General features: G+C 37.5%; 66 protein-coding genes and 1 tRNA gene (2 of these 67 cut by a window edge). 40 read left to right on the forward strand and 27 right to left on the reverse strand.

From position 1 onward, the window contains the following. The 11 genes from nusA to MS2017_RS11965 all read right to left on the reverse strand — a co-directional run. Window positions 1-825 carry the 5' portion of a transcription termination factor NusA gene (nusA, locus tag MS2017_RS10500; protein ID WP_122952153.1) on the reverse strand. 651 nt of this gene lie to the left of the window's left edge, so 825 of the gene's 1,476 nt are visible here — the first part of the coding sequence; it begins with the start codon at window positions 823-825; its stop codon lies off the left edge, out of view. A 9-nt stretch (window positions 826-834) separates the two neighbouring features. Further along, a complete protein-coding gene (gene rimP, locus MS2017_RS10505) occupies window positions 835-1,296 on the reverse strand; it encodes a ribosome maturation factor RimP (RefSeq protein WP_122952154.1) in 462 nt (153 codons plus the stop codon). Between the two features lie 55 nt (window positions 1,297-1,351). Then, window positions 1,352-1,428 (reverse strand) — tRNA-Met (locus MS2017_RS10510). A gap of 232 nt (window positions 1,429-1,660) precedes the next feature. Continuing rightward, window positions 1,661-2,572, reverse strand: a complete 912-nt coding sequence (locus MS2017_RS10515; protein ID WP_071564118.1) for a DUF5655 domain-containing protein — start codon at window positions 2,570-2,572, stop codon at window positions 1,661-1,663. Window positions 2,573-2,862: 290 nt separating this feature from the next. Next, window positions 2,863-3,399, reverse strand: a complete 537-nt coding sequence (locus tag MS2017_RS10520) for a hypothetical protein (RefSeq protein ID WP_071564116.1) — start codon at window positions 3,397-3,399, stop codon at window positions 2,863-2,865. 96 nt (window positions 3,400-3,495) lie between these two features. Next, on the reverse strand, window positions 3,496-3,894 hold the full coding sequence (locus MS2017_RS10525; RefSeq protein ID WP_071564114.1) for a DUF2703 domain-containing protein: 399 nt from the start codon (window positions 3,892-3,894) through the stop codon (window positions 3,496-3,498). A gap of 160 nt (window positions 3,895-4,054) precedes the next feature. After that, complete coding sequence (locus MS2017_RS10530; RefSeq protein ID WP_122952155.1) at window positions 4,055-4,630, reverse strand: O-methyltransferase; 576 nt, start codon at window positions 4,628-4,630, stop codon at window positions 4,055-4,057. Window positions 4,631-4,745: 115 nt separating this feature from the next. Beyond that, on the reverse strand, window positions 4,746-5,207 hold the full coding sequence (locus tag MS2017_RS10535) for an AraC family transcriptional regulator (RefSeq protein WP_122952156.1): 462 nt from the start codon (window positions 5,205-5,207) through the stop codon (window positions 4,746-4,748). 195 nt (window positions 5,208-5,402) lie between these two features. Beyond that, complete coding sequence (locus tag MS2017_RS10540) at window positions 5,403-6,347, reverse strand: DUF4238 domain-containing protein (protein WP_122952157.1); 945 nt, start codon at window positions 6,345-6,347, stop codon at window positions 5,403-5,405. 66 nt (window positions 6,348-6,413) lie between these two features. Continuing rightward, entirely contained in the window at window positions 6,414-7,220 is an 807-nt protein-coding gene (locus MS2017_RS10545; protein WP_122952158.1) for an abortive infection family protein, read from the reverse strand. A 38-nt stretch (window positions 7,221-7,258) separates the two neighbouring features. Further along, the gene (locus MS2017_RS11965; RefSeq protein WP_164707717.1) at window positions 7,259-7,486 is read right to left on the reverse strand and encodes a hypothetical protein; all 228 of its coding nucleotides are present in this window, start codon (window positions 7,484-7,486) and stop codon (window positions 7,259-7,261) included. A 541-nt stretch (window positions 7,487-8,027) separates the two neighbouring features. On the opposite strand from MS2017_RS11965, the gene MS2017_RS10550 reads away from it, so the two are divergent. The 3 genes from MS2017_RS10550 (at window position 8,028) to gshB (ending at window position 10,800) form a co-directional block, all read left to right on the forward strand. Beyond that, window positions 8,028-9,281, forward strand: a complete 1,254-nt coding sequence (locus MS2017_RS10550) for a hypothetical protein (RefSeq protein WP_122952159.1) — start codon at window positions 8,028-8,030, stop codon at window positions 9,279-9,281. Window position 9,282: 1 nt separating this feature from the next. Beyond that, window positions 9,283-9,612 carry a hypothetical protein gene (locus MS2017_RS10555; protein ID WP_122952160.1) on the forward strand — a complete coding sequence of 110 codons (330 nt, stop codon included), beginning with the start codon at window positions 9,283-9,285 and terminating at the stop codon, window positions 9,610-9,612. Window positions 9,613-9,843: 231 nt separating this feature from the next. Continuing rightward, window positions 9,844-10,800, forward strand: a complete 957-nt coding sequence (gene gshB / locus MS2017_RS10560; RefSeq protein WP_164707718.1) for a glutathione synthase — start codon at window positions 9,844-9,846, stop codon at window positions 10,798-10,800. 12 nt (window positions 10,801-10,812) lie between these two features. Here the strand turns inward: gshB and crcB are convergent, their stop codons facing one another. From crcB to MS2017_RS10575, 3 genes are all read right to left on the reverse strand, one after another. Next, window positions 10,813-11,187 carry a fluoride efflux transporter CrcB gene (gene crcB / locus MS2017_RS10565; protein WP_122952161.1) on the reverse strand — a complete coding sequence of 125 codons (375 nt, stop codon included), beginning with the start codon at window positions 11,185-11,187 and terminating at the stop codon, window positions 10,813-10,815. Continuing rightward, entirely contained in the window at window positions 11,184-12,428 is a 1,245-nt protein-coding gene (locus MS2017_RS10570; RefSeq protein WP_122952162.1) for a replication-associated recombination protein A, read from the reverse strand. Before MS2017_RS10570 ends, crcB begins: the two co-directional genes overlap by 4 nt. A 75-nt stretch (window positions 12,429-12,503) precedes the next feature. Next, entirely contained in the window at window positions 12,504-12,803 is a 300-nt protein-coding gene (locus tag MS2017_RS10575) for a hypothetical protein (protein ID WP_122952163.1), read from the reverse strand. A 20-nt stretch (window positions 12,804-12,823) separates the two neighbouring features. Between MS2017_RS10575 and MS2017_RS10580 the strand changes: the two genes are divergently transcribed. Both MS2017_RS10580 and MS2017_RS10585 read left to right on the forward strand, forming a co-directional pair. Continuing rightward, on the forward strand, window positions 12,824-13,198 hold the full coding sequence (locus MS2017_RS10580; RefSeq protein ID WP_071564101.1) for a VOC family protein: 375 nt from the start codon (window positions 12,824-12,826) through the stop codon (window positions 13,196-13,198). Between the two features lie 495 nt (window positions 13,199-13,693). Continuing rightward, on the forward strand, window positions 13,694-14,200 hold the full coding sequence (locus MS2017_RS10585) for a hypothetical protein (RefSeq protein WP_122952164.1): 507 nt from the start codon (window positions 13,694-13,696) through the stop codon (window positions 14,198-14,200). Window positions 14,201-14,653: 453 nt separating this feature from the next. Here the strand turns inward: MS2017_RS10585 and MS2017_RS10590 are convergent, their stop codons facing one another. Continuing rightward, a complete protein-coding gene (locus tag MS2017_RS10590; RefSeq protein ID WP_122952165.1) occupies window positions 14,654-15,940 on the reverse strand; it encodes an NAD(P)/FAD-dependent oxidoreductase in 1,287 nt (428 codons plus the stop codon). Window positions 15,941-16,430: 490 nt separating this feature from the next. On the opposite strand from MS2017_RS10590, the gene MS2017_RS10595 reads away from it, so the two are divergent. From MS2017_RS10595 to MS2017_RS10640, 10 genes are read left to right on the forward strand one after another with little or no spacing between them, the layout of a single operon-like run. Further along, a complete protein-coding gene (locus tag MS2017_RS10595) occupies window positions 16,431-16,766 on the forward strand; it encodes an ATP synthase subunit I (protein ID WP_084032371.1) in 336 nt (111 codons plus the stop codon). A 7-nt stretch (window positions 16,767-16,773) separates the two neighbouring features. After that, window positions 16,774-17,604, forward strand: a complete 831-nt coding sequence (atpB, locus tag MS2017_RS10600; RefSeq protein ID WP_071564897.1) for a F0F1 ATP synthase subunit A — start codon at window positions 16,774-16,776, stop codon at window positions 17,602-17,604. A gap of 24 nt (window positions 17,605-17,628) precedes the next feature. Next, window positions 17,629-17,856, forward strand: a complete 228-nt coding sequence (atpE, locus tag MS2017_RS10605; RefSeq protein ID WP_071564898.1) for a F0F1 ATP synthase subunit C — start codon at window positions 17,629-17,631, stop codon at window positions 17,854-17,856. A 28-nt stretch (window positions 17,857-17,884) separates the two neighbouring features. Then, window positions 17,885-18,355 (forward strand): F0F1 ATP synthase subunit B, encoded by a 471-nt coding sequence (locus MS2017_RS10610; RefSeq protein ID WP_071564899.1) that lies wholly within the window; start codon window positions 17,885-17,887, stop codon window positions 18,353-18,355. Between the two features lie 9 nt (window positions 18,356-18,364). Next, window positions 18,365-18,916: a F0F1 ATP synthase subunit delta gene (locus MS2017_RS10615; RefSeq protein WP_122952166.1), complete on the forward strand. Its 552-nt coding sequence runs from the start codon at window positions 18,365-18,367 to the stop codon at window positions 18,914-18,916. A 36-nt stretch (window positions 18,917-18,952) separates the two neighbouring features. Further along, entirely contained in the window at window positions 18,953-20,494 is a 1,542-nt protein-coding gene (gene atpA, locus MS2017_RS10620; protein WP_122952167.1) for a F0F1 ATP synthase subunit alpha, read from the forward strand. Between the two features lie 12 nt (window positions 20,495-20,506). After that, window positions 20,507-21,370, forward strand: a complete 864-nt coding sequence (gene atpG, locus MS2017_RS10625; RefSeq protein WP_071564902.1) for a F0F1 ATP synthase subunit gamma — start codon at window positions 20,507-20,509, stop codon at window positions 21,368-21,370. Between the two features lie 41 nt (window positions 21,371-21,411). Next, a complete protein-coding gene (gene atpD, locus MS2017_RS10630) occupies window positions 21,412-22,791 on the forward strand; it encodes a F0F1 ATP synthase subunit beta (protein WP_122952168.1) in 1,380 nt (459 codons plus the stop codon). Further along, window positions 22,792-23,208, forward strand: a complete 417-nt coding sequence (locus MS2017_RS10635) for a F0F1 ATP synthase subunit epsilon (RefSeq protein WP_071564904.1) — start codon at window positions 22,792-22,794, stop codon at window positions 23,206-23,208. 12 nt (window positions 23,209-23,220) lie between these two features. Further along, window positions 23,221-23,829 (forward strand): putative periplasmic lipoprotein, encoded by a 609-nt coding sequence (locus MS2017_RS10640; RefSeq protein WP_122952169.1) that lies wholly within the window; start codon window positions 23,221-23,223, stop codon window positions 23,827-23,829. A gap of 84 nt (window positions 23,830-23,913) precedes the next feature. On the opposite strand, the gene MS2017_RS10645 is transcribed toward MS2017_RS10640, so the two are convergent. Next, window positions 23,914-24,150, reverse strand: a complete 237-nt coding sequence (locus MS2017_RS10645; RefSeq protein WP_122952170.1) for an MGMT family protein — start codon at window positions 24,148-24,150, stop codon at window positions 23,914-23,916. Between the two features lie 124 nt (window positions 24,151-24,274). Here MS2017_RS10645 and MS2017_RS10650 point away from each other — a divergent pair, with 124 nt between their 5' ends. Then, entirely contained in the window at window positions 24,275-25,606 is a 1,332-nt protein-coding gene (locus tag MS2017_RS10650; protein WP_122951063.1) for an IS5 family transposase, read from the forward strand. 116 nt (window positions 25,607-25,722) lie between these two features. Here MS2017_RS10650 and kdsC read toward each other — a convergent pair whose 3' ends face one another. Genes kdsC through rpmH form a run of 8 tightly spaced genes read right to left on the reverse strand, consistent with a single transcriptional unit; the run spans window position 25,723 to window position 31,407 of the window. Further along, entirely contained in the window at window positions 25,723-26,244 is a 522-nt protein-coding gene (gene kdsC, locus MS2017_RS10655; protein ID WP_122952171.1) for a 3-deoxy-manno-octulosonate-8-phosphatase KdsC, read from the reverse strand. After that, window positions 26,213-26,731, reverse strand: coding sequence for a 1,6-anhydro-N-acetylmuramyl-L-alanine amidase AmpD (gene ampD / locus MS2017_RS10660; RefSeq protein ID WP_122952172.1), 519 nt, complete (start codon window positions 26,729-26,731; stop codon window positions 26,213-26,215). Before ampD ends, kdsC begins: the two co-directional genes overlap by 32 nt. Next, window positions 26,728-28,179 carry a pentapeptide repeat-containing protein gene (locus MS2017_RS10665; RefSeq protein ID WP_241156938.1) on the reverse strand — a complete coding sequence of 484 codons (1,452 nt, stop codon included), beginning with the start codon at window positions 28,177-28,179 and terminating at the stop codon, window positions 26,728-26,730. The genes ampD and MS2017_RS10665 overlap by 4 nt, the downstream gene beginning before the upstream one ends. A gap of 34 nt (window positions 28,180-28,213) precedes the next feature. Next, a complete protein-coding gene (locus MS2017_RS10670) occupies window positions 28,214-29,056 on the reverse strand; it encodes a TauD/TfdA family dioxygenase (RefSeq protein WP_241156939.1) in 843 nt (280 codons plus the stop codon). Window positions 29,057-29,070: 14 nt separating this feature from the next. Further along, on the reverse strand, window positions 29,071-30,684 hold the full coding sequence (gene yidC / locus MS2017_RS10675) for a membrane protein insertase YidC (RefSeq protein WP_122952174.1): 1,614 nt from the start codon (window positions 30,682-30,684) through the stop codon (window positions 29,071-29,073). 17 nt (window positions 30,685-30,701) lie between these two features. Continuing rightward, window positions 30,702-30,926: a membrane protein insertion efficiency factor YidD gene (gene yidD, locus MS2017_RS10680; protein WP_071563405.1), complete on the reverse strand. Its 225-nt coding sequence runs from the start codon at window positions 30,924-30,926 to the stop codon at window positions 30,702-30,704. Next, on the reverse strand, window positions 30,926-31,267 hold the full coding sequence (gene rnpA, locus MS2017_RS10685) for a ribonuclease P protein component (protein WP_122952175.1): 342 nt from the start codon (window positions 31,265-31,267) through the stop codon (window positions 30,926-30,928). The genes yidD and rnpA overlap by 1 nt, the downstream gene beginning before the upstream one ends. Next, a complete protein-coding gene (rpmH, locus tag MS2017_RS10690) occupies window positions 31,267-31,407 on the reverse strand; it encodes a 50S ribosomal protein L34 (protein ID WP_071563407.1) in 141 nt (46 codons plus the stop codon). Before rpmH ends, rnpA begins: the two co-directional genes overlap by 1 nt. A gap of 112 nt (window positions 31,408-31,519) precedes the next feature. Here rpmH and dprA point away from each other — a divergent pair, with 112 nt between their 5' ends. The 16 genes from dprA to trpB all read left to right on the forward strand — a co-directional run bounded on the left by dprA (window position 31,520) and on the right by trpB (window position 44,592). Then, on the forward strand, window positions 31,520-32,602 hold the full coding sequence (gene dprA / locus MS2017_RS10695; RefSeq protein WP_122952176.1) for a DNA-processing protein DprA: 1,083 nt from the start codon (window positions 31,520-31,522) through the stop codon (window positions 32,600-32,602). 8 nt (window positions 32,603-32,610) lie between these two features. Next, complete coding sequence (locus MS2017_RS10700; RefSeq protein WP_071563410.1) at window positions 32,611-33,102, forward strand: Smg family protein; 492 nt, start codon at window positions 32,611-32,613, stop codon at window positions 33,100-33,102. Beyond that, window positions 33,102-35,441 carry a type I DNA topoisomerase gene (topA, locus tag MS2017_RS10705; RefSeq protein WP_122952177.1) on the forward strand — a complete coding sequence of 780 codons (2,340 nt, stop codon included), beginning with the start codon at window positions 33,102-33,104 and terminating at the stop codon, window positions 35,439-35,441. Before MS2017_RS10700 ends, topA begins: the two co-directional genes overlap by 1 nt. A 36-nt stretch (window positions 35,442-35,477) precedes the next feature. Beyond that, entirely contained in the window at window positions 35,478-36,356 is an 879-nt protein-coding gene (locus MS2017_RS10710; RefSeq protein WP_071563615.1) for a DNA adenine methylase, read from the forward strand. Next, entirely contained in the window at window positions 36,353-36,880 is a 528-nt protein-coding gene (locus MS2017_RS10715) for a hypothetical protein (protein WP_122952178.1), read from the forward strand. Before MS2017_RS10710 ends, MS2017_RS10715 begins: the two co-directional genes overlap by 4 nt. After that, the gene (locus MS2017_RS10720) at window positions 36,873-37,754 is read left to right on the forward strand and encodes a type II restriction endonuclease (protein ID WP_122952179.1); all 882 of its coding nucleotides are present in this window, start codon (window positions 36,873-36,875) and stop codon (window positions 37,752-37,754) included. The genes MS2017_RS10715 and MS2017_RS10720 overlap by 8 nt, the downstream gene beginning before the upstream one ends. A gap of 55 nt (window positions 37,755-37,809) precedes the next feature. Next, the gene (locus MS2017_RS10725; RefSeq protein WP_071563612.1) at window positions 37,810-38,028 is read left to right on the forward strand and encodes a helix-turn-helix domain-containing protein; all 219 of its coding nucleotides are present in this window, start codon (window positions 37,810-37,812) and stop codon (window positions 38,026-38,028) included. A 264-nt stretch (window positions 38,029-38,292) separates the two neighbouring features. Further along, window positions 38,293-39,042: a TRM11 family SAM-dependent methyltransferase gene (locus MS2017_RS10735; RefSeq protein ID WP_071563610.1), complete on the forward strand. Its 750-nt coding sequence runs from the start codon at window positions 38,293-38,295 to the stop codon at window positions 39,040-39,042. Window positions 39,043-39,072: 30 nt separating this feature from the next. Then, complete coding sequence (locus MS2017_RS10740; RefSeq protein ID WP_071563609.1) at window positions 39,073-39,336, forward strand: hypothetical protein; 264 nt, start codon at window positions 39,073-39,075, stop codon at window positions 39,334-39,336. 92 nt (window positions 39,337-39,428) lie between these two features. Further along, entirely contained in the window at window positions 39,429-40,115 is a 687-nt protein-coding gene (locus MS2017_RS10745; protein ID WP_122952180.1) for a metallophosphoesterase, read from the forward strand. A gap of 29 nt (window positions 40,116-40,144) precedes the next feature. After that, window positions 40,145-40,327 carry a sulfur relay protein DsrC gene (locus MS2017_RS10750; protein ID WP_071563455.1) on the forward strand — a complete coding sequence of 61 codons (183 nt, stop codon included), beginning with the start codon at window positions 40,145-40,147 and terminating at the stop codon, window positions 40,325-40,327. A gap of 10 nt (window positions 40,328-40,337) precedes the next feature. Continuing rightward, entirely contained in the window at window positions 40,338-41,054 is a 717-nt protein-coding gene (locus MS2017_RS10755) for a hypothetical protein (protein WP_122952181.1), read from the forward strand. Then, window positions 41,038-41,658: a phosphoribosylanthranilate isomerase gene (locus MS2017_RS10760; RefSeq protein ID WP_122952182.1), complete on the forward strand. Its 621-nt coding sequence runs from the start codon at window positions 41,038-41,040 to the stop codon at window positions 41,656-41,658. The genes MS2017_RS10755 and MS2017_RS10760 overlap by 17 nt, the downstream gene beginning before the upstream one ends. Before the next feature lie 419 nt (window positions 41,659-42,077). Continuing rightward, complete coding sequence (locus tag MS2017_RS10765; RefSeq protein WP_122952183.1) at window positions 42,078-42,977, forward strand: SPFH domain-containing protein; 900 nt, start codon at window positions 42,078-42,080, stop codon at window positions 42,975-42,977. Between the two features lie 3 nt (window positions 42,978-42,980). Then, window positions 42,981-43,394, forward strand: a complete 414-nt coding sequence (locus MS2017_RS10770; protein ID WP_122952184.1) for an NfeD family protein — start codon at window positions 42,981-42,983, stop codon at window positions 43,392-43,394. Next, complete coding sequence (trpB, locus tag MS2017_RS10775) at window positions 43,387-44,592, forward strand: tryptophan synthase subunit beta (RefSeq protein ID WP_071563459.1); 1,206 nt, start codon at window positions 43,387-43,389, stop codon at window positions 44,590-44,592. The genes MS2017_RS10770 and trpB overlap by 8 nt, the downstream gene beginning before the upstream one ends. Before the next feature lie 291 nt (window positions 44,593-44,883). On the opposite strand, the gene MS2017_RS10780 is transcribed toward trpB, so the two are convergent. Genes MS2017_RS10780 through glmU form a run of 3 tightly spaced genes read right to left on the reverse strand, consistent with a single transcriptional unit; the run spans window position 44,884 to window position 48,003 of the window. Next, window positions 44,884-46,050, reverse strand: a complete 1,167-nt coding sequence (locus MS2017_RS10780) for an MFS transporter (protein WP_237731893.1) — start codon at window positions 46,048-46,050, stop codon at window positions 44,884-44,886. After that, complete coding sequence (locus MS2017_RS10785; RefSeq protein WP_241156940.1) at window positions 46,044-46,655, reverse strand: pyridoxamine 5'-phosphate oxidase family protein; 612 nt, start codon at window positions 46,653-46,655, stop codon at window positions 46,044-46,046. Before MS2017_RS10785 ends, MS2017_RS10780 begins: the two co-directional genes overlap by 7 nt. Further along, window positions 46,648-48,003 carry a bifunctional UDP-N-acetylglucosamine diphosphorylase/glucosamine-1-phosphate N-acetyltransferase GlmU gene (glmU, locus tag MS2017_RS10790; protein WP_206423658.1) on the reverse strand — a complete coding sequence of 452 codons (1,356 nt, stop codon included), beginning with the start codon at window positions 48,001-48,003 and terminating at the stop codon, window positions 46,648-46,650. Before glmU ends, MS2017_RS10785 begins: the two co-directional genes overlap by 8 nt. A 428-nt stretch (window positions 48,004-48,431) precedes the next feature. Here glmU and MS2017_RS10795 point away from each other — a divergent pair, with 428 nt between their 5' ends. From MS2017_RS10795 to accD, 8 genes are all read left to right on the forward strand, one after another. After that, window positions 48,432-49,133 carry a hypothetical protein gene (locus MS2017_RS10795; RefSeq protein WP_071563365.1) on the forward strand — a complete coding sequence of 234 codons (702 nt, stop codon included), beginning with the start codon at window positions 48,432-48,434 and terminating at the stop codon, window positions 49,131-49,133. Between the two features lie 9 nt (window positions 49,134-49,142). After that, window positions 49,143-50,714: a flavin-containing monooxygenase gene (locus tag MS2017_RS10800; RefSeq protein WP_071563366.1), complete on the forward strand. Its 1,572-nt coding sequence runs from the start codon at window positions 49,143-49,145 to the stop codon at window positions 50,712-50,714. Between the two features lie 1,593 nt (window positions 50,715-52,307). Beyond that, window positions 52,308-52,520 (forward strand): 50S ribosomal protein L31, encoded by a 213-nt coding sequence (gene rpmE, locus MS2017_RS10810; RefSeq protein WP_071563929.1) that lies wholly within the window; start codon window positions 52,308-52,310, stop codon window positions 52,518-52,520. 276 nt (window positions 52,521-52,796) lie between these two features. After that, window positions 52,797-53,831 (forward strand): uroporphyrinogen decarboxylase, encoded by a 1,035-nt coding sequence (gene hemE, locus MS2017_RS10815; RefSeq protein ID WP_122952185.1) that lies wholly within the window; start codon window positions 52,797-52,799, stop codon window positions 53,829-53,831. A gap of 2 nt (window positions 53,832-53,833) precedes the next feature. Next, entirely contained in the window at window positions 53,834-55,198 is a 1,365-nt protein-coding gene (locus MS2017_RS10820; RefSeq protein ID WP_164707710.1) for an AAA family ATPase, read from the forward strand. Further along, a complete protein-coding gene (locus MS2017_RS10825; protein ID WP_122952187.1) occupies window positions 55,191-55,679 on the forward strand; it encodes a hypothetical protein in 489 nt (162 codons plus the stop codon). The genes MS2017_RS10820 and MS2017_RS10825 overlap by 8 nt, the downstream gene beginning before the upstream one ends. Continuing rightward, window positions 55,670-56,470: a tryptophan synthase subunit alpha gene (trpA, locus tag MS2017_RS10830; RefSeq protein ID WP_122952188.1), complete on the forward strand. Its 801-nt coding sequence runs from the start codon at window positions 55,670-55,672 to the stop codon at window positions 56,468-56,470. Before MS2017_RS10825 ends, trpA begins: the two co-directional genes overlap by 10 nt. A 12-nt stretch (window positions 56,471-56,482) precedes the next feature. Next, a protein-coding gene (accD, locus tag MS2017_RS10835; RefSeq protein ID WP_071563478.1) for an acetyl-CoA carboxylase, carboxyltransferase subunit beta crosses the window boundary here: on the forward strand, window positions 56,483-57,148 show its 5' portion. The gene runs 174 nt beyond the window's last position; 666 of the gene's 840 nt are visible here — the first part of the coding sequence; the start codon lies at window positions 56,483-56,485; the stop codon falls past the right edge of the window.

A 57,148-nucleotide genomic window follows, 5' to 3' on the forward strand; every position in this document is an offset into this window, starting at 1 on the left:
TACACGCTCGCCATTCAATTCATTTGATACCGCTTGCACGCGTGCACCACGCATACCAATACATGAGCCGATTGGATCTAGGCGCTTGTCTTTGGTTTTTACTGACAACTTTGAGCGTAAACCAGGGTCACGGCTAGCGCCCATAATTTCAATAACGCCCTCAGAAATCTCTGGCACTTCCATCTCAAACAATTCAATCATCATTTCAGGTACAGTGCGACTTAGGAAAATCTGTGCGCCTCGTGGACTTGATTTCACTTCTTTAATATAAGCTTTTAAACGGTCATTCTTACGAATAGATTCGTTTGGAATTAAATCAAATTTAGAAATCATTCCATCAGCACCACCCATATCAACATAAGCATTACCACGATCAACACGCTTCACAGTTACCATAATAACTTCGCCTACACGCTTAGTGTAATCTGCAACAATTACTTCTCTTTCTGCTTCGCGCATCTTTTGAATAATAACTTGCTTAACAATTTGTGCGGCAATGCGGCCAAACTCTTCGGTTTTCATTGGTTCGCGTACAAAATCATCCACATCTACGCCATTTGCATCCTTGGCATGAATGTGTAATGCTGCATCAAACTCAGTGCCGTCATCATCCACAAAATTATCGCCATCTACAATAACCATCCACTGTCTAAAGGTGGAAAAATCACCCGTTTTTCTGTCGATTTTAACATGAGCATCAATATCATGGCGTTTTTTAGTTGCAACCGCCATTGCTTCTTCTAACGCTTCAAAAACATCCTCTTTAGAGATGTTCTTTTCGTTAGAAATTGCCTCAACCATTAAAAATAATTCTTTACTTTCCACTTTATTCTCCTAAAAATGCGCTATTAAATTCGCTTTCTCAATTAAATCAATATCCAATTTATGACTACCTATATTCGTCATTAACTCTATGCTGTTGTCCTTTTCACTCACACTACCGATAACACCCTTAAATTTCCTTTGACCGTTGATCGGCCTTAATAACCTCAAAGCAATATCGCTGCCTAAAAATCTCTGGTAATGTCTAATATGAAACAACGGTCGTTCAATACCGGGTGAAGATACTTCTAGATTATACGGCATTGTAATCGGATCTTCCACATCAAAAACACTACTTAACTGACGCGACACCGTTTCACAATCACTCAACCCGATACCTTGTTCTGAATCAATATAAACCCTCAAGATGCTGTGCTTACCACTGGCAACATACTCAATGCCCACCAATTCATAACCCATATCTTCAATTACTGGCTGAATTAGTACTTCGATCTTATCCGTAATTTTTGCCATATTTTAAAACAAACCTTCAATAAAAACCCCCCTAAAAAGGGGGGTCGTGATTATTTGGTAGCGGGGACAGGATTTGAACCTATGACCTTCGGGTTATGAGCCCGACGAGCTACCGAACTGCTCCACCCCGCACTAAAGAGAACGGATTATACACTAATATAATACTATGTCCACCCTAATCCAAATATAGAAATTAAAAATGCAGAAAACCTAGTTGGCATAATAGTTTCAAGCAAAAAATCACTTTGCCCAATAGGAACGGGGCAATTTAATGTCTTGATAGTTTGTTCCTTTAAGTGTATAAATGTGATATTAAAAGCGTGAACTATCGCCGTGGTAGACTTGTTTTTCCTTTGATTTGTTATCATTTAAATATATATGATTGTTTAATTAAACTTAATATATATTCAAAATCATTATCGTTTGTAATTTTTATTTGATAATCTCCATTACCCATTTTTCCAATATTTGACACATCTCTAGTTATTTCTTTTGGATCATTCAAAATGCCTTGTCCTAAATTTATTGTTATCTTTATAGATTTTGAAAGTATTTCAAAATCTGTTACATTTGCAGAGTTTTTAATAAATGAAATATAAAATTTATTTGGTTTAATTTCAATATTATCAAAATTTAAAATTGACACTTTAAATTTTTCATATAATTCTTTAATTTCATCATTTGCTTTTGATAGCGTATCATCTTCTGTATATACTTTTATTTCTTTGCTTACAGTATTTATAGTATCATTTTCTTTTGAAATTGTTTTTATACTTTCTTCTGCACCATCTGTTTGTATCTGTCCGTATGATGCCGTTTGATTTGTATATTTTTTAATTTCCCATAATTCAATTGGTAAATCTTTAAAATTTATAGCTTCTCTTTGGTAAGTTGTAAATGATGGAGATATAAACATAACTCTTGATTGTGACCAATCAACATCATTTCGTTTTAATGTGTGTTTTGTATTTTCATTATATTCTAAAATAAAATCTGCTTTATTATTTAACATTAATGCTAAATAAGCATATCCTTGGTCTATTACGCTAAAATTTTTATCTCGTTTGTATTCTATAATTACAAATGAATTTAATTTTTTATCAAATGCTAATGAATCAATTCTAAATTTATTTAGTGAAAATTCAGATTTTATAAAATCTAGTCCAAATACCATTGATAAATTATCTTCAGTTAATTTCTGAATATCTTTTTCAAGTTTAAATTTTTCTTCTTTTATATAGTTTAATTTATCTTTGTTTATTTCAAATAATGCCATTTTACTTCCTATTTCTTATGATAATGTCAGTAATAACTGGAATTTTGGAGTGGCGTTTGAACTGTGCTAGGGCTTTTTAGCACAACTCAAACACCGCGGAAAAATGTCCGTGTTGATTGCTTTTGTTATGTGTTTTTTCTTATTATATCTTTAATAGCTTAGGTGGCTTTATGAGTCATTGTCACCTGCTGGCATTCATTTTTTTCAATTAACCCAGTTTGCAACTTTAAAGGGTGGCATTCCCTTTAACTTTGACTCCTTATTTTGGAATAATTTGTTAGAATATTTTTTCACTTTATTTTCACAAACCTAACATGTTGAACAGTATATATGGCAAATGGAATAATAAGAATAGCGATGCCTATGGCGGCGCCACTATTAACATATTTGCCATTTCCTAATGTATCTATTCCTACAGTAATATCGTGATATTCTATCCCAATCGCAATATCATTTATTATTGAAAATCCACTTCTTAAATTAATCTTTCCAGAGTCAATATTAAAATCTTTGCCTTTTATGAAAATTTGCTTCTTTACTATGGATTGACCTTGCATAGCCTCTACTTGCAATTCATTTGAGTTTAAAGCCTTAATAACAATTTCGCTAATCAATTTATGGTTAAGTAGCCTATCATTAGCCCAAACAACTCTAGACAAATGCACACCTATTTCGTCCCCAGTATCACCTTTGTTAAGATAAGTACCGTTTAAATCTTCAATTTTTCTTATTTTCTGAAAATCTTTATTGTTTATCGGTGCAGTAAAACATCCGGCAATACTTACAATAAATATTATGGCTATAAATTTAATAAACTTATTTTTCATTTTGTGTTCTAATGCTTAAAGGTAGTAACAGTTTAAAGGGATGCGTTTTTGCGCAAGCAAAAAGGGGTGCTTTGAACTGTCCACTAGATTTTTTTGTTAGGCAACTTTTCCACAGCATTGAGTAATTACACATGCTGTTTGGCGTATAAGGGACGAAGGAATTTCTTCATATATATTTCCATCAAACTCAACAGTGCGACAAGATGTTGATGAATCACCTGTAAACTCACAACATGATTGACAATGACTTTCTGATGCTTTTGCTTCTGGCAAAATATCCTCAATTGCCTTGCCATTAAATAGGATTATGTTTGATTCTGGTATTTCATGCTCAGATAATTTTGTTTCTTTAAATTTTACTTCCCATCCACATGGTTCGCATTCCACAGCAAGTTTTTCGATGACCTCTTGAAGTGCCTCTCCAGTATCTGAGCAACGGATACAAGTATTACCAGATTTTTCTAGGTGCTTCCATTCAATTTCAAGTCTATTCATTTTTTCCCCCAATGATTACTTATGATTGCCCAACAACGGTCTTGAGAGGCGGGACGATTTAACAACTTGATAGTTTGGTTCTTTAGTTTTCTTTATGCGACACTTAAAAGCCAAAAAAATCCACAGTGTAACCGTGCTCCTCTCCTGATAATTATTATCTTTACTTTTTAGTGCAAATTATAATACCTGTTGACCAATTTAATTTTACACAATTAAAATCTTCTCTATTTTCTAAATATTGAATTAAATTATCAGCCTTAATATTATGACCTTCAGGCCAATTTTCTTGTGGCAGCATATCATCAATTAAATATATTCCCCCGCCTTTTAATAAATTTAATAGCTCTTCAAGATAATTATATTTTCCTGGCCAAGTATCTGCAAATATAAAATCTATTGAATTTGGCTCTGTTCTTAAAATCAAATCTTCACCATTTTCAATAAAAAACTCTACTCTTTTATCATCTTGCAAATATTGCTTTGCAATATTGACTAAGTTTTCATCATTATCTACAGTTTGTAATGTTGAATTATTATCCATACCAGCTAATAACCATACAGTGGATAGCCCACTCCCTGTTCCCAGTTCTAATATTTTACTATTTGGTTTTGATGCAACCAAAGTGGTTAATAACGAACCTAATTTATCATCTGATAATTGATCAAATCCTGCTTGTTTTGTTTGTTGCATTATTTCATAAAAATATTTTGGATATTTTGTCACCTTGTCTTGCATGTTTATTTTTCCCTTTTAAGATAACGCTTTGCACAATCTGACAGTTTTACAAATCGTAACATAGTGAAGTAGCGTATAAAGCCAGTCAGAGTTTATGCGCTTATTAGTCCGTCGGCTACAATAATGGTAGATAAACATCTGTAATCATGTCTTGTTCTTGAATGTCTTTGCCTACATTTACATAGTGAAAAAACACAGGGTAATCGCGTAGTTTCTCACCACTTTGAGGTAGCCATTGCTCATATAGATAAGCCACTGCTGTAACATTATTTCTTGAACCTATGTGGCGTATCACAGCGCAACGACCTGCAGGGATTACTTTATTTATAACTCCTTGAGAATTTGGTGGAACATCTCGATTTGTAGAAATGCAAAGATCTACCCGATATTCATCAGGAGGCGTAGTTTCAGGGTTATTGTAATGAACACCATAACTTTTATGCTTTTCAGGTGGCAATTTATTTTCAATACGCCATGCAATTAACTTTTTAATTGATTCATGCTTAAGCACAGGTGAGCCATGATGTTCTAAAACAGCTACTTTTGTTGCTGGAAAATTAACGATTTTTACCTCCATTTATTTAAACCTCCTGATGATTTATTGTATTGGTCTAACACTTGAATTCAGCCGACGCATTGGCGGTCGGCTGGAATGATTTGTTAGGTGCTTTTACAACCATAAGTTATTGTTTTTAAATATAATTTACTAAATAAAAGGGTGGCGCCCCCTTGTTTCTTATTACCCCCCCTTATTCACTAGTGCATGCGATTATTAGGGTTTCATACATTGGAAAAATTCATTTCCGCTTCGTATTTCACCATTTTCCCATCTGAATTTAAATTTTGTTTTTGGTGCATATATTTGCTTACAACTAAACGTTAAAAGTTTTGAATTAAGTGCGGCGATAAGCTCTACATTTCCTTTCAACACCCTCTCTTTAATATCAAACTCACCTATAAGGCCTAAGTTTTTTGAAACTGGAAAATACACTTGTGTTTCATTCATTCCGTAGCCTGGACTATTTCTACAGAATAGCGGAATTTTATCTGGTTCTTTCCATACAAGATTTACAGGATTATTTGTTGTTATAAACGGCCCAGTTTCATCGGTGCTTTTGACTAACAACCAATTTCTTGCGTGCAATAAAGGCAAGATTGCCTCCACACCAACAAATTCCATTCTGATATGATGCTCTCTAGACACCGTTATTGCGTATTTTTTACTTTCATGGAATTTCCTTACTTCCTCATAAGATACATTTTCATTTATATCTTCTCCACTTTCTTTAACTTGTTTAATTTGCGATTCCCAACACTCTTTTGTGGCTAATGAAAGACCCATGATTTGATCGACAATTTTTGCCAGAGAGACTCCCCAATGTTCACGCATTTCTGGTGAACGAACAGCCAACAAAGCTATTAAATTAAGGATTAAATCTTTTGTATCACCTTCAAATTCATGTGTTTCTTCTAACTTACGAAGTGCGGACGCTGCTTTACCTTCAAATGTAGCAAGAGATTTTTCAATCTCATTCTGATCTCTTCCTTTGATATCAATACGATTAAAATCTCGTATACCTCCAACATTTCTCGGTATTGTTTCAAATATTTTTTTACCTCTTAAATCAAATACCTGGAGTTTAGATTTTTTAGAGCCACCTTTCGTAAAGCCCTTCAAGTAGCATTGTGAGAGATAATGATGATGTCTTGCTGTCATTTAATTCCCTAACGCTCACCAAACCGAAAAGTTTCGTGACTTTTTGGGTCTGCGTGCAACTTTTTGTTAGGCATTTGTATGCCACCGCTCTAGTATAAATACTACAAGAGTATGGGAAGCATTTACTGCTAGTCTTGCTTCTGATACTTTTATTGTTGGTGGTGATTTGCCTCGACCATGTGCAGAGCCAATATGTGTTCTAAATGCACCTATTCCATCTACTACTGATGATAAGCCTCTAACAATACCGTTTTGGTCATCAGCTAAGAGACCATTAGAGTTAAGTTTTAAATGTTGTTTTACAGCCTTCCAAAGGGGAACAACAGTTTGTGTATTTGGCATTGTTAGCTCAAATGACTCAATATATATTTTGCAAAGTGCCTCTATAATTGAACAAGCAGCAGTAATTGATGCGTGTGGATCTCTGTCGATGTTCTTTAAGGCTCTTTCAAATTCTTTGTCTATTGATACAAGATCGCCAGACTTCAGAAAATCTATAAGTGTTTTAGTTGTAGGGTTTGCACCAGCCAATACAACTTGACCATTTATTTGGTAACTAAGTTGATTTTTAACTAAGGCTTTTATTATGCGGTCTTGACCTTTTTTTACATCTTTTTGGACGCCAAAAGAGCTTGGTTCCATTTCCATGTAGTCTTGGATGACTTCACCAAGAATTAATAACCCGTCAACTGAGGCATCGTTGTTACATCGCTTTAACCAGTCGCTACATTTTTTTTCACAGTTTCCAGCAGGCGCATCACCAGGTGCACCTGACTCCATGAACAAAGTATCAAGTTCGGAATGTTTGTAGTAATGAGCAGCTATTACCGATGAAACCGCTCCAATTACTGAGTTTGGAACATCTCTATTCATTTTATTTTTTATTGCCTAACTATTTATTAACATCGCTATTATACACACATAATAATACTCTCGTTCCCACGCTGTGCGTGGGAACGAGGGCAAACATTTAATGTTGCTTCATTCTGAGAAGCAATTCCAGATAAAACATTTAGCACATTTCCTGAATAGTCCTCATCTTCCCAAAACAAACTTCTTAACAGTTGCTCATGGCCTTTTATTAAACCAGAAAACCCTGTGAGTAAGTCTATTTCTTCCCAATCTTCGTGAGTAAAAATTTGAAATTATCCTCTCTCGTATTTTAGGTATTCTTTTCCCTGAATCTGAATTCATATATTGTCCTAGTATATTGTGTGTTCATAACGCTTAAATTCAACCGATGCGTTAGCGGTTGGCTGGAATGATTTGTTAGGTACTTTTATAATCACAAGTTATTGTTTTTAAATATAATTTACTAAATAAAAGGGTAGCGTCCCCCTATCATACTTATCATAGAATTGTTAAAGTCATTCTTAGTGGTGTAAATAAGGATATTCTTACCACCGATTTAGATTTATACACTAAACTATATGCCACTAATGAGGATATTGCTAATAACGATATTACAACCAGTAGCTTTGATTGTCGCTCTTACTTAAGTGCTTCTGCGACAGGAGCCTGCAAAACTCAATACAATAAAGACAGTGCTCGAAATATTAATGAAAAAGTTCGTATTCGAGTGCGCGGCTATTATGCTAGCGATACTGAAGATAAAACTGTGGAATTTAAAATTATTACCAGAACATCTAGGCATATTGCTTATTAAAAAGGAGAAAATATATGAAAACAACTGTTCAATTGATAATAACAATTGCCACAATCAGCTTTCTTAGCGCCTGTGGCTCATCTAATGACGACGATGTCAAAACAGGGGTATTCAAAGACTCAGCCGTTAAGGGGTTGAGTTATAAAACCGCTACCCAAAGTGGCATAACCGATGAAAAAGGTACTTTTAAATACAAAGCAGGTGAAACTGTAACTTTTCAAATTGGGGAAATGAAAATTGGTAGTGCCAAAGGCAGGGGTATTCTTTTTCCAACGCATATTACTAATAACAAGGTAGAAGCTATAAAAGTTGCCCAAGTATTACAAACTTTGGATAAAGATGGCAATCCAGATGAAGGCATTGATATTGCAGGGCAGTTTGATGTTAAATCCACCGAACACCATAATATACAAGATATAAACTTACAAACATTAATAGACGATATTAAAACCGCTAACTCACTAACATTGGTTGAGGCTGACAAAGCTGAAAAACATATGGATTCCATTATATCTTCCGAAAGACATATAATTTCCCTTATATCTCCCGAATATTATAATAATACTTTTGAGTCTTTATCTGATCAGAATGATATTGGCAATCAGATTAGTATTGAAGATAATCGCTTAAAACTTAGCCTACAAGACTCAGATAATATTTGGTTATTAGTAAAGAATGCAACGGAAGTTACCTCATTATCGGCAGATGTTGAGTTTGTTCCTAAAGCTAAAATACTACATTTAGGGTTGCTCATGGAATTAATTATTGATAAACACATTAGACGCTTTCACATTGTTATTGAACGCGGTGTTGCTCAATGCTTTTTGGATGTAACACCGTGTCCGAACACCGTTCATGATTATATAATGATTACTCACGGGGGATCGCCTTATGTAGCAGAGACATTAGACGAAAGTATTCTTTTGTATCGAAGTGAAGATCGCCCCGAATCTGAATTGGAAAAGCATATGTTGCCATCGGATTCTTTTAAAGCTAACTTTACTATTGCATTTGATAAAGTAGCTAAAAAAGTTATTATCAAATACGGTGATAAGCAAGGTTATTTTGACATGGGTGATTACTTTAGCAGCTTTACTCAGCAGATACAAGCTAAGTTCTTTATCAAAGCTCAAAGTATTAATGATAGCGAAGAATCAGTCTTTGTGGACAATGTTAAAGTCAACGGACAAGACTTTGATGATTTTTCTGCCCCAACGCTAGATAACACTAAATGGAAAACAGGTAAGTTTTTTTATAGAGGATATTAAAATGACAACAAGAACTTTATTATTGGCCTTTGTATTAACAATTAGCAACTACAGCATTGCAAATATAATCAAAGACCAGATAGCAGTTAAATTTTCACCCACCAAGCTCTCCATGTCAGATCGATTAGATCTCATAAAAGAAAGTTTAGTGGTGCTCAACTTTGATTTACCTGAACCACTTAAATTGGATTATGTTAATTATCATAATCCACAATATGATATTATTATTACCATGAATCAACCTTTAAACGCTCAAGAAGCTGCCGCTGAATTAACTAATGAGCCTTATATTGATTATGCAAAAGCAGTTGGCCCGATTATGGTTTATTAAGATAAAGTGAGAGATAAGAAATAGAGATAGTCTTGATTTCACACCATAAGCACAACACTCGTTAGTCGGCTAAAAGAGCATATTGGTAACTTTTTTTAAACCTTGTCCTGAACAATAGAGAAGGAGCGGTTACAAACCGCTCTCCACAGTTGGATTTAAAAAATTTCCAAGTGAGTGTTGATGATTATTCATATTTATGCAAAGGTCTTAATAAAAAGCTCTTGTATAATCATTGCCATGAAAATTGCCATACTCATGGATGATATTGCCAATATTAATCCAAAAAAAGATTCTTCACTAGCAATGATGTTGGAGGCTGTGCGTCGTGGTTGGGAAGTTTGGACATTTGACACCACGGATTTATTTGCAGACAAAAGTGGGGTTTATGCGAACACTTCACAAACTACTGTCATTGATAATCTTGAACATTGGTTTGAAAAACAGCCTAGTCAAACGAGGTTACTCGGTGATTTTGATGTGATTTTGATGCGTAAAGACCCGCCATTTGATATGAATTACATTTATGCCACCTACTTTTTAGAGCAGGCAGAAAAACAAGGGGTGTTGGTTGTTAATAAGCCGCAATCTTTACGCGATGCCAACGAAAAATTATTTGCCCTTAATTTCCCACACTGTATGCCAAAAACACTGGTTAGTAGCAATAAAACGCAAATTAACGCTTTTATTAATGAACAAAAAACAGCGGTGGTTAAGCCATTAGATGGCATGGGTGGACACGATATTTTTAAATTTAAAGCAGGTGATGACAAAATAAATACAACCTTAAAGCGTCTAACAGATAACGGCAAACAGCCTATTATGGTACAAGAATTTTTATCTGATATTGTCAAAGGTGACAAACGCATTTTACTCATTAATGGCAAACCGATTGATTATTGCCTAGCCCGCATTCCTGCTAAAGGCAATTTCAAAGGCAACCTTGCCGCAGGTGCCACAGGCATCGGTCAACCACTCAACAAACGCGACTATTATTTATGCACGCAAATCGCACCCACGCTGAAAGCCAAAGGGCTGATGTTTGTTGGATTGGATGTCATTGGCGACTATATTACTGAAATCAATGTGACTAGCCCGACTTGCATTCGTGAGCTTGACACGCAATTTAATCTGAATATCGCTGGCGTGTTGTTTGATGCAATTGAACAAAAACTCAAACTTCAAAAATAACCGCTTAATTGCCTATCGAGTCAACACAATGCCAAAACTTGCCGCTGATAATGACAAAAACACATTCAGCAAAAGATTAAGTCCAGCTTGCCCATAATGCCCATGACTCATCATCTCAACTGACTCCAAAGACAAGGTTGACATTGTGGTCAAAGAGCCCGTCATGCCCACTATTAATAACACACGATACACCTCATTCAACTCAGCTTTTAAGATAACTCCCACCAGCACACCCGCCAAAAATGAGCCAACAACATTTGCACTCAATGTGCCATAAGGAAAAGCCGAGCCAAAAATACCGTTCATTAATAGCGTTAAATAATAACGCACACTTGCGCCAATCGTTGCACCAATGCCAATTGCCAATACAGTTGGAAAAAAAGTCACTCTACACCTCTAAGTTGTTGCAATTTTCCTCTAATTTTAATCTCCAACCCTCTATCAACAGGCTGATAATAAACTTGCTCACCCAAATCCTCAGGAAAATAAGTTTGCCCCTTAGCAATTCCGCCCACCTCATCGTGGGCATAACGATAATTCTCCCCATAACCCAGTGCATTCATCAAATCCGTTGGTGCATTGCACAAATGCTTAGGCACTGACAAATCTCCGGTCTCTTTTGCCTCACTCATTGCCTGATTAAACGCCTTGTAAACCGCATTAGATTTAGGCGCAACAGCGCAATACACCGCTGCCTGAGCAATTGCTCTATTACCTTCTTTGGCGCCTACTCGTTCATACACATTCCACGCATTTAAAGTGATTTCCAACGCCCTAGGATCCGCATTACCAATGTCTTCTGAGGCAATAGCCAGCAATCGTCTAGCAATGGTTTTCGCATCACAACCTGCCACCAACATCCTTGCCATCCAATACAAAGCCCCATCAGGAGACGAGCCACGCACCGACTTATGAAAAGCTGATAATTGCTGATAAAAAACATCTCCACCTTTGTCAAAAACGCTGATTTTTTCTTGCAACAACTGCCCCACCGACGCCACATCCAACTTGTCCAACTTAGCCAGCGCAATTTGCTCAACAACATTGATCAGCCGCCGTGCATCTCCACCGCTTGCATTCACAATACAGTGCTGCGCATCTTCATCCATCAAAGTCAAATTTTCATGCGCCAAAGCCCGTTGTAATATCTGCATCAACTCAGTCACATTCAACGGCTCAAGCACATGTACACTCAACCGTGAAAGCAACGCACGATTCAACTCAAACGATGGATTCTCAGTTGTCGCCCCAATCAGCGTAATCAGTCCAGATTCAATATGTGGCAAAAATCCATCCTGCTGCGCCTTATTAAACCGATGAATCTCATCCACAAACAACACCGTTTGCTGCCCAATATTTTGAAATTTCTTAGCATTTTCCACCACCACCCTAAGCTCTTTCACTCCATCCAATACTGCACTCATTTGCGCAAAATGCCCCTCAACCTGCCGACATATAATCCTTGCCAAAGTCGTTTTCCCCGTACCAGACGGCCCCCACAAAATCATCGAATGCAAGCGCTTATTATCAATTGCCTGCCTCAACGGATGCGCACCACTCAACAAATGTGACTGCCCAAAGAACGCCTCTAAAGTTTGTGGTCTTAAATTTTCAGCTAAAGGTTGCATAATTTATCCATTGAATTAACCCTGTATTTATTAAATGCAGGTTTGTTTTCTGTTATTATAATCGCCAAGTTGAAATTATGTAAATTGATGTTTATTTGCTTGCACAATATTCAATATTTTAGATTGATAAAATGGTGCAAATGTAACGCTCTTGCATGGTTTTATTTCAACAGGAGCAATAAGTTCGTTGTCCGTATACAAAAAAATTAATTTAAGGAAAAAATAAATAATGAGGCCTTTGCATAAATATGAATGATTAGCAAAATTCAATTTTTGCCCACTTGGTGATTTTCTTAAACCTTGTCCTAGCAGGGCTAAGGCTGGGTTTAAAAAATTACCAAGTGGGTGAAAAGTGGATTCTTGATGATTATTCATATTTATACAAAGGTCTCATAATGATAAAAATTTCAATAAGCATTGATGTTTCAAACTTAAAAGAAGCAGAAAAGTTTTATGTAGAAGCACTCGGCTGTAAAAAAGTTCGCAACCAAGGTTCTGACATGGTAGTTCTTTCTGTAGAAAATTCTGATATATATCTACAAGAAAAAGAGCCCGGATCAAGCCCCCTAAAATCAAGTGATGTTGTCCGTGATTACGGGCGTCATTGGACACCCATTCATTTAGATTTTCTCTGTGAGAATGTCGATGAACTGGTATCGAAAATAGTAACATTAGGAGGGGTGCACGAAGGAGGAGATAGCGGCGACTGGGGCTCTATTGCTTATTGTTCAGACCCCTTTGGCAATGGTTTTTGTGTAATTAACGAATAATGTAATCTTGAAAAAACTCTTAAAATTTCTTGTTGTAAGCCCTAACAAGTATTTGAGCTGTTCTTTTATCAACATTCCTACTAGATACCGCTTTCACCCATCAGCCACAAAACGATTTGTATTTTAAATATCTTTTAGAGGTCTTTGCATAAATATGGGTGATTAGCAAAATTCAATTTTTGTCCAATTGGTAATTTTCTTAAATCTTGTCCTAGCAGGGCTAAGGCTAAGTTTAAAAAATTACCAAGTGGGTGAAAAGTGGATTGTTGATGATTATTTATATTTATGCAAAGGTCTCAATTTAAGTAAAAAAAATATTTTTCCCTATGGTTACCAGTTTTTCATTAAAGTAAATTCCATGCCTTGCCCTTGCTCATAATTTGTTAATTTTTAATGCGCCCTTGGTTACTTCAATGTGTAAAGCAATATAGCGTGAAAAATCCAAAAAAATAAGTTATAATTTAACTTTCAATTACAACAAAGGCCTCAAGGAAAATGAAAAAGATAGGAAAAATAAATGCTTTAATATTAACTGGAATGTTATCAATGCCAATATACGCTGAGGAAATAATAGCTGAAGCTGGAAAAATAACAATTGAAGCTGGCATAGGTGTTAATTACGGTGGCTTAATTGGTGTAACCGCCAGTAAGCCAATAAATGCAAAAATAGAATTGTTTGCTGGACTGGGCATCTCAGGTAATAAAACTGGATACACTGTCGGTGGTAGATATTATATTGATGATTCTATTCGTCTCATTGCAAATTATGGCACTAACGCCCTCATTGAAACTGAAAAATTCTATCGGGAGACTGATTATGAAATTTTTGAAGGATTAAATTTTGGCGTGGGCTATCTTGTCAACAATAGATGGTCAATTGATTTAATGTATATTGATGCATCAAAAGCAGACGATAGAATAGAGGAGTTAAAAAGAGAAGGCTATGTTCTCTCTGGACAATCTTCTGGAAAAGTCAAGCTGTCTTTGGGGTATCGCTGGTAACAACTTCCCTCTAATTTAAATATAAGTTGTAAACATAACAACGATTCTGTCGCTCCGAATGCAATTGGAGCGACATTTTTTTAAATTATTGTCAGTAAATTTTACTATTAATCTAGTCCTTTAAAAAGCACTTGTTCAAATGAAATTTTAGCCAATGGTGGATTAGAGCGTAGAACAAAGTTTTTTATTGAAAACTTAAAGGTACAGCATCTAAATTGCTAGGCTGGCAATATGCTTTTAATAGCGAACTGTGTTAAATAGTAGTCTACACGAGGTTTTATAAGCATACCAAACAAAGGGGTTTGTATAAATGTTAGGCTATAAAGTTGAATAAATTTATTTCTTGCTTTTATGCATTTCAATGGCGACAACTAACCTGAGATTCCGCTAGATACACTTTTTTTTTATACCAAGATAATTAGATATGTCATAAAGATAAAACCAAACAAAAAACTATTTTTTCTTCAAGCGCTCAATGCCCAATATTTTAAAAATGTATTTTTGATACGCAGGCTCTGGGTTGCCTGTTTTCATATTGCGGATGAAAAATTTCTCAAAGGCAATTTTTGCCAAATGCATCATTTTGCCTTTCTTTGCCCAAGTTACATTTCTTGGTGGAATTTGTGGCATGGCGATAAATGCCGCACCTGTATCACCCATATCGGCAATACAAACTGCATTCCAAGTTGGAATATTTGATGGGGCTTTGCCGTTGATCATGTCTTCAATATTATGCACAACTGCGGTTACCATAGATTCAATCATATAACCTGTTTTAGGTGTGCCACACATGACAGGTGTTACTTCAACAGGGGGAATAGCGATATTCACGCCGACTGAGAAAATATTGTCTTTAACGGGGGATTGTTGATAGTCGTTTACCATGACAAAGCCACGAGGATTAACGAAACCAGCGTCGACATTCGCCAAATTTGCAACTGTGTCAACTCCCTTAAAGGCTGGTAATAACATAGTGTGCTTACTGGCGATTTCAATCGTTTTCAGTGCCTCGCCATTCTCATCACATTCACTAACAATCACCTTGTCTGCTTCAACTTTGTCAACTTTAGAATTGGTATGCCATTTAATGTGACGATGTCTAAATTCAGATTCTAACAACCCTCTGGAATCACCAACACCACCCAGACCTAAATGTCCGATATAAGGCTCAGGGGTAACAAAAGTTATGGGACATTTGTCACGAATACCGCGTTTTTTCAAATCAGTATCCATAATTGTGGCAAATTCATAAGCGGGACCAAAGCAAGAGGCGCCTTGTGCAGCACCTACAACGATTGGGCCACCGCCATTGGCACAGAAATCTTCCCATTCTTGACGGGCAATTTCGGCGTGTGCCGTGGTGCAGATAGAAACGCTATGTTCCTCTGGCCCTAAACCTTCAATTTCGTCAAATGCTAATTTGGGGCCAGTGGCCAAAACTAAATAATCATAGTCAACCACTTTGTCGCCGACCATAACTTGGTTTTCGTTTGGCTTAATTTCAGTTGCTTCACCAATAATTAAGTTGATTTCTTTGCGTTTTAATCTAGGTTCAAGCTCAATACTAATATCATCCTCAGAGCGCCAGCCAACTGCTAACCATGGATTTGAGGGGATAAAATTAAAATTTGGGTTATTCGAAATAACCGTTATTTTATGATTCTTGCCCAATGTTTTCTTTATATCGTAAGCAAACGGCAGTCCACCTGTACTTGCACCAATTACAACAACATGTGCCATATTTCCCTCAACTATTTTATAAAAGTTTTGGTATTATTGAGTGTGTTGCCTTTGTTGTCAAGTTTATAAGAATATCATTATATTTTAATAAAGGCTCTTACATAAATATATGAATGATTAAAAAAATTCAATTTTTTACCAGATTGATGATTTTATTAAAACTCACCCCAAGACCCCACATTAAACATGAATATCAAATGAAGGGCAAGTTTTATTTAGTTGTAATTTTTTATAAAGCCTATATCTAGCAGAACTAAGATTAGGATGTTCGTTAATATTTATATCTAATGCAGAGGCTTTTCTGGCGGGATTAAGACTGGGTTTAAAAAATTGCCAAGTAGATGGAAAGTGGATTTTTGATGATTATTCATATTTTATACAAAGACCTTTAATTAAATAAAAAACTCAATAAAATTGCCTTCAATCTTTATTATTTAGGCTGTATAATGCACATTTTTTAATAGGTTTGTAATATTTTGAGGTTTTGGCGATGAATAACAATGTGCCAAAAATTCAATTAACCATTATATTGGCATCTGTTGTTTATTTTTCTACAATAGATGCGGGCATTTCTGCGTTTTATGGCGGTATTATCAGTTTGATTAACACTGCACTGATTAACAGGCATATGCAGAAATGTTCAAATAGCATGACAATGGATGCACAAACAAGCGTGGCGATGATGGCAGTTAGCGTCATAACACGAATGATGATGGCTGCTGGTTTAACTCTAATCGGTTTTTTTCTGTTAGAATTAAATTCAGAGGCTTTAATTTTTGGATTGGTTTTCGGATTAATTGGTTTCTTAATAGATAAGGTTAAATAAAAAAATAATGTCGGCAACAACTGGTGTAATGACTTCTAGTGAGTATATTAAACATCACTTACAAAATTTAACATACGGTCAATTCCCTGATGGTCACTGGGGCATTGCACATAGTGCGGAACAAGCGAAAGAAATGGGGTTCTGGGCACTTCACCTTGACACACTGGGCTTTTCATTTATATTGGGCTCATTGTTTTTAATTGTATTTTATCGTGCTGGCAGAAATATGACGGTTAGCACGCCTAGTGGATTCCAAAATTTCATTGAAAGCATTATTGACTTTGTTAATGAAAATATTCGTGGCTCTTTCAACGGAAACAATCCACTGGTTGCGCCACTTGCGCTGACTTGTTTCATCTGGATTATCCTTATGAATACAATGGATTTATTGCCCATAGATTTATTGCCAAAAATTGCATCATGGATGGGAGTTGACTATCTCAAAGTAGTGCCAACCGCAGATCCGAACGCCACTTTTGGCATGTCCTTGGGTATATTTATTTTAATGATTTACTACTCTATTAAGGAAAAAGGCGCTGGTGGCTTTGCCTCCGAACTGGCTTTTCATCCATTCGGCAAAGCCATGTTGCCAGTGAATTTATTATTAGAGGGTGTTGGACTTTTGGCCAAGCCAGTTTCTTTGGCTTTACGATTATTTGGCAATATGTACGCAGGGGAATTAATTTTTATTCTAATCGCACTGTTTCCATATTGGATACAGTGGTCGTTATCACTGCCATGGGCAATTTTTCACATTTTAATTGTATTGTTACAAGGGTTTATTTTTATGACGCTGGTAATTGTGTACATGGATATGGCTCACCAAAAAGAGCACTAATTTTTTAACAAAAGGAGTAAGGAAATGGAACAAAGTATAATATTTTTAGCAGGTGCAGTAGCAATGGGTTTAGGTGCATTAGGTGCAGCAATTGGCATTGGCACTTTGGGGTCAAAATTTTTAGAAAGTGTGGCTCGTCAACCTGAATTATTACCTATGCTAAGAACGCAAATGTTCATCGTCATGGGTCTGGTTGACGCATTGCCGATTATTGCGCTTGCAATTGGCCTGTACTTAGTTTTTGCGGTATAAGTTATTATTATTTTAAAGGCATAAGACTATGAACATTAATGCAACTTTGTTTGGGCAAATGATCATGTTCGCCATGTTTACATGGTTTTGCATGAAGTTTGTGTGGCCGCCAATTGTAGCGGCTATGGAAGAGCGTAAAAAGCGCATCGAAAGCGGTTTAATTGCGGCAGAACGAGGATTATCGGAGCACAAAGAAGCGCAACAAAAAGCGCAAGAAATGCTCAACCAATCCAAAGATCAGGCCTCTGAAATTATTGCCAATGCCACTAAACAAGCGTCCAATATAGTTGAAGACGCTAAAGGTACTGCCTCTCAAGAAGCGCAGCGTATTAAAACGCAAGCGCAAACAGAAATTGAGCAAGAGTCTCAGCGAGTGCGTAATGAGTTAAAAGACCAAGTGTCTGGCTTAGTTATGCAGGGTGTGCGTTCCGTTCTAGGAAAAGAAGTAGACGCCAAAGCACACCAAGGCATGCTAGAAAAGTTATCACAAACTTTATAGGACTGAGCAGTGGAACTAACGACAATCGCCAAACCTTATGCCAACGCAATTTTTGAGATTGCACAGCAAAATAAGTCTTATGCTGACTGGAAAGAAGTTTTAACAGTGGGTGCATTGGTTGCTGACGATACAACAATGCGTGCATTTGTTGCTTCGCCTAGTTCAAGCAAATCTGACAAAGTTGAAACCATGGTAGCGGTATTTAAGTCGGCTTTAAATAGAGTGTTGAGCAAGCAAGAATCATCATTTGTTAATTTGTTATTAGAAAATGGCCGTATGGAAATTTTGCCAGCTATTTTAGAATTGTTCGAAACAATGAGCAATTTGAATGGTGACACCAAAACATTTCATATTGTTAGTGCTTACCAATTAAGCGAAAAAGAAAAAGCGCAAATCGTTAGCGATTTGTCAAATAAATACAGCACAACGGTCAATATCGATGTTACAGTAGATGAGAATCTAGTTGGTGGCGTGGTGATTAAAGAAGGTGATAAAGTGATTGATTTGTCAATCCAAGCTCGAATAGGTGAGTTGGGTTCACATCTGTCGGTTACTTATTAATTTAAAAATTTATAATATTATTAAAGAGGAAGAGTTATGCAATTAAACGCCAGCGAAATTAGTGATTTAATTAAAAAACAAATAGAAGGTTTTGATTTTGCAGCCGAGGCACGCACAGAAGGAACCGTTATTAGTGTTAGTGATGGCATTGTTCGTATTCATGGCTTGGCTGATGTTCAATTTGGTGAAATGCTTGAGTTCCCTGGCAAAACATTTGGCATGGCACTTAACTTGGAACAAGATTCGGTTGGCGCAGTAGTGCTGGGCGATTATCTGCATATCTCTGAAGGCAATACGGTCAAATGTACCAACCGCCTAATGGAAGTACCCGTCGGTGAGGCCATGCTAGGTCGTGTTGTTAACCCGCTAGGCAAGCCAATTGACGGCAAAGGCGATATTGACACACAACATTCTCACCCACTAGAAATTGTTGCACCAGGCGTTATTGACCGTCAATCTGTTGACCAGCCAATTCAAACTGGGGTTAAGGCGATTGATGCAATGGTACCAGTAGGTCGTGGACAACGAGAGTTGATTATTGGTGACAGGCAAACAGGTAAAACAGCAGTAGCAGTTGATGCTATTATCAATCAAAAAGACACCGGTGTTAAATGCGTGTATGTTGCGATTGGTCAAAAAGACTCTTCTGTGGCAGCCGTTGTGCGCAAATTGGAAGAGCATGGCGCATTAGAAAATACAATTATTGTTTCAGCAGGTGCTTCTGACTCAGCGGCACTGCAATATATTGCCCCTTATGCCGGTTGTGCAATGGGCGAATACTTCCGTGACCGTGGCGAAGATGCGTTAATCGTTTATGACGACTTAACCAAGCAAGCATGGGCCTATCGTGAAGTGTCTTTATTATTGAAGCGTCCACCGGGTCGTGAAGCCTATCCAGGTGATGTATTCTACTTACACTCTCGCTTACTTGAGCGGGCATCGCGTGTGAATGCAGACTATGTTGAAGCATTCACAAACGGTGAAGTCAAGGGCAAAACAGGCTCATTGACTGCCTTGCCAATTATTGAAACCCAAGGGGGCGATGTATCTGCATTCGTGCCAACCAATGTAATTTCTATTACCGATGGCCAGATTTTCTTGGAAACTGACTTGTTTAACGCAGGTATTCGTCCAGCGATTAATGCAGGTTTGTCCGTTTCTCGAGTCGGTGGTGCAGCACAAACCAACATTATTAAAAAGTTGGGTGGCGGTATTCGTCTTGACCTTGCTCAATATCGTGAATTGGCAGCATTTGCACAATTTGCATCAGACCTCGATGCAGAAACAAAAGCACAAATTGATCGTGGCCAGCGAGTAACAGAATTAATGAAGCAAAACCAATATTCACCCCTATCAGTGGCTGAATTGGCAACTTCATTGTTTGCGGCTAACTCAGGTTCATTAGATGATATTGATGTTAATAAAATAGTTGATTTTGAAGCGGCATTGCTTGCTTATATGGGTGCAAACCAAACCGTGTTAATGGACAAGATTAACGAAACAGGCGATTACAACGATGATATTGCTGGCGAATTACAAGCAGCAATTGACGATTTTAAAACAAACCACACTTGGTAAGCAGAGTAGATAATGGCAGGCGGAAAAGAAATTAGAACGCAAATTGCGAGTATTAAAAATACTCAGAAGATTACTTCGGCAATGGAAATGGTGGCGGCCTCTAAAATGAAAAAAGCGCAAGGCAGAATGACAGCCTCACGCCCTTATTCTGAGAAGATTGTTAAAGTCATTGGACACTTGGCTTATGCACATTCAGAATTTGAGCACCCGTATATGAAAAAAGCAGATAATATCAAGCGTGTTGGTATTATTATTATTTCTAGCGACCGAGGCTTGTGTGGCGGTTTAAACACAAACTTATTTAGAAGCCTGTTAAAAACAATAGTTGATTATCAAGCACAAGGTATTGAAATTGATATTTGCACGATTGGTAAAAAAGCCACTTCGTTTTTCAAAAACACAGGGCTAACCATAAAATCGGTATTAACAGATTTAGGCGATGCCCCACATTTTGACGATTTATTGGGCACAGTGAAAGTTATGTTAGACGCTTATGATGCAGACGAAATTCAGCAATTATCAGTCGCGTACAACAGATTTGAAAACACCATGACGCAAGTGCCAACAGTAACACAGTTGGTGCCAATGGTTGCAGGCGAAGTAACAGGTATGAATCACCACTGGGACTATCTGTATGAGCCAGATGCACAAGAAGCATTGGGTGCATTGTTGGTGCGTTATATTGAAGCTTTGGTTTATCAAGGCTTGGTTGAAAATATTGCTTGCGAGCAGTCATCTCGTATGATTGCAATGAACAGTGCAACTGACAATGCAGGCGACATGGTGAAAGATTTAGAATTGGTTTACAACAAAGCAAGGCAAGCGGCAATTACTCAGGAAATTTCTGAGATTGTTAGTGGCGCTGCGGCGGTGTAAGTTTAACAGCAATTAAGAGTTTAAAAAAGAGGAAGAACAAAATGAGCAACGGAAAAATTACACAAATTATCGGCGCAGTTATCGATGTTGAGTTTTCAGAAAACAATATTCCAAGTATTTATGACGCCTTAACGGTTACCGCAACAGGGTTAACACTAGAAGTGCAACAGCAATTAGGCGACAATGTGGTGCGTACCATTGCAATGGGCAGTTCAGAAGGTTTAAAAAGAGGACTGGAAGTTGCCAACACAGGTGCCGCCATTAAAGTCCCAGTAGGCACAAAGACGCTAGGTCGCATCATGAATGTTCTAGGCGAGCCAATTGACAATGCAGGCGCTATTAATCCAGAGGCTGAATGGGAAATCCATCGCCCCGCTCCTGCTTACGACGAATTGGCTCCCGCAGCAGAATTATTAGAAACAGGCATCAAGGTAATTGACCTAGTTTGCCCATTTGCCAAAGGTGGTAAAGTTGGTTTATTCGGCGGTGCAGGCGTTGGCAAGACCGTTAATATGATGGAACTCATTCGTAACATTGCAATTGAGCATTCAGGTTACTCTGTATTTGCAGGCGTTGGCGAACGAACTCGTGAAGGCAACGACTTCTACCACGAAATGAAAGAATCCAATGTTCTAGACAAAGTATCTCTTGTTTACGGTCAAATGAATGAGCCACCGGGAAACCGTTTGCGTGTTGCACTAACAGGCTTAACAATGGCTGAATATTTCCGTGACGAAGGTCGTGATGTATTGTTATTTATTGATAATATTTATCGCTATACCCTTGCTGGCACAGAAGTATCAGCACTCTTAGGTCGTATGCCTTCAGCAGTAGGCTACCAACCCACGCTAGCAAGTGAAATGGGCGCATTACAGGAACGCATTACTTCAACCAAGAAGGGTTCAATTACCTCAATTCAAGCAGTGTATGTACCAGCAGACGATTTAACAGACCCATCACCCGCCACAACCTTTGCGCACTTAGATGCGACCGTTGTTTTGTCTCGTCAAGTTGCAGAATTGGGCATTTACCCTGCGGTAGATCCTTTGGATTCCACCTCTCGTCAATTAGACCCGTTAATCGTTGGTGAAGAGCATTACAATGTGGCTCGTGGCGTACAAGGCGTACTACAACGATACAAAGAACTAAAAGACATTATTGCGATTTTAGGTATGGATGAATTATCAGAAGAAGACAAGCAATCCGTTTCTCGTGCTCGCAAAATTCAGCGCTTCTTGTCTCAACCATTCTTTGTCGCAGAAGTGTTCACTGGCGCACCAGGCAAATATGTCTCTCTAAAAGACACCATTTCTGGCTTTAAAGCAATTCTTGATGGTGAAATGGACGATTTACCCGAACAAGCATTTTATATGATGGGCTCCATTGACGAAGTTCGCAAAAAAGCAACGGAGAATGCATAAATGTCAAGCATGTATGTCGATGTCGTCAGTGCCACTGAATCGCTTTATTCAGGTGAAGCAAAGTGCGTGTTTGCACCTGCATCAACGGGTGAATTAGGCATTTATCCAAAGCACATGGCGCTTCTATCCGTTTTAAAACCCGGTGAAGTTCGCATTGAAACCGAAAGCGGCATTCATTCTATTTATGTGTCTGGTGGCGTTGTTGAAGTGCAACCCGATGCAGTAACCATTTTTTCTGACACTGCAATCAGAGCCAATGATTTAGACGAATCCAAAGCCCTAGAAGCCAAACAACGCGCAGAAGAAGCCATGGCAAACGCCGAAGGTGAAAAAGATATTTCAGCAACACAAGCAGCCCTTGCCGAGTCAATGGCGCAGTTGCAAATGATTTCTAAAATGCGTGGTAAGAAAATTTAAAGTTGACCAATTATGAAAAAACATTTTATTTCAATATTTGTACTTATCCTTTTATTGACAGGTTGCAGCACAACTCCCTTGACCAAGCAACAATTAAGCAAAGTCCAAACTGTTGCTATTGTCAATAGTTTCCCTAAACACCCTAGTTATTCACTCATTGGAACAACAGTTTTTCAAAATGAGATCAGTTATATAGGGGGCGAAGATTATCGAGCAGAATTGTCCAATATGTTTGTTAAATACTTTACTCAAAAAGGCTATAAAAATATTGCTGTTTATAATAATAAAAAAGAAGCCAAAGGTGATTTAATTATAATGCTTGAACCTGCAGAACTAAATGTCCCTGGTGTTTACGGCAATGTAGGTTATGGAATTTATCAAAAATCATTTTTTGGGATTTCTGGCGATCCACTCACTTATATAGAAATGAATGCTTCTGCAGAATTAAGATCTGGTGAGGAATTTAATACGCATTTTCATAACTCAATACCTACTTCATTTAAGAAATTAACCAAGAAATGGAACGACCTATCTGATTCTAAAAAAGATGCCATTAGGGGCAAAATCAAGAAAAGCATGAAAAAATCTGTAAAATCAGCCATGCATGATCTCGGGTTATAGCCGTAGAAAAATCTAACTTCACGAAATATCTTAATCCGGCATTTAACTACCAGGTTAGAGCGTTTTTTCAAAAATAAAATGGCATTATAGGCAGATATTTTGAAAATTCACGATCTTACCATTTTCTACTGAAACGCCTTCTGCTTGAAGGCGTTTTATTTTGAGAGAAATATCATAGGCAAAACCGCCTAAGTCGCCATTTGATTTCACCACACGATGGCAAGGTATTGCGGGGGCAAAGGGGTTTTTATTCATGGCACTGCCAACGGCACGAAATGCTTTGGGATTGCCGATTAGTTTGGCAAGTCCGCCGTAGGTAATTAGTCAACCCTTAAAAACCACACAACAATTTGATTTATAACAATAAAAAATCAAATACCCATAGACAAATCAACCAACTTTTGGTATAACAATACTCTTTTACTGGTCGTTTTACCTAAAAAATATGCTAACCGAATCCTTACCAATATCCACCCAAAACAATTTATTCCATTCAGAGCTTTTTAATCAATTAGACATCAAAGACCCACTCATTACACTATCTCACGCCATAGACTGGCAAGTTTTCAATGATGCCTTCACCAAGCACTATTGCCTTAACAATGGCAGACCCTCAAAACCCATTCGCCTAATGGTAGGCTTGCTTATCCTCAAACAGTTAGAGAATCTATCAGATGAAGCCGTTGTTATGCAGTTTAAAAGAAACCCGTATTACCAATACTTTTGTGGTCACAGTGCTTATATTGCTAATGTACCTTGTAACGCCACTGAGTTAGTGCATTTCAGAAAACGCATTGGCGTTAAAGGTTTTAATCTTATCTTTAAAATGAGCGTTGAGTTACACGGTAAAAAAGCACAAGAGTCAACTGTGTTAATTGACACCACCGTTCAAGAGAAAAACATCACTTATCCTACTGACGCCAAACTGGCAATTAAGATAATTAATCGCTTAAACAAACTGGCAAAACAACACAGCATCAAACAGCGAAGAACTTATGTCAAAGAAGTTAAAAACTGTCGTCTTAGCATTCGCCACTTTCGCCATGTCAAAAAGCGTGCCAAAGCCAAAAAAGCCCTTAAAAGACTCAGAACCATTGCCAACAAGCTTATCCGTGAACTGCAACGCAAACTTCCAGCCTATTCTTTGTTTGAAATCTATCAAAAAGACTTCTTGTTCTACCAAAAAGTGCTCGCTCAACAACCTGGAGACAAAAACAAAATTTACGCCCTACATGAGCCTGATGTTTATGTTATTGCCAAAGGCAAAGACCATAAGAAATATGAATATGGCAACAAAGTTTCAATCGTCTCTACCAAAGACAGCAACATTATCGTTGGCGTGGCAAGCCATAAAACAAACATTCATGATTCAAAAACACTAGATACAGCCATTGTTCACGCTAACGCTAATCGTATCAAGCCCATTCAGAAGGCAGTATGTGATAGAGGGTATGTGGGTGCAAAAGAAGTATTAGGTGCTGAAATCATCTTACCTAAAAAGCCCCTGAAACGAGACAGCCGTTACCAACGAGATAAAAAGCGTAAGTTGTGTAAAAGACGAGCAGCAATAGAACCTATCATTGGACATCTTAAAGCAGATTTTAGATTGTCTAGGAATTTACTCAAAGGGCAAGTTGGTGATGAGATTAATGTTTTAATGGCTGCTATAGCGTGGAATTTGAAAAAGTGGCTGATTGCCACTGTTATTTTTTTGTCTTTGCAAAAAATTGGTTTGTTTTTTGTGAAAAGGGCGAGGATTTTGTGTGTTATTGTTTGAAAACTGGTTTGGTTGATTAGGGGTGGTGGGGTTTGGGGTTTTTAAGGGTTGACTAATTACTGTGCCAGCAGGGACTTTATCTTTAAGGGTTTGGTAGCACAGTTGTTGAAATTGGGTCATTGTAAATAAGGCGCCATGGCTTTATCAAACTTGCCTTGTGCTTTGAGGATAAAATCACAGACTTCACGCACTGCACCTTGTCCACCATTTTTTTGGGTAATAAGGTTGGCGTTTTGTTTGACCAAGTCGTGTGCATTGGCAACTGCAATGGCAAAGCCCACTTTGGTCATCACTGACAAATCAATGACATCGTCGCCCATATAAGCCACCTCATCGGCGCTGATGTGCAGTTTTTCCAACAATTCGTTGAAAGCAACCACCTTGTTGCTTTGTCCTTGATAAAAGTGTTTAACGCCTAAATTTTTCATGCGATGGTTGACGCTTTTAGAGTTTCTAGCGCTAATTACTGCGGGCTCAATGCCGTTTTCTTTTAGCAGTTTAATGCCGTGTCCATCTAGTGAATTAAAGCGCTTAAATTCGGTGCCTTCATCGGTGAAATACAAACCACCATCGGTCAAAACGCCGTCCACATCGAAGATAATCAATTTAATCTTTTTTGCTAATTTGTCTATGCTCATTTATTTTGCTCCAATCAAATGCACGCCCTGGGTCGGTTTTTCTATCTGGGGCAATGTCGTTGTGTCCTACAATGTATTTTATGGGATATTGTTTGCACAAATCCGCTAAAATTTTGTTCAATTGTTGGTATTGCATAGTAGTATAGGCAATATCATCCGCACCTTCCAATTCAATGCCAATGGAAAAATCATTACAATTGTCTCGCCCACGATAATGCGATACCCCAGCATGCCAAGCCTTGTCAGCAAATTGAACAAATTGAACAACCGCTCCATTGCGTTTGATTAACAAGTGGCTAGATACTTTAAGATGTTCGATAGTGGCAAAATACGGATGAGCGGTGGGGTCAAGTTGGTTTTGGAAAAAGTCTTCAATATAACTACCTCCAAACTTGTTGGGTGGCAAAGATATGTTGTGAATCACCACCATATCAATCTTGGCGGTGCGTTTGCTGAAATTGAGTGAGGGGATTTGTTTAAAAGTCATTGCTTTTTAACCTTCTTATAGTCATTTAACCATTTTCCTGCCTCTTTTTGGCTGTATTTTCCAGTGATGGCTTCTGATAAATCTAGTGTTCCTGAGGCATTCTCAATACGCGAAATTGCATTGGTATGCCAATCCTCACTGACTGCTTTTAATACAACAATAAAATTTGACTTTTGTTCATTGCTAAGTGCTCTGTATTGCTTTTTTAGATTTTGGCTGTCAGTTTCTTTATCAATTTGCTGTTTTATTCTTTGTTCAAAACTGTATTGATCACATGTTTTCCTTAAATAAACCCCTTGCAGTTGCGCATTTAACAGATTCACCCCTTGTAGTTGCGCACCCTGTAAATCCGCTCCTTGTAATTGTGCATTTGACAAATCCGCTCCTACTAATTGAGCACTTTGCAAACCCGCCCCTTGTAATTGCGCATTCAACAAATATGCTCCTTGTAATTGTGCATGTGACAAATCCACCCCTTGTAATTGTGCATGTGACAAATTTGCTCCTTGTAGTTGTACACCTAGTAAATTCGCTCCTTGTAATTGCGCATTCAACAAATATGCACCTTGTAATTGTGCCTTCAACAAATATGCCCCTTGTAATTGTGCCTTCGACAAACTCGCTTTTTGTAACTGAGCCCCATATAAATCTAGTGTTTTGCCATAAGTACGATGACGCAGATAGGTGAAACTTAAATCTACTCCCATTAAACTGATATCCCTAGTGGAAAAATTGTGATCAATAAGCAAATTAAACCACTCTTCACTGGCAATAATATTTAGTTGTTTGGTTAGTTGACAACTATCTATTGCCTCCATTATGCTCTTAGGCTTTTTTGATTGTTGTAAAATTTTAGGCACATTGCCCCCTAACTGTTGTAAAGCTTTTTGATGTTGGGTTGCTAAAATAGCACGAAAAATCTCGTATGCACCCCGTCTAAAACTCTCACCATATTCGCCTTTTAAATAGGCACGCAAAGAATGTAGAGCTGAGATTTGCAGAGCAACTCTATTGTCCTCATTATCACCATCAATATTGCCAGTTGCCCAGCGTTGTAGTTGTTGAAATTCTTTGAGATTGGTGTCTTTTCTGGCGTTGGCAAGTTCCATTAGGCGGTTTTTATCACGAAAAAACCAAATAACAAAGATAATAGGGGCAGACATAACAACACCTGACACGCCTACTGAAGTTATTTTTATAAAAATACTATCGCTATTTGCAACAAATAGAGGCACATAGAGGCTATTAAAAAACGCAACAAAAATTGTTGTTACGACAACAACGAACGCTCTTATTTTTGTATTTTCAGATCTTTTATGGTTGTTGTTTTTACGCCTAAGTGCAGCAATTGTGTTTTGATGAAGCCAATAGGATTCTTTACCAAAGTTTGTGCGAAAATTTTTAAAATACCCTTCATCAAAAGAGTATTTCCAGTTAACATTTTCCAAAAAAGATCTAATCTTTTGCCTTGTTTTATTTTTTTTAAACCTTAACAAAATACCGCCCCCTTAAAAGTAACCGTGGATTACTCTTGTCATCAACAAAACCACTACGCTTGTGAATAACATTATTACATATAATGCCTTGATTTTTTGCCATTAAATGCTGGAAATGATAGGCGCTGCCTTTGGCTAAAATATCATCTAATAAAGCGACTGCTGCGACCACTTCATCGGTAAATTGCACATATTTTTTGCGTTGTGTGTAGCGTAAATAGAGTTGGTTGTGGTCTGGCATAAAAATTGCGCCGACTGATTTTGGGCGTAGGATTTTGCCGTTTTCACTGTGTGCGGGGATGGTCATTGCATCGGTTCGGGTGAGTAGGTCGGCGGCTTCTGGGTTTTGTTGGCGTAAGAGGATGTAGAGTATGTCGTTGTCTAGCCAGCTGTTTTCTCCGCCGCTACTGGCGGGGTTGACGCAGAATAAACTAAAACTGCGAATGCGTTGCTCAAGGGGGTTGTAATAGCCGTCGGTGTGCCAGCCGATGGATTTGGTGGTGTAGGGGATAAATTCGCCTTGTTGTTTGTCGCTGGTGGGGGTGATGTGTGCCAGTGTGTCGTTGCTGACAAACAGGTGGTTATCGGGTGCAATTAACCCCAGTTGTTGGTTTAATTGTACGATTGAATGACTGTAATCTGCTTGGGGTTGGGTTTGAATGAGGGCAAAATTGTTGTGCTGGCAAAGGCGTTGAATTTGGTCTTTTTCTGCTGTTGTGAGGGCGAGCGGATTTCGTATTTCGACAACACAATTATCAAGCTTGGTCAGTGCATTGGCAAGTTTTTCGTCTCGCCAATAGTTGTAGTCATCTGGGTTATTTAGTAACACAAGACTAGGACAAATTAGCCGTTGATGCGCTTGTTAATTGTATATTGTTGTGTAATAGATAAAACATTGTTAAACACCCAATACAGCACCAATCCAGAAGGGAACCATAAGAACATCACGGTAAATACAAGTGGCAACGCCATCATAATTTTGGCTTGCATGGGGTCAGGTGGCGGTGGATTGAGTTTTTGTTGCACAAACATAGAGATGCCCATAATGATTGGCAAAATGTAATAAGGATCCATGGCGGATAAATCAGACAGCCACCAGAAGGCGGTTTGGCGTAATTCAACTGTGTCTAACAACATCCAGTAAAAGGCGATGAATACGGGGATTTGCACCATAATAGGCAGACAACCAGAGGCAGGGTTGATTTTTTCCTTTCTATATAATTCCATGGTTTTTTGACCCATTTTTTGCTTGTCGTCGCCATAAGTTTCTTTGAGTTTTGCCAATCTTGGAGCCAGTTTTCTCATGCCTGCCATGGAGCGGTATGATTTTTCACTCAGTGGATAAAAAACCAACTTAATCAATAGTGTAATGATAATAATTGACCAACCCCAACTGCCAACGAAATCGTTAATTTTATGGATGCCCCAAGACAAAGGGTCAGCCAAAATATCTAACCAGCCGTAATCCAGTGTGTAGTTTAGTCCTTTTGCCACACTTTCAATTTTGTCATGCTCTTTAGGTCCGACATATAGCCGATTAAGTTCAAGTGTTGCACTACTTTTGGCGGCGACACTGGTTTGCTGGTTGGCGTTGGTTAATTTATAAATCTCATTGCTACTGCTGGCAGAAAAATTTTGCGCTTGACTTTGATTTGGAATCCATGCCGCCATAAAATACTGTTGTACCATTGCCATCCAGCCGCCTTGTTCTTGCTGTTTGCCAAACTCATCCCAATCTTCAAAATCATTCTTTTTCACACTGTGCGTTGCTTTGTCGTACACAATGCCACCTGTGAAAGTCGGCATCATTAGATTTGACTGGTCAATGGCATGGCGACTCAAGCGCACATAAGGCTTAACGGGAATGGCTTGATTGGAATTATTGGTGATTTGATAATCCACCCCAACCACATAACTGCCTCGTTTAAAATGGAAATTTTTAGTTACTTGTATGTTGTCTTTGCCCTGCCAAGTCAAGGGCACAACCAATTCATCTGCGGATAATTGATAATTTGTATTCACTGAATTGAAATCAGACAGATGTGTTGGCAACAAATTGTCACGCGAGGCTAAACCACTTTGTGCTTGAAATAATGCACTTGGATTGTCGCTTAATAACTGAAATTTGTCATCGCTGCCTATTTCTACAGGAAATGCATTTAAAAGGGCGCTCTGAATAGTGCCACCTTTGTGGCTGATTTCAACGGTGAGTAAATCGGTTGTTACTGTGGTAAAACCATATTTTTGGGTAATACTTGGTGTGGGCAAATCAATTTCTGGGCTTTGTGTGTTAAGCGCTGGCACATCAACATTTTGTGCTGATGTGTCCAAAGTAATTTCAGATTTGTGTACGACATTACCATCAGCATCTACTTTTTTCGTAATTTGCCATTTGTCCCAAAGCAAGAAAATTGTTAGAAAAATAGCAATACTTAAAAATAATTTTTGATTATTCATGATTATAAAATACCTAGTTAATGTGTATGTTTTTTGGGTACTGGGTCAAAACCGCCCTCGTGCCAAGGGTGGCATTTGCCAATGCGTTTAACGCTCAAAATCAAGCCTTTAAAAAAGCCGTGTTCTAGCACGGCATCATAGGAATACTGAGAGCAGGTTGGATTAAAGCGACAATTAGCCCCAAGCAACGGGCTGATAAACAACTGATAAAATTTAATCGGAATCAACAATAAATAGCGCATTATTTTTTAACCACTTTCTTGAACAGGTCTAGTAACTCTGCTGATAAAACAGGGTTTTTTACAGATTTTGATTTTCTTACCATTACCACAAACCCCCAATTGTCTAACTGTTGTTGCTCTAGTCTAAAGGTCTCTCTGGCAATGCGTTTAAATCGATTTCTATCCACCGCCAAACGATGTACTTTTTTCGAAATGGCTAACCCTAATTTTGGCCTTGACACTGCCAATGGTTTTGCAATGACTTGCCAATACTTGCCTCTTGCCATTTTTCCACCTTTAAAAATGGTGCTGTATTCATTGGGCTTGAGGAGTTTAGCATCATGCGTTAACCTAAAAGACATTAGGCAGCCAAGCGCTTGCGTCCTTTTCTTCTACGGGCATTAATGACTGCACGACCTGATTTGGTGCTCATTCTTGATCTGAAACCGTGGGTACGCTTGCGCTTAATAACGCTGGGTTGAAAGGTTCTTTTTTGGTGCATAATTTTAACTCACAAATTAAATAAAGGGGCTATTTTACCATAAATCCACCCAAACACCATATTGTTGTTATACAATAGAAAAAGCAACTCTTGAAGGAAAGCAAAACACAGAATGGATTTAGTTTATTGGTTAATGTTACTGAAGGCACCCCGCATCGGTACACGAACTTTTTATAAAATACTTAAAGTTTTTGAAACACCTGAGGCGGTATTTTTGGCATCCGAATCTGAGCGTAAAAAAAGTGGCTTGTTCCGCCAGGAAACGCTAAAGTTTTTGACGCAAAACGACACCTCACTGGTGCAAGCTGACCTTGATTGGGCGCAAGCTGATGGCTGCCATATCCTCACTTTGATTGACAAAGATTATCCCGAACAACTCAAAACCATCATGGATCCACCACCAATCTTGTATGTCAGGGGCGATGTTGCCTGCTTATCAAAACCACAACTGGCGATTGTTGGCAGTCGCAATCCAAGCGTTGGCGGCAAACAACATGCCTATGATTTTGCCCAATTATTGGCGCACTTAGATATTGTTGTTATCTCTGGCATGGCAAGTGGCATTGATGCCAGCGCACATATTGGCGCTTTGGAGGCAAATGCACAAACCATCGCCGTTTGTGGTACTGGATTAGACCGAATTTACCCAGCAAAACACAAAGCTTTGGCGCATCAAATCTCAACCAAAGGTGCGCTTATTTCTGAATTTTGTATTGGCACTTCGCCACTGGCAAATAATTTTCCAAGGCGTAATCGCATTATTAGCGGTTTAAGTTTGGGCACTTTGGTGGTTGAAGCCAGCATTAAAAGTGGCACAATGATTACCGCAAAACTCGCAGCCGAACAAGGGAAAGAGGTATTTGCCATTCCAAGCTCAATCCACAATCCCTTGTCACAAGGATGCCATCAACTCATTAAACAAGGGGCAAAATTAGTGGAAAATATCGACGATATCCTTGACGAATTACAACTTAATTTACCCATCCAAAAAAATAACTCAGTTATTTCTACAAAAGAGTCTAACGACCACCCCTCTGTGCTATTAAAATACCTAAGTTATAATGCTATTAATATTGATGAAATAGTTGAAAGAAGTAACTTGAGTCCACAAGTCGTTACACAAGAGTTGCTTTTATTGGAACTTGAACACAGAGTGGTAAGGATTAATGGCTCTAGCTATGTGCTAACTAAATGAGGTTTTTTATGACAAATAACAATAATATTCTTGATGTACTAACATATATGTTCGACTATCTGTTCGAAGTAGCGGAAGAGGAGGTCAACGAAATTGACGATATCACCCTTAAAGCGCGCCTTTCAGATGCTGGATTTGAAGTTACACGCATTGATAAGGCGCTCAGTTGGCTAGAGAATATTGCCACTTTGCAAGATGGCAATATTCAGTTGTCTGGTCATTCTAACGGCGGTATGCGCATTTATAGTGATGATGAAAAATCAAAACTCAATGCAAAATCTCGTGGTTTCTTATTGTTTATGGAAAACATAGGGCAAGTAGATGCCAATCAGCGTGAAATGATTATTGACCAAGTTATGTCCCTCAACGATGCCACCCTGTCCTTGGACGACCTAAAATGGGTGGTCATGATGGTACTTGGCAACAGCAACGATCAAGAAATCTCACCCCAATGGTTAGAATCAATTATGTCTCCTGATGACAACTACACGGTTCAGTGATGGCAAAAAATCTTGTTATTGTTGAGTCCCCTGCCAAAGCCAAAACCATTGAGAAGTTTTTAGGAAAAGATTTTAGTGTTAAATCCAGTATCGGTCATATTCGTGATATGCCTAAGAAAAATATGGGCATTGATATTGAAAATAATTTCGAACCGACCTATGAAGTTACCGCAGATAAAAAGAAAGTCGTTACAGAATTGCGCAAAGCCGCAAAAGCCGCCGATAAAATTTACCTCGCAACGGACGAAGACCGCGAAGGAGAAGCCATTGCCTGGCATTTATTAAAAGCATTAGATTTGCCCAGAGACACACCAAGGATTGTCTTTCACGAAATTACCAAAGGCGCCATTACCAATGCCATTGTCAAACCTAGAACGGTTGATTATCAATTGGTAGATGCCCAGCAAGCACGCCGTATTATCGATAGATTGGTGGGTTTTGAAATTTCGCCCGTTTTATGGCGCAAAATTTCAGGTGCGCGTTCAGCAGGGCGTGTGCAATCTCCAGTAATGCGCTTAGTCGTTGAAAGAGAGCGGGAAATCAGCGACCATACCGCCGAAAGCACTTATAAAATTAAAGCAGAATTGTCCAACAATGCAGGCAAACTCGTTGAAGTAAAACTCAGCCAAGACTTTGCCAGCAAAGACGAAGCACTGGCATTCTCCACCGCTCTTCTAAGCGCCACATTAAGCGTCTCTTCCATTGAAGAAAAACCATCAAAACGCTCACCCAAGCCCCCTTTTATCACCTCCACACTACAACAAGAAGCCTCACAAAAACTAGGCTTTTCGGTAAAACAAACCATGACACTGGCGCAAAATCTATACCGTGAAGGCGCCATTACTTACATGAGAACAGACTCATTTACCTTATCAGAAACAGCCATCGAAGCCGCCGGCAAAGTTATTGAACAAAAATTTGGCAGCGAATATCACACCGTAAGACGATTTAAAACCAAAGATGCCGGCGCACAAGAAGCACACGAAGCCATTCGCCCAACCGACCTAAGCAAACCAGAAATTCTTGGCTTAGAAGCCCAAGCCGCCAAACTTTACGCCCTCATTTACAAACGCACCCTCGCCTCACAAATGAGCGACGCCAGACTGCAAAAAACACAAATTAAAATCAGCATTTCCAGCCGCCCTGAAAGCTTTATCGCCAACGGCGAAGTATTGATATTCCCCGGCTTCTTAAGCGTTTACGACTATCTTTCTGCAGAAGACAAATTATTACCAAACCTAAGCCAAGGCGACATTTTAAACTTATTTAGTTTTGCCGCCAAACAAAGTTTTTCAAGAGCCAAACCGCGCTACACCGAAGCCTCCTTGGTAAAAAAAATCGAAGAAATGGGCATCGGTAGACCCTCAACATTCGCCACCATGGTATCCACCGTACAAGACAGAAATTATGTAACCAAGGAAACCAGAGAAGGCATTCAACGCGAATACCAGTTGATTGAAATCAAAGACCAACAAATCATCCAATCACAGCCCAGCGAAACCACAGGCGCTGAAAAAAACAAACTGTTCCCAACCAATGTCGCCTACCTGCTTACCGATTTTCTAGTCAAATATTTTGATGATATTATTGATTATAAATTCACCGCCAAACTCGAAAGCGATTTTGACACCATTGCCACCCAAAATGTCCCATGGCAAGGCGTCGTTAAAAACTTCTACGAACCCTTCCACCAAAAAATTGAAGCCGCCGCCGACATCTCCAGAGAAGAAACCCACGGCATGCGCGAACTCGGCACCGACCCCAAAAGCGGCAAACCCGTCAGCGTACGCTTTGGCAGATACGGCGCTTTCGCCCAAATCGGCCACAAAGACGACGAAGAAAAACCAGTCTTCGCCTCACTCCGAGGCTCACTAGACATCGAAAGCATCGTCCTTGACGAAGCCCTAGAATTATTCAATATGCCCCGCACAGTCGGCGAAACCGACACCCTCGGCACCATCAAAGCCAACTACGGCCGCTTCGGCCCCTACCTCCAATACGGCAAAAAATATGTCTCCCTCAAAGAAGACACCCCCGAAGAAGTTACCCTAGAAAAAGCCCTAGAACTCATTCAAGCCAAAGAAAAATTCGACGCCGAACGCATCATAAAAACCTTCGACGACAGCGAAATCCAAGTCCTCAACGGCCGCTTCGGCCCCTACATCTGGAACGGCAAAAAGAAAGGCAAAGGCCAAAAAAACATCACCATCAAAAAAGTCTTCGGCGACAAAGCCCCCGCAGACTTAACCCTTGAAGAATGTAAAAAAGCTGTTGCTGGTAAGCTTAAGCCTAAAGCAAAAGCCAAGCCAAAAAAGAAGAAGAAAGTTGTTAAGAAATAGATTAAAATTTAGAACAATTGCTTCAAAGGTGAATCTATGTCAAAGTCTAAAAATAATCCACCCCAAGTCGCCAAGCCATTTTTAAAGTGGGCAGGCGGAAAGCGTGGCTTGATAGAGCAATTATTTTCTAAATTCCCCACAGAATTTAATAATTATCACGAACCTTTTTTAGGTGGCGGTGCAGTATTTTTTGAACTTTATTCGAGAGGAATGCTAAAAGGCAAGAAGGCATACCTTTCTGATATAAATTCAGAACTTATTAACACTTACAATGTCGTTAAAAATAATCCCAGCAAACTAATTACCAATCTACAAACTTACAAAGAAAATCATAATAAAGAATTTTATTACCAAACCAGAGAATTAGACAGATCAGATAATTTCAAAACATTGTCAGAATTAGAACGAGCAACACGATTTATTTACCTTAATAAAACATGTTTTAACGGACTCTATAGGGTCAATTCAAAAGGCTATTTCAATACGCCAATCGGCAGTTATAAAAACCCAAATATTGCCGACAAAGAGGCAATTTTAAATGCCAGTAAGGCGTTGCAAAATACCATTATTGCCAATCAATCGTTTGATAGAACAATAGATAACACAAGTCCAAATGATTTTGTTTACCTTGATCCGCCTTACTACCCTCTTACCGAAACCGCCAGTTTCACGGCTTACGATAAAAATGCTTTTTTAGACGAAAAACAAAAACAGTTATTTGATGTATTTAAAGAACTGCATCAAAAGAAATGTACAGTTATGAAAAGCAATTCTGATACAAATTTTATTAAAGATTTATATCAAGAATATATTATTGATTTTGTGCAAGCCAATCGATTTATAAATAGCAAAGGTGGTGGTCGTAGCAAAATTAATGAGGTTTTAATAAATAATATTTTGGACATGAAGGCGTGATACGAGCAGACGATTCAGTTGAAATCAATTTATACCGCATAGAAGAACACTCCTCGCCTGACGCAATAAGAAAGCTCTTACTGGATACTTGGATTAAGGAGCCAAAATATATAAAGTACAGATATTTTGTAGATGTTTTAGAAAATAGCAATAGAGTTTATTTAGAACGCCCAGGTAGGCTGAACAAGGGATGTGATTTTGTAATTTTTATTGAGGACGATAATTTATTTAAAAATGGCAACGACAAGCCGCCGTCACATAAATATGTAACTGAAGATTTAAAATTAAAAAAACAAAGTTTAACAGCAGATGAATGGCATGACTTTTTTAAAGCGATTGATATAATCTTTCAATGCAGTTCATACGATGACACATTGCAATACACTCAAAACTTACCAATTTTTGGAAGAAGTTATGAATTAATCCTTAAATTAATTAGGTGGTTTTTTATAGAACAAGATATAACTTATTGGTCTGGGCGAGGTAGAAAAATGTTTTACGAGGATGTTTTAAAAGATGTGTAAATTTGACAACCTAAAAACCACATTCCAAGACTCAATATTTACATGGGGCTACTTTACAGACTTTGACAAAGTCAAATTAAATGTTGCAAAAGTCAATGTAGAGCTTAATATTTTAAATAGTTTGATTGGAAAAGATGACATAGAAAATCAATTTATATTATTGATAGAGCAATATCCAAATATCAGAATGGCTCTGCCACTTTTAATTGCTACTAGAAAAATTAAACTCCAAAATACGCCGATTATTTTAGATGTAGACAAATTGATTGCTGAGAATAAATCATATATTTTTTATGATGCGATTAATGAAGATATAAAGAAAGACTTGTTAATATTTTTTAAAGAAAGTGGATTAAAAGATATTTTTCAAAATAGCTATATCAAAAATCTAGTTGATTATTGTTTTGGTGTTGAGGTTGGGCTTGACTCTAATGGCAGAAAGAATAGAACGGGCATATTAATGGAAAATATTGTTTCTGATTATTTGGGTAAATTTTGCAAAACACACCAAAATTTTAGTTTTATCGAGCAAGCAACACAAAGAAGCATTAAAGATAATTTTGATTGCAATATCAAAATTGATAAAAGCGGAAGAAGGTTTGATTTTGCGCTACACAATAGTGATAACAATAAATTACACCTAATTGAAGTTAATTATTATGGCAGTGGCGGATCTAAGTTAAAGGCAACTGCTGGAGAATATCAAGCGCTTAACGATTTTATTAAGTCACAAGGTTTGGATTTTATTTGGATTACTGATGGCAAAGGGTGGTTAACAGCGTTGAACCCCTTAGAAGAAACTTTTAATCATAACGATCATGTCATTAATTTAAATATGTTAAAAAACAATGCTTTGAAAAATATTTGTATTTAAATTTATATCTTTTGTATATTATTATATTTACAATTATAAAAATTAGGTTATAATTATGTTTGAGAAAGATATTAAGATTGAACTAATAAAAAGAGATGTAAAGCCCAGTGAGGTTTATAAGGCGCTAGGACTTGAAAGGGCGCATTTTTATCAAGCAATCAAAAGCTACAACCTAAACAACAAAACTTTGAAAAAAATTTTGGATTATTTGGGGCTTGAAATATCTTTTGTTTTAAAGCAAAAGGATGACTCAAATGAGAATCAAAAAATATAAAAAATTGCATTCTACCTTGGAGGATGGGTTTGATTTATTAGATAACAACATGAGGGATTGCCTTACCCCTCTAAACGGCAAAAACTGGAAATTTCATGTTAACAAAAAATTGAGGTTAAAAAATTATTCCCACTTTCATAATGTAGATTTTTTGAACTTTAATAGTAAAAAAGCACCCAGAGATTGCTTATCCAGTAATAGAATTCTTGAATGCGCTTTTAAGCATATTTATCAATTACCCATATTTCGCATTAGTAAAAAACCATGCCTAAGATAACAAAACTTAATCCTGAAAACTTCGAACAAGAATGCGCAACAGTGTGGAGCTTTCCTCGGCGTGGCAACTGGGCAACCCATAAAAGCACATACAGGGGGAATTGGGCGCCAGAAGTTGTAAGAAATTTAATTTTAAGATACTCAGAGCAAGGCGACTATTTGCTTGACCCCATGATTGGTGGCGGCACAACTGCCATAGAATGTAAACTATTAAATAGAAACTTATTGGCACTGGATATAAACCCAAATGCAATCAAAATTACAGAAACTGCACTTGATTTTGAAAGTGAATTTAATCCAATTATAAAAACAAAAATTAACGACAGCAGAAAACTGCCAATGTTGAAAGACGATAGCATTGATTTTGTCCTTAACCATCCGCCTTATGTAGATATTATCAAATATTCTGATAAGACAATAGAACAAGATTTGTCTAATATTCATGATTTAGATGCATTTTGCGATGAGATAGAAAAGGTTGCAAAAGAGTTTTATCGAGTGCTGAAGCGTGGCAAATATTGCGCTATTTTAATTGGTGACACTAGGCGCAATAAGATGTATCAGCCTTTAGCGTTCAAGGTAATGCAAAGATTTTTTAATGCTGGATTTGAATTAAAAGAAGATATTATCAAGCAACAGCACAACTGTAAGGCAACTGGCTTTTGGGTTAACAAAAGTAAAGATTATAATTTTTTGCTAATTAAACATGAACATTTATTTGTGTTCAAAAAAGTATGATGATTTTTAAAATGATGAAAGGAGTGTGTTATGTATGATTACCAAATTGTTTGTTTAAATGGTGCTAATAGAACGAAAGACGAAGAAACCACAGATGCAACAGCAATTCACCCAATAAGTAAAGCGTGTGAAATTTTTGTTGAGAAATTTTGCCAAGAAAATAATATAGTGTGCTTAGGTGGCGTTGCCTTTGGCGAAGGATTATTGAGAAGTTTGACCTATGCATTAGAAGAGAATAACTTTAAAGAAAATTGGACATGCTTTAGCGACACATACACTGAACAACTCTGTTAAATATTTTTTGACTTAGGTTAAATGTGAAAAAAACATTAATGCCAATGCAAGATAAAATTCCAACTTTTTATATAATTACAAAATAAATTACAATGAGCAGACTGATAACTTACGGCGATATTCACGGCTGTTGCAGTGAATTAGCGCAATTACGGCAGAAGATAAAACCAGCGAAAAACGACATAGAGGTTTGTGTTGGCGATGTGATTACTCGGGGGAAAGACTCGATTAAAACACTTAGATATTTGCAAAGCCATAATATTAAATCTGTTTTGGGTAACCATGAGGATAAGATTGTTCGTTACTTACAACATCAAGAGAGTATCAAGGAAAATCCGATAGTGTTGGATGAGGATGAGCAGGATATTGTTGTAAATTTAAATGCTGAAGATATAAGTTATTTGAAAAATATGCCTTTGTTTATGCGGTTTGAAAAAATTACTATTTTGCATGGTGGTTTGCAAAATCGCCAAAATTTGAATAAAATTTCCAAAAAATCAAGGGCTCAAATTCTGAGATTACGCTTCTTAGATCAAGACCATAATTTTGTAACCTTTGGCAAAGAGGATGAAAAATCGATTTTTTGGGCGGATATATATAATGGTGGCCAAGGTTTTGTGGTGTATGGGCATCAAAATTTTAATGAGGTAAAAATCAATCAACATGCGCTTGGCATTGATACGGGCTGTGTGTATGGCGGAAAATTAAGTGCGGCAATTTTTCAAGAGATAAAGGATGAAAAATTTTCTATTGAAAGTGTGAACGCTGATGTGCGGTAAAATATCAATTTTTATCAAGATAAAAAATTATGTTATTATTAAGTGAAGTGATGATTGCCCATACCAATTTAGAATCATTTGAAGATTTGGTGCCAATTGTTAAGAATATTGCCAAGTCGGGTGATGAACGATTTTTTCAGATGGATGTGAAGCCTGATTATGGCGATACACCTGAGAATTGGGAAGATCGTTTGGAAGCGGCTTTTTATTAGGGAGTAACAAATGGGTTTTAAATATTTAAATAAAGAACAAGATATTTTTGATGGCGATGATGGCGAAGATGTGTATGCGAATGAGGAGCAACTTCAGGCTCGTTTGGCGTATTTTGAGGCACAATTGGCGGGTTTGAGCGAGAATGCGCCGACTGAAGATCGCATCAAAAATTTATTAGAAATTGGTCGTATTCAAGTTGAGCGCTATAAGGGTGCTGATGCTTGGGAAAAGGCCTTTACTGCTTTTACATTGGCGCAAGATGATGAATTGTGGGAATTGGCGGTTGAGGCTTGTGATGTGATGTTTTTGTCAGAAGGTCCAGATGCGTTGGTGGCGTTGGGGCATGCTCTGTGGCTGGGGATAACTTTCCCGATTGACCCTGAAATTACGGTGGCAATGTTACAACATTTGGTAGAAGAGTCTCCTGAAGAGGCGGACACACGAGCGGTAGCGGCAACGGTGGCGCATTATATTACTTCAATGCGATGTGGCGAGGAAGATGATTTGACTTTTTTCACTTCACAAATGCTGGCAAGTGTTGCTGACAAACATTCTCATGTAACAGATCAATCAACTTTTGATTTGTGGCGTAGAACCTTAGAATTGGACAAGCCTGATGTGTTTTTAAAGAAATTATCAGGTGCAATTGACCAGTTAGTAGAGGGAAAATGGTGGATTGACAAAGATAAAATTAGAACCAAATTGGACAATGAAAACCAAAATTAAAGTTTGTGGATTTACCACTGCTGACAATGCACGAGCGGCGGCATTTCTTGGCATAGATGCTATTGGCTTAGTATTTTACGACAAGTCGCCACGCCATGTTGAGGTAGAAACTGCTTTGGAAATTGTCAATGCATTGCCACCGTTTGTTAACCGCGTGGGCTTATTTGTGAATGCAGATTCTGGTTTTATTGATGAAGTATTGTGCGAAGTGCCGTTGGACACTCTACAATTTCATGGTGACGAATCTCCTATAGAATGTAATCAATATGCCATGCCTTTTATCAAGGCTTTGCGAGTGCATGCCGATACCAATATTGTTAAAATGGCAGAAGACTATCATCAGGCCAGCGGTTTGTTATTAGATGCCTTTAACCAAGAGGCTTATGGTGGCACAGGTGAGCATTTTGATTGGTCTTTGGCCAAAGTTGATATTGATTTACCAATTATTCTTGCAGGTGGACTTACACCTGATATGGTATCTACTGCCGTTAAACAGGTTAATCCCTATGCAGTTGATGTGTCTAGTGGCGTGGAAAGTATAAAAGGTATAAAAGATATTGAGAAAATAAAACATTTTATTGCCAATACTCCAATCCAAGGATAAAAATTGCAAACATAACGACGCTGTCTTGACATTAACCCCTTTCGTGTTTGACTGCTCTATCCGTACAGAAATAGCAATGGGTTTTTGGTTGGGGCAATATTCACTTAGTCGTTAAAACAGAATAATTTCCTTATTTTACTTTATGGCGAAAAAGTAAAATATGGATTTCCTTATTTCACTTTATGGCAATAAAGTAAAATAAGGATTTCCTAATTCCACTCTTGGATTTTACGGTATTTTCAAAAATACAGTACCTATAGAGATGTTTACATAAATATTTAAAACAAGAGTAGGCGTTAGGTCTACATTTTCTATCTTTGGGTTAAAGCCAAAGATATTAGCAAGATTGGTCAGTTTCTGTTAAACTTTTAAACTCTTATCTTCTGTCAAAATATTAAGAAAAATTAAAGGGGTAAAAAATGACTGATTTTCAAATATTCTCTATAGTGCTAGCAGTGCTAGCGGTGGCTTTTGTCCTAAAATCCATAAAAATTGTTTCGCAAAGTGATATTTATATTATTGAAAGACTGGGTAAATTTAATCGTGAACTTAGTGCTGGCTTCCACATCATCATCCCATTTTTAGATGTGGTGCGTCAAAGTATTACTATTCGTGAGCAAATTATCGACATACCCAGCCAATCGGTTATCACCAAAGATAATGTTAATATTACTGTTGATGGTTTGGTTTTTTGTAAAATACAAAGCGCTAAAGAGGCTATTTACAATGTTGTGAGCTTTCACAAAGCAATTTCATCTTTAGCCATGACAACCATTAGAAGTGAGATTGGCTCCATGCAACTTGATGAAACTTTAAGCAACAGAGAGAGCCTTAATGCTAAATTACAACTAGAACTCTCTGATGCCGCCAATAATTGGGGCTTGCTGGTAACTAGGGTTGAAATTAGTGATATATCAGTACCTAGTGACATTGAAGAAGCGATGAATATGCAAATGAAAGCTGAGCGAGAAAAGCGTAGTATCGAGTTAAATGCTCAAGCAGAAAAAGAAGCGGTTATTAGGCAAGCTGAAGCAGTTAAACAAAGTGAATTTTTAAAAGCAGAGGCGATTGAAAGAATGGCGGATGCCAAAAAATATGAGCAAGAAAAAATAGCTGAAGGTCAACAGAAAGCTATTACCATTATTAATGAAGCCATTGCAAAAAATCAAAATTCAGCAGAATTTTTATTAGCAAAAGACAGAATTAAAGCGTTTAGCGCCTTGGCAAGCAGCGATTCAAAGGATAAAATTGTTGTGCCCTATGAAGCGACAGAGCTGATTGGCAGCTTGAGTATTCTTAAAGACATACTGCAAAAATAACTTATGGAAAGTTTATCTAGTGTACTGCTGCTCACTATTGGGATTTGTTTAATCTTTTTAGAAATTATATTATATTCATTCTTTATTATTTGGCTTGGCATGGCCTTAGTAATGGTTGCCATTATTGAGTACTTTATGCCGTTATCATCAATTTGGATTCAGTTTACACTGGCAAGTGTCATCTCCATTATTTTATTTGCATTATTTTATAAGCCACTTAAAAGTTTTGTCAACAAAAGCCCAGGACTTGACAATGATTTTATTAAACAGCATGGCAAAGGCATGATCAAAAACCAAATGTTGAGCTATCAAGGAAGTTATTTTAAAGTGGTTAATTGCGATGTGTCCTCTTTAGATGGTGCAGAGGTAGTTGTGATTAAAATAGAGAAAAACAACGCTTGGATAAAATATGAATAATTACAACTTACCCGACGATAAAGGGCATTTCGAGCAATATGGTGGTATTTTCATCGCCGAAACTTTAATGACAGCCGTAACCGAATTAAAAGAGGCTTACGAAAAATACAAAGAAGATGCGGATTTCTTAACTGAGTTTGAAGACGATTTAAAGCATTATGTGGGTCGCACTACGCCGCTTTATCATGCAAAAAATTTGAGTCAAAAATTAGGTGGTGCGCAAATTTACCTTAAACGAGAAGATTTGAATCACACGGGGGCACACAAAGTAAACAACACCATTGGCCAGGCGCTTTTGGCAAAACGCATGGGTAAAACCCGTATTATTGCCGAAACAGGTGCTGGTCAACATGGCGTAGCAACGGCAACAGTTGCGGCTCGTTTGGGGTTGGAATGCGTGGTTTATATGGGTGCGGTGGATGTGGCTCGCCAAGCGCTTAATGTATTTCGCATGAAATTATTAGGGGCTACGGTTATCCCCGTCACCTCAGGTTCAAAAACTCTAAAAGATGCAATGAACGAGGCGATGCGTGACTGGGTAACCAATATTGACGATACTTTTTATATCATTGGCACAGTTGCAGGGCCACATCCTTATCCAATGATGGTGCGAGATTTTCAAAGTGTGATTGGTAAAGAAGCCAAAATACAATTTGCTGAACAGGTCGGCGGTTTGCCCGATGCTTTGGTGGCGTGTGTGGGTGGCGGTTCAAATGCGATTGGTTTGTTTCATGCGTTTATTGACGACGCAGCCGTTAATATTTATGGCGTTGAAGCAGCAGGACACGGCTTAGAAAAAGGCCCAACTGCGCATGCAGCCCCACTTTGTGCAGGCAGTATGGGTGTTTTACACGGCAGTCGTACTTATTTGATGGAAGATGAAAATGGGCAAATTATTGAAGGGCATTCCATCAGCGCTGGATTAGATTACCCAGGTGTTGGCCCAGAGCATGCCTACTTAAAAGACTGCGGTCGTGCGCAATATGTTGCCATTACCGACAAAGAAGCGCTTGAGGCTTTCCACACTTTAACCAAAACTGAAGGTATTTTGCCTGCATTAGAATCTTCCCACGCTGTGGCTTACGGCATAAAACTTGCAGAACAACTGGGTAAAGATAAAAATATGATTATCAATCTTTCGGGTCGTGGCGATAAAGACATTCACACCATTGCTCAAATTGAAGGCATTGAATTTTAAACTAAGAGTAATAATTTACTCTTAATTTAAAATTATATTATATTAGAGTTAAATGTTTACTCTTAGTTATAGTTTATTCTATATTAGAGTTAAATATATACTACTAAATGTTAGTTATGTATAATTAGAGTTAAATATTTACTCTTATTTTATTATGCATGCACTAAAAACAATCTCTCAAGAGCGCATCATTGACGATACGCTCATTGAGTTTCTACCCAGTGCTTTATATGCTTACACGCTAGGAAAAAATATACTTAAACGCTTATAGAGAGACCTTTGCATAAAGTTTTAGTGGGCTTTTTTCCTTAGCCACCATAACAACACCAATAATTGTAACAATAACAATGGAACAGTTGACAACAGCACAACTTCCCAGCCAAAGTTAAACACAAACCAACCGGCAGACAATGAGGCTACGGCTTGTGTGGCAAAAATCAGCAAATCATTAATAGACTGCACTTTAAATTTTTCAGAACCACGATAAGCGCGTGGCAATAAACTGGTACTGCCGATAAATAGAAAATTCCAACCGAGTCCCAATAAAATAAGCGCCACCCAATAATTATGCAAACTATGGCTATAACCAATAAAAATACAGACAAAATATAGCGCAATACCGATTATCATCATCTTACTAAGTCCAAATAATTTAACAATAATTGGGGTGAACAAAGAAGGTAGAAACATCGCAATCATATGGGATTGAATGACGAATTTAGTTTGCATCAAAGAAAAACCGTCAATAATATGCATGCTCATTGGGGTAGCAGTCATAATATAACTCATAACAACATAACCCACCGAAGCACTGGATATGGCAACGATAAACACGGACTGCTTGACAATCGCTTTTAAACTTCTACCCGACTGTTTTTGCTCACTTTCAGGAATGTATTTTGACTGGTAAAACCACAATAGCAAAAATGCCAATACAAAACAACAACTGAGCAACAAAAATGAACCGACAAAAGGCGTGTTAAACCAGTCTTTTCCCAATATTGCCAGTTCTGGCCCTAAAAAAGCAGAGGCCAAACCACCGAGAAGCACCGTTGAGGTTGCCGTTGCGTTGAGATTTTCACCAACACTTTCAATAGCAGCAAATCTAAACTGATTCATGGTTGCCATAGTAATGCCAAACAAAAAAATGGACAAGCAAAACAAATAAAAAGATTGTATTTGCAGGGCAACAATGGCAAGCGCAATAATAGCGATTGTATAAACACAAACGCCTAAAAAAGTGCGTCTTCTGCCAATTTTAGACATCACATAAACAACAGGAAGAATGCCACTGGCAGTGCCTATCACCAACATTGCCACTGGCAGGGTTGACAAACTAACATAGGGCGCCAAAGATTGGCCAATAATGCCACCAATAAAAACAACAAAAACACTTAAAGACATAAACAACGATAAACTAATTGTCAACAGCCAAACATTGCGTGGTAATGCTAACACTTGTATTTTTCTGGGCGGTATTGATGCATTGCTTGAATGGTCAATAAGTCTATTTTTGTGCCGCGTTTTTGCAGATTATCAAGCAACATTTGAAACCTTTTTTGATTAAGCCCTTGTCCAAATTTAAACTTGGCACTGAGCCGCTCAATGTTAATTTTAACCACGACCAGCGCCTTAAATTTTTTCTTATAAACTTCATCTTCAAAAGGCAAATAACCACCTTCTGGCTGAAGGTTTTGCATCATTGCGGTGAAAGTTTTGCCAATTTCATCAAAGTCTTCAATAATTTGTGCATTGCCCTCAATAATAACAGACTTAAAAAATGCAGTGGCTGGGCATGCCAGGCCTTCATCGCTACTAAAGTTTGAGGGAATAATGGTGTCCTCTGTAACAACACTAAAAGACACTTGTGGATTTTGCTTAAGTAGGCGAATTTTCTCGCCCTTTGGTGCGCTGTGAAAATAAATGGCATCCTGAAAATAAATGTAATTCAATGGCACGCCATACGGCCTATCACCCATTAAACTCAACACGCCATAACTGCCTGACAATAACATTTGCTCAATCAGTGCCTGATCTTTTATTTCAGATACTTTTCTAATCATGATTTTTAATCCCTTTCTTTAAGCTGCTTTGTTTGGCTCGGCTTAGTGTCAAGGCGTTGTCTGGCGCATTTTTAGTGATAGTAGAGCCTGCTCCGATAAGGGCATTTTTGCCAATAACAACGGGGGCAACGAGCTGAGTGTCTGAGCCGATAAATGCACCATCGCCAATCGTGGTTTGGTGCTTATTAACGCCGTCATAATTACAAGTAATAACGCCTGCGCCAATATTAACCTCTTCACCCATCACAGTATCGCCCACATAACTTAAATGTGAAATTTTTGATCCCTTGCCAATGGTAGATTTTTTCACCTCAACAAAATTGCCGATTTTAACATTGTTGCCGATTTTGCTTTCAGGACGAATGCGTGCAAATGGACCAATGAAAGCGCCATCGCCAATCACAGCGTCTTCAATCAAAGAATTTGGCAAGATAACCACATTATCGCCGATTTTAGTGTTTCTTATTATGCAATTTGGTGCAATTGTTGTATTGTTTCCAATCGATACATCGCCCTCAAGCACCACATTAACATCGATTTCACAATCTTGCCCAAAACTTAAATTACCACGACAATCAAAACGGGCAGGGTCTCTTAGCATTAAGCCTTGTTGCATAAATTGGCTCGCCTGATTTTTCTGAAAAGCCCTTTCTAATGTCGCTAATTGTATTTTATCATTCACGCCTGCCACTTCACATTCGTTTTCTACAATGACCGATGCAATGGTTTTGCCAGTGCCCACAGCCATCGCAATAATATCAGTCAAATAAAACTCACCTTGGGTATTATTTGAATCTAACTTACTCAAATAACTTCTTAACAAACCGCTATCAACCGCCATAACGCCAGTGTTGACTTCACAGATTTTGAGCTGCTCAATGCTGGCATCTTTTTGCTCAACAATGGCTTGAATTTGATTGTTTTGGCGAATAATGCGCCCATAACCTGTTGGATTTTCCAATATTACCGAAAGCAATGCCACGCCACTTTTTTGCACTTGAGCCGTTAATTTTTCTAAAGTTGGTTGCTCAATAAGGGGCACATCGCCATACAGCACAAGAGAAATTGAATCGTCATCAATATGTGGCATCGCCTGCTGCACAGCATGTCCAGTACCAAGTTGCTCGGCTTGCTCCACCCAATGAATTGAATCATCTTTAAAAAAATGACGCACCTGATTGCCGCCAAATCCAACCACAACGAACACTTGGGAGCATAATGCTTGCGCTTGCGTTAGCACATGCCCAAGCAAAGTCTTATCCGATAAGACCTGCAAAACCTTTGGCTTGGCGGCATTCATACGCGAGCCTTTGCCGGCTGCAAGAATAATAGCGTTTATATGTTCCATAAAGTTATAGTGGGTTTAATGTAATGGTTTAGCTCCCGACAATAACACAGAGTTTTGCCTTGATACCTTTGCGAAATTATATCATAGGGCGATTTAAACTTTAATATTTAGTTTTTTACCAAGAGACCCTCACGAGACCCCTGCATTAGGTATAAATATTAACTATCAATCATTTGTCGATCTATTTAAACCTTGTCCCGACAAAGATAAGGCTGGATTTAAGAAATTTACAAATGAGTAAAAAGTGGATTTTTGATGATTATTCAGACTTATGCAAAGGCCTTAGAACAGAGGGCTTCTTACAGATATTTTATATAAGAAATTTTAAATAATTATTTATAAATTTTTAAGAACATGGCGTTACAGTTCTGATATATAATGTAGTTTTTTTTAGTAAAGATTTAAGTAGATTTAAAATAATTAAGACAATGAAAGAAGTACTTGCTGCAATTAACAGACACAAGAAAGCCGTGTCAAATCATAAATTATTCCGTGATGTTCATACAATAACACAAGAAAGCGTAATTGAAAAAATAGATATATGGGCACCTTTATTTGTGCACCTTACCATGACATTTAAAGACATCAACCAGATGTTTTATCATTTTCCCAACCCTAAGAACGATATGCAAAAGGCGATTAATGCGCATGCTGAGGTGGATTCTACACACTGGAATATGCTGAAAACTGATTTGCAAACTTTAGGCATTTACAACAATGTAAAAGATTATGGCGATGCCATGGATATGATTTGGCTGGATGCTGGTGCACCTATTAGAAGTTATATGTATCACGCAATTATCAGGGCTCAAATGTGTGGCGATAATGTTTATTTAAGAATGGCAGCAATGGAGGCTGGAGAGACAACAGTAAAAATGTTCTTTAATACAACCAAATATGTTGCAGGATTATACGAACAGAAAACTGGCAAACAATTGCATTATTTTGGCAACCTGCATATTGACAGTGAAGTTGACAATGCTGTTGATTTATCAATTTTTGAACAACAAAAACTTGATCAAGAAACTTTAGAAAAAGCACTCCATATAGTTGATGCTCATTTTGATAAATTTAAAGATTTCTTAGATTATAAATATTCAATTACTTTCCCTAGTAAATCTTTATCTTAAAAACCACAAGTGTCGACCAAAAAGAAAATCTGCATTATTGGCGCAGGTCCTTCTGGGCTTTGCACAGCAAAAGAAATTCAGGAAAATAACCCAAATATTGATGTAAAAGTTTTTGAAAAATCCGATGCCATTGGCGGTGTATTTTCAAATTGCTATGAAGGTTTAAGCCTTGTTAACAATCCATTTTTGATAAGTTTTAGTGATTTTCCACCTCAGGACAACTGTGATGATTTAAGAATGTGGAAGGCGAAAGAGTATGTGGATTATTTAAATCGTTACGCCAAATATAACCACCTGCTCCCCTTAATATTTTTTAATCATACTGTTCAAAAAATAAACAAAAAAGGTAAACAATGGGAGGTTTGCTTTCAAAAAGACGGGGACATAGAGATTGAAATATTTGATTATTTAGCCATCTGTAGTGGCGCAAACCATAAGGCAAGAAAAACCCATTTGCCCAACCAAGAAAAATTTTCTGGTGAAGTCATTTACGGGGGAAATACAAAAAAAGTATCTGGCTTAAAAGGCAAAAAAGTAGTTTTTGTAGGTTTGGGTGAGACTGCCTCTGATCTTGTTTATTTGTCTCGAAATTTAGTACGCCAAAGTTATGTTTCTGTTCGGAGGTGGCCCGGATATTTTATCCCAAGATATCACGACAACAAACCAACAGATTTAGACACCTCAAATATCTATCATGCTCTTTCTCGAGATGTAGACGATAGCCGATTGTCTTTTTTGACAAGTTTTAAAAGAAAATTAGAGTATAAAAACATTGCCCTACAAGAAGATAAGCAAATTCAAAATGCCATGAATCATTTTAATTCTTCTTATAAGTCAATTAATTACCTAGGGCCTTTTCGTCGAGTCACAACAAAAAGTTGCGGTTTTATTAAAGCCTATTTAGAAGACAAAACATCTTTAAAGCCTGAAATTGTAAACTTAGAAGGTAAAAAGGTTATATTTAAAGATGGCAGCTCTGTATTGGCAGATACAATTGTGTTATGCACCGGCAATACCTTTAATTTATCTTTTTTGCCTGATGATATACTAGATAAAACTTCATCTATCAATAAACTGTATAAATATATATTTATCCCAGATGTGGAGCATTGTTATTTTATTGGTTTTGCTCGACCAAATTTAGGGTCTTTGCCTTCGGTTGCAGAATTACAAGCAAGATATTTATCTGCTTATCTAAAACAAGAAATCGACTTGCCCAATCAAGAAAAAATGCAACAAGAGATTTTAAATCAGCAACAAAGATTTAAATGGCAGTTCCCTGTTGATTTTGAGCGCATCACACACCTTGTTGATTATTATTGGTACACAAGATTATTGGCAAAGGATTTAAATGCTTTGCCAAAGCAGTGGCGTTTGTTTTTTTTAGATATTCACTTATGGTATAAAGTCAATTTTTCTTTTTTATACCCCGGAATTTACAGATTATACCCACACAATGCAAAATCAAAAAAAATTGCATCTATTATCAAAAAATTCCCCACAATGAACAAAAAAGTTCTCTTTGTAGAGACGATACTTTATTTGTTAAACAAATTGTCAAAACTGTTTTCAATTAAATAAGATCTTTGCATAAATATAGATGATTAGCAAAATTTAATTGGCGATTTCTTTGTTTGACAGAGAAGAAACGGTTACAAACCGCTCCCTACGACTATGGGTTTAAAAAATTGTTAAGTGGATGAAAAGCGGACGCTTGGCGATTGTTCATATTTAACAAAGGTCTCAAATAATAAGCGCAAAATCTATTTTCCGAGGGTATAAACAAAAAGTAACTTTAACTACGGGAATCACTTCAAAATAGAGAGATTTGCCTTTCCAAAACTTCTAACAATTTCTTATATGAAGCACCCCTGCTTTATGCCATTTTCAAAAATAAACTAAACAATCTGGCGCTCGCCCTCATTCCAAGTATTTTTATTGCTATACTTGGGTGATTATAAGCGCTATATTGCTCATTTTATTTTTGAAAACGGTATTAGGCATAGATACTGAATAAAAGGTAAATTTTATTCAGTTGTCATTTTTATAAAGCCTATCCTAGCAGAGACAAGATGGGCTTTATAAAAATTTACCAATGCATGAAAGTTGTCCTTTGGTTAATATTTGTGTCTAATGAAGAGGTGCCTGACTCACATAGATATTGTTTCGTAATCGCTCAAGCGCTCGTTTAGTTTTGAATGCCAAAGTGCGCTAGATTCGCTTCCTTACTCCGATTTTTTTTTGCTTAATTCGGACTATTTTTTGACATTGTTGAAATGCTATATGGAGGCCTTTGTATAAATATGGATGATTAGCAAAATTCAATTTTTGCCCACTTGGTGATTTTCTTAAACCTTGTCCTAGCAAGGCTAAGGCTGGGTTTAAAAAATTACCAAGTGGGTGAAAAGTGAATCTTTGATGATTATTTATATTTACGCAAAGGTCTCATATTATATGTTGAGATATAATCATCATAGACAGCCAAATCCAAAGCGTATTGAAACTTACCAATGTGGGTAATAACTTTCTATTACTCGCCCAGATTAAAGACATACTAGTTAGTAAGGCAACAAAGTACAATTGCCAAAGCTGAACTCCAAATATCAGCCCAGGTACAATAATGATGGCTTTCATACTCCAGCTAACTGCTTCAATAATATTATAGTTTGTCCAATATTCCTTGCGAAACCACATCTTATAACAATCAAGCACTCTCTTCCATCCAGTTAATGTATACACAATACTTGTAAGAACAACCCAAGAAATAATAGCGAATATCAATTGCTCTGCAGTCATAGTGGGCTTTGATTTTTAAAATAGAGTAACTTCATTGGTATTTTTATATCGATTTCTAAATTTATACTTCAAAACCAAATACCGAGCTTAAACTTTAATGCTATGCTCAACTTATAGTTGGGTGTTACTTTTTATGATTGATATATTGAACTATTTTTAGCCCCTGACAACAATACACAGGATTTTACAAGAAGAAAAGCATTGGATTTATCTCAACACTTTTTTTTAGATTATACCGCAATGCAACTAAAACTCTTTAGTTTATCACTGTCAGAGACTAAAAAAAATAATGACTTATAAATTACATTTTAATTAGAATTACCCATAAGAATTAGTATATAATTCTCTTCCTTTAAAGATTGACATAAATTTATAGCTATGAAAACAGACATACATCCTAATTATGACACCGTGAAAGTAATCTGCTCATGTGGCAACGCCTTTGAGTCTCGTTCAACAATTGGTAAAGAAGAATTACACTTAGATGTGTGCTCTAGTTGCCACCCCTTTTACACAGGTAAGCAAAAAATTATGGACAGTGCAGGTCGTGTTGAGAAGTTTAAATCTCGTTACGGTGCATTCAAACGATAAGTATCAAATTTTTAGTAAAAAGCCACGAAAGTGGCTTTTTTTATGCCCGATTGCCAAAGGAAAGTCTTTGCGTAAATACAAATAATCACCAAGAATTCACTTTTACCCACTTGACAATTTTTTAAACCCAGCCTTAGCCTTGTCAGAACAAGGTTTAGAGAAATCACCAGGTGGGTAAAATTAAATTTTTCCAATCATTCCTATTTACACAAAGGTCAAAGAGTTTAGACAAAAAATTGTTATAATTGTTTGCTACTAAAATAATTCATGTTAACTATGTCATTTGACTATATCAACGCCCTATTAAAGAAGCCGACAAAACGCACACCTATTTGGGTAATGCGCCAAGCAGGTCGTTATTTGCCAGAATATCGGGCAACGCGCGCAAAAGCTGGCGATTTTTTAACACTGTGCAAATCACCTGAACTGGCATGCGAAGTAACAATGCAGCCAATTGACAGATTTGATTTAGATGCAGCCATTTTATTTTCTGATATTTTGACCATTCCCGATGCAATGAATTTGGGTTTGTACTTTTCAGAAGGCGAAGGCCCCAAATTCTCCAACCCCATCCAATCACTGGCTGATATTGAAAAGTTACCCACCGACATTAACAACGAACTAACCTATGTATTTGACGGCGTTTCAACCATTAAGAAAGCACTCAACAACCGTGTGCCGTTGATTGGTTTTAGCGGCAGCCCATGGACTTTAGCCACTTATATGATTGAAGGTGGCAGTAGCAAAACCTTTGCCAATACCAAAAAAATGCTATTTAACAACCCAGATGCCTTGCATTTATTATTAGAAAAATTGGCACAAAGCGTTATTGCCTACCTTAACCAACAAATTTTATCAGGCGCAGACAGTGTTATGATTTTTGACACTTGGGGCGGCGTATTGTCCAAACAAAATTACCTAGATTTTTCCCTAAACTATATGGCAAAAATCGTCAAGAGCGTCAAAGCCCAACACCCCACCATCCCCATCACCCTATTCAGCAAAAACGGCGGCAAACACTTGACCCATATTGCCGATACCGGCTGTGATGGCATCGGCATCGACTGGACCATAGAACTCGCACAAGCACAACAACAAGTAGGCGATAAAGTTGCCATTCAAGGCAACCTTGACCCCGCCGTTCTATACGCCACACCTGAAGTCATCGAACGAGAAGTTAAAAAAGTCTTGTCGCAATTCAAAGGTGATACGGGTCATATCTTCAACCTCGGTCATGGCATTACCCCTGATGTTGACCCTGAGAATATGAAAGTTTTGGTTGATTGTGTGCATAAATTCAGTTCGAGGTAAAAGTGAATTTAAACATTAAAGTTGAAAATTTAGGTAGATTTAAAAAAGGCGAGGTAAAACTTCGCCCATTGACTGTGCTAACGGGCGAGAATGGCACGGGCAAAAGTTTTTTTACCAAAACGCTTTATTCTATCTTTAGTGTTTTAAATAAAAACTTATTACGCATAGAAATTGATAAAACAATAGTCACTATAAATATAGATTTGGAATCTTTTATTGCACAAGTTCAAAGAAAAAGTGCACTGGAAGAAAATATGGTGAAAGATGTTAAAACAAAGCTAAACCTCTTTAAAGATGCTTTAAATGTTTTTAAAGATGAGAATATAAGATTTTATAAAATCAAAATCCAGGAATTACATAAGGATATCGAAAAACCAATTAACAAACTTAACAAACACTTTGAGAAAATACAAAATAATCCCATTAAGGTTAAATTCATCAAAAATAAAATAAAAGAATTGCAGAATAATTTCTCAATCCTAGAGAGTTTTACAAAACATAATATTTACCCAAAGATACTTTCAAAGAATTTATCGAGTGAAATAAAAGAAAATTTTCAAATTTCAAATTTATACGAACTGATTTCCTTTGATGAGAGTAAATGCCAAATATACGATAAAAAAAATGGATTAAATATATCCTTTAATAAAGATAATTTTGTTGATTTTTCATTAGAACATGATTTTATTGCTGAAGTTTCTAACCTTGATAGGGTTATATTCTTTGAGTCTCCCGCTTACTGGAGTGTAAGAGACGCCCTTAACAACTCCAAAGAAGTAGAAAAAAAGGGGGACTTGACAGGGGTTTCAAAATATTTTTACGATTTAGATAAAACCTTAAACACCAAATCAACCAATCAGCCTTTAGAAATTGTATCAAAATTGGCAGTTGAATTAAAGGAAGAAATTGGTGGAGAATTTATTTTCGACAGTGGTCGCCTGTCATTTGTTGATAATTCTGGCAAAAATATTGATAAAAACTTAATTTCTTTTGGTATGACCAATTTAGGCATGATACAGGCCTTGCTTAAAAACAATGTCATTAGCAAAGGTTCGTTTGTATTTTTTGATGAGCCAGAAACAAACTTACACCCTACTTGGCAAGTTTTGTTAACTAAGGTTCTAATTGAGTTAGCGGAAAATGGTGTAAATGTAGTAATGGCAACACACAGTTTGGACATGATCAAAGCGCTTGAAGTTCACACTAAAGACAAAGATAAAAAATTTATTGCTATTAATCATTTTACAAAAGAAGGGAGGTTGTTTGAATTTGACTCTGACGATATTACTGAAAATTTAATAGAATCTAGAGAAGAATTGTCGTCTTCATACAAAGACTTATATATGAAAGACGCAAAAAATGGTTAATTTAACTAGCCATTGCAAATATTGCAAAACAATTCAGCACTCCCCGCCCATAAAGGGAGCAATAGAACAAGCGGCTTGTCAGGCTATATTATTTGATCAGAATGATAACGGGTGTGTAAAAGAATTAAATTACGGTACTTGTGCGCAAGTTGACTATATTGATTTAATAGGGAATGAACTTATTTTGATTGAATTAAAAGATTTACGGGCTCAATTGGAGAATAAAAATATGGATGATATTTTGACAAATCTCACTAAAAAATACAACGATTCTATTGACATAGTCAAAGAGAGTATTAATAATAATTGCGTCCCTAACCAGTATTATGTAGTTATAAAAAACGACACTGAGATTGTGCTATTTGATAATATTTTTCCAATAAGGAAAAGGAAAATAGATAAGCATTTCAATTTTGTTGTGTGCAAAACAAAGGAAATTTGCAACAAATTATCAACACTAGGTACCCGATTATGTCCATAATAAAAAACACTTTCAAAACCCTAAAAAAGCAGAACAAAAAAGCCTTTATTCCCTTTATCACAGCAGGCGATAGTGGGCTGGATAACACTTTTGCATTAATGCAAGTTTTGGTTGACAATGGAGCGGATGTGATTGAATTAGGCGTGCCGTTTTCAGACCCAATGGCAGATGGGCCAGTCATTGCTAAATCGCATGAACGCGCAGTGGCAAATGGGGTTAGTCTTCGCAATGTGTTAGATTTAGTTAAAAGGTTTAGGCAAATCAACGACACAACAGCGATTGTGCTGATGGGTTACCTTAATCCAATTGAAGTCTTTGGCTATCAAGCATTTGCCGATGCCGCCAGTGAAAGCGGTGTGGATGGCGTATTGGTGGTGGATATGCCACCCGAGGAAGCGCATGATTTAAAGACATGCCTGGATGGTGTTGATGTAGATTTTATTTTCTTAGTTGCACCAACTACAACGGATGATCGTTTGGCATTTTTAGCCACCATCGCCTCAGGTTTTATTTATTTTGTTGCCCTCAAAGGGGTAACAGGTGCAGGGCATTTGGATGTTGATTTGGTCAAAACACATCTCTTAAGGATTCGCCAAACGGTTAACTTGCCCATTGGCGTTGGCTTTGGCATTAAAGATGCCAAAAGTGCAAAAGCAGTGTCCGAACATGCTGATGCAGTTATTGTAGGCTCATCATTGGTTGCATTTGTTGAGCAATATGCAGATGATAAGGATAAAATGTTGGCAAGTGTGGGTGTGTTGGCGAATGAAATTTCGAGTGCAATTAAATAAGGAGCGATAACAATGAGTTGGCTAGAAAAAATCTTACCTTCTATTACCAGTGTGGCAAAGAAGAATATTCCAGAGGGCTTGTGGAGCAAGTGCCTTGAGTGTGAAACGACGATTTATTCGGAAGAATTAAAAACATTAAATTATGTTTGCCCTAAGTGCGATTATCATATGCGTATTTCTGCTCGTGTGCGACTTGAGGGTTTTTTGGATGAAGAAGGGCAGAAGGAAATTGCACCAGATTTAATTGCAGTTGACCCTTTGAAATTTAAAGACCAAAAAAAATACAAAGAACGCCTTACTTTGGCACAAAAAAACACCAATGAAAAAGATGCTTTGGTGGTGAAAAGTGGCACATTACACGGCATGGATGTTGTTGTGGCTGCCTTTGAATTTAAGTTTATGGGTGGCTCAATGGGTTCTGTGGTGGGGGAAAAATTTGTGCGTGCTGCTCAACTTAGCATGGAAACTGGGGCGCCGCTTATCTGCTTTTCAGCATCGGGTGGGGCGCGTATGCAAGAGGGGCTGTTCTCGCTTATGCAAATGAGCAAAACTGCGCTCATATTGAAATTATTAAACGATAAAAAGATTCCTTTCATCTCAATTTTGACCGATCCAACCATGGGTGGCGTGTCTGCCAGTTTTGCCATGCTGGGCGATATTCACATTGCCGAACCTAAT

This window comes from Bathymodiolus thermophilus thioautotrophic gill symbiont (genome assembly GCF_003711265.1).
Classification (GTDB): domain Bacteria; phylum Pseudomonadota; class Gammaproteobacteria; order PS1; family Pseudothioglobaceae; genus Thiodubiliella.

What these genes read in the sequence shown, in the direction of transcription:
- rimP (WP_122952154.1), bottom strand. Translation starts at nt 1,296, where the DNA reads ATGGCAAAAATTACGGATAAGATCGAAGTACTAATTCAGCCAGTAATT.
- MS2017_RS10515 (WP_071564118.1), bottom strand. Translation starts at nt 2,572, where the DNA reads ATGGCATTATTTGAAATAAACAAAGATAAATTAAACTATATAAAAGAA.
- MS2017_RS10520 (WP_071564116.1), bottom strand. Translation starts at nt 3,399, where the DNA reads ATGAAAAATAAGTTTATTAAATTTATAGCCATAATATTTATTGTAAGT.
- MS2017_RS10525 (WP_071564114.1), bottom strand. Translation starts at nt 3,894, where the DNA reads ATGAATAGACTTGAAATTGAATGGAAGCACCTAGAAAAATCTGGTAAT.
- MS2017_RS10530 (WP_122952155.1), bottom strand. Translation starts at nt 4,630, where the DNA reads ATGCAAGACAAGGTGACAAAATATCCAAAATATTTTTATGAAATAATG.
- MS2017_RS10535 (WP_122952156.1), bottom strand. Translation starts at nt 5,207, where the DNA reads ATGGAGGTAAAAATCGTTAATTTTCCAGCAACAAAAGTAGCTGTTTTA.
- MS2017_RS10540 (WP_122952157.1), bottom strand. Translation starts at nt 6,347, where the DNA reads ATGACAGCAAGACATCATCATTATCTCTCACAATGCTACTTGAAGGGC.
- MS2017_RS10545 (WP_122952158.1), bottom strand. Translation starts at nt 7,220, where the DNA reads ATGAATAGAGATGTTCCAAACTCAGTAATTGGAGCGGTTTCATCGGTA.
- MS2017_RS10550 (WP_122952159.1), top strand. Translation starts at nt 8,028, where the DNA reads ATGAAAACAACTGTTCAATTGATAATAACAATTGCCACAATCAGCTTT.
- MS2017_RS10555 (WP_122952160.1), top strand. Translation starts at nt 9,283, where the DNA reads ATGACAACAAGAACTTTATTATTGGCCTTTGTATTAACAATTAGCAAC.
- MS2017_RS10570 (WP_122952162.1), bottom strand. Translation starts at nt 12,428, where the DNA reads ATGCAACCTTTAGCTGAAAATTTAAGACCACAAACTTTAGAGGCGTTC.
- MS2017_RS10575 (WP_122952163.1), bottom strand. Translation starts at nt 12,803, where the DNA reads ATGAATAATCATCAAGAATCCACTTTTCACCCACTTGGTAATTTTTTA.
- MS2017_RS10580 (WP_071564101.1), top strand. Translation starts at nt 12,824, where the DNA reads ATGATAAAAATTTCAATAAGCATTGATGTTTCAAACTTAAAAGAAGCA.
- MS2017_RS10585 (WP_122952164.1), top strand. Translation starts at nt 13,694, where the DNA reads ATGAAAAAGATAGGAAAAATAAATGCTTTAATATTAACTGGAATGTTA.
- MS2017_RS10590 (WP_122952165.1), bottom strand. Translation starts at nt 15,940, where the DNA reads ATGGCACATGTTGTTGTAATTGGTGCAAGTACAGGTGGACTGCCGTTT.
- MS2017_RS10595 (WP_084032371.1), top strand. Translation starts at nt 16,431, where the DNA reads ATGAATAACAATGTGCCAAAAATTCAATTAACCATTATATTGGCATCT.
- atpB (WP_071564897.1), top strand. Translation starts at nt 16,774, where the DNA reads ATGTCGGCAACAACTGGTGTAATGACTTCTAGTGAGTATATTAAACAT.
- atpE (WP_071564898.1), top strand. Translation starts at nt 17,629, where the DNA reads ATGGAACAAAGTATAATATTTTTAGCAGGTGCAGTAGCAATGGGTTTA.
- MS2017_RS10610 (WP_071564899.1), top strand. Translation starts at nt 17,885, where the DNA reads ATGAACATTAATGCAACTTTGTTTGGGCAAATGATCATGTTCGCCATG.
- atpA (WP_122952167.1), top strand. Translation starts at nt 18,953, where the DNA reads ATGCAATTAAACGCCAGCGAAATTAGTGATTTAATTAAAAAACAAATA.
- atpG (WP_071564902.1), top strand. Translation starts at nt 20,507, where the DNA reads ATGGCAGGCGGAAAAGAAATTAGAACGCAAATTGCGAGTATTAAAAAT.
- atpD (WP_122952168.1), top strand. Translation starts at nt 21,412, where the DNA reads ATGAGCAACGGAAAAATTACACAAATTATCGGCGCAGTTATCGATGTT.
- MS2017_RS10635 (WP_071564904.1), top strand. Translation starts at nt 22,792, where the DNA reads ATGTCAAGCATGTATGTCGATGTCGTCAGTGCCACTGAATCGCTTTAT.
- MS2017_RS10640 (WP_122952169.1), top strand. Translation starts at nt 23,221, where the DNA reads ATGAAAAAACATTTTATTTCAATATTTGTACTTATCCTTTTATTGACA.
- MS2017_RS10650 (WP_122951063.1), top strand. Translation starts at nt 24,275, where the DNA reads ATGCTAACCGAATCCTTACCAATATCCACCCAAAACAATTTATTCCAT.
- kdsC (WP_122952171.1), bottom strand. Translation starts at nt 26,244, where the DNA reads ATGAGCATAGACAAATTAGCAAAAAAGATTAAATTGATTATCTTCGAT.
- ampD (WP_122952172.1), bottom strand. Translation starts at nt 26,731, where the DNA reads ATGACTTTTAAACAAATCCCCTCACTCAATTTCAGCAAACGCACCGCC.
- yidC (WP_122952174.1), bottom strand. Translation starts at nt 30,684, where the DNA reads ATGAATAATCAAAAATTATTTTTAAGTATTGCTATTTTTCTAACAATT.
- yidD (WP_071563405.1), bottom strand. Translation starts at nt 30,926, where the DNA reads ATGCGCTATTTATTGTTGATTCCGATTAAATTTTATCAGTTGTTTATC.
- rnpA (WP_122952175.1), bottom strand. Translation starts at nt 31,267, where the DNA reads ATGTCTTTTAGGTTAACGCATGATGCTAAACTCCTCAAGCCCAATGAA.
- rpmH (WP_071563407.1), bottom strand. Translation starts at nt 31,407, where the DNA reads ATGCACCAAAAAAGAACCTTTCAACCCAGCGTTATTAAGCGCAAGCGT.
- dprA (WP_122952176.1), top strand. Translation starts at nt 31,520, where the DNA reads ATGGATTTAGTTTATTGGTTAATGTTACTGAAGGCACCCCGCATCGGT.
- MS2017_RS10700 (WP_071563410.1), top strand. Translation starts at nt 32,611, where the DNA reads ATGACAAATAACAATAATATTCTTGATGTACTAACATATATGTTCGAC.
- topA (WP_122952177.1), top strand. Translation starts at nt 33,102, where the DNA reads ATGGCAAAAAATCTTGTTATTGTTGAGTCCCCTGCCAAAGCCAAAACC.
- MS2017_RS10710 (WP_071563615.1), top strand. Translation starts at nt 35,478, where the DNA reads ATGTCAAAGTCTAAAAATAATCCACCCCAAGTCGCCAAGCCATTTTTA.
- MS2017_RS10720 (WP_122952179.1), top strand. Translation starts at nt 36,873, where the DNA reads ATGTGTAAATTTGACAACCTAAAAACCACATTCCAAGACTCAATATTT.
- MS2017_RS10725 (WP_071563612.1), top strand. Translation starts at nt 37,810, where the DNA reads ATGTTTGAGAAAGATATTAAGATTGAACTAATAAAAAGAGATGTAAAG.
- MS2017_RS10735 (WP_071563610.1), top strand. Translation starts at nt 38,293, where the DNA reads ATGCCTAAGATAACAAAACTTAATCCTGAAAACTTCGAACAAGAATGC.
- MS2017_RS10740 (WP_071563609.1), top strand. Translation starts at nt 39,073, where the DNA reads ATGTATGATTACCAAATTGTTTGTTTAAATGGTGCTAATAGAACGAAA.
- MS2017_RS10745 (WP_122952180.1), top strand. Translation starts at nt 39,429, where the DNA reads ATGAGCAGACTGATAACTTACGGCGATATTCACGGCTGTTGCAGTGAA.
- MS2017_RS10750 (WP_071563455.1), top strand. Translation starts at nt 40,145, where the DNA reads ATGTTATTATTAAGTGAAGTGATGATTGCCCATACCAATTTAGAATCA.
- MS2017_RS10755 (WP_122952181.1), top strand. Translation starts at nt 40,338, where the DNA reads ATGGGTTTTAAATATTTAAATAAAGAACAAGATATTTTTGATGGCGAT.
- MS2017_RS10760 (WP_122952182.1), top strand. Translation starts at nt 41,038, where the DNA reads ATGAAAACCAAAATTAAAGTTTGTGGATTTACCACTGCTGACAATGCA.
- MS2017_RS10765 (WP_122952183.1), top strand. Translation starts at nt 42,078, where the DNA reads ATGACTGATTTTCAAATATTCTCTATAGTGCTAGCAGTGCTAGCGGTG.
- MS2017_RS10770 (WP_122952184.1), top strand. Translation starts at nt 42,981, where the DNA reads ATGGAAAGTTTATCTAGTGTACTGCTGCTCACTATTGGGATTTGTTTA.
- trpB (WP_071563459.1), top strand. Translation starts at nt 43,387, where the DNA reads ATGAATAATTACAACTTACCCGACGATAAAGGGCATTTCGAGCAATAT.
- MS2017_RS10785 (WP_241156940.1), bottom strand. Translation starts at nt 46,655, where the DNA reads ATGATTAGAAAAGTATCTGAAATAAAAGATCAGGCACTGATTGAGCAA.
- glmU (WP_206423658.1), bottom strand. Translation starts at nt 48,003, where the DNA reads ATGGAACATATAAACGCTATTATTCTTGCAGCCGGCAAAGGCTCGCGT.
- MS2017_RS10795 (WP_071563365.1), top strand. Translation starts at nt 48,432, where the DNA reads ATGAAAGAAGTACTTGCTGCAATTAACAGACACAAGAAAGCCGTGTCA.
- rpmE (WP_071563929.1), top strand. Translation starts at nt 52,308, where the DNA reads ATGAAAACAGACATACATCCTAATTATGACACCGTGAAAGTAATCTGC.
- hemE (WP_122952185.1), top strand. Translation starts at nt 52,797, where the DNA reads ATGTCATTTGACTATATCAACGCCCTATTAAAGAAGCCGACAAAACGC.
- MS2017_RS10825 (WP_122952187.1), top strand. Translation starts at nt 55,191, where the DNA reads ATGGTTAATTTAACTAGCCATTGCAAATATTGCAAAACAATTCAGCAC.
- trpA (WP_122952188.1), top strand. Translation starts at nt 55,670, where the DNA reads ATGTCCATAATAAAAAACACTTTCAAAACCCTAAAAAAGCAGAACAAA.